Annotated in this window: 40 protein-coding genes and 1 pseudogene (1 of these 41 running past the window's edge); 20 read left to right on the top strand and 21 right to left on the bottom strand. The window is 72.1% G+C overall.

Annotated elements, in window-relative coordinates; all coding sequences use genetic code 11:
• The 4 genes and pseudogenes from ACY1JF_RS20650 to hemE all read right to left on the bottom strand — a co-directional run.
• A pseudogene (locus tag ACY1JF_RS20650) lies at positions 1-1,552 on the bottom strand (hypothetical protein); the annotation flags it as partial.
• The gene (locus tag ACY1JF_RS20645) at positions 1,549-2,280 is read right to left on the bottom strand and encodes a type VII secretion system-associated protein (protein ID WP_462706648.1); all 732 of its coding nucleotides are present in this window, start codon (positions 2,278-2,280) and stop codon (positions 1,549-1,551) included. The gene ACY1JF_RS20645 and the pseudogene ACY1JF_RS20650, both read right to left, overlap by 4 nt.
• A gap of 8 nt (positions 2,281-2,288) precedes the next feature.
• Entirely contained in the window at positions 2,289-3,419 is a 1,131-nt protein-coding gene (locus tag ACY1JF_RS20640) for a sugar-binding transcriptional regulator (RefSeq protein ID WP_462706647.1), read from the bottom strand.
• A gap of 426 nt (positions 3,420-3,845) precedes the next feature.
• On the bottom strand, positions 3,846-4,925 hold the full coding sequence (gene hemE, locus ACY1JF_RS20635) for a uroporphyrinogen decarboxylase (protein WP_462706646.1): 1,080 nt from the start codon (positions 4,923-4,925) through the stop codon (positions 3,846-3,848).
• Positions 4,926-5,110: 185 nt separating this feature from the next.
• Here hemE and ACY1JF_RS20630 point away from each other — a divergent pair, with 185 nt between their 5' ends.
• From ACY1JF_RS20630 to ACY1JF_RS20620, 3 genes are all read left to right on the top strand, one after another.
• Positions 5,111-5,803, top strand: a complete 693-nt coding sequence (locus tag ACY1JF_RS20630) for a DUF3000 domain-containing protein (RefSeq protein ID WP_462706645.1) — start codon at positions 5,111-5,113, stop codon at positions 5,801-5,803.
• Positions 5,804-6,105: 302 nt separating this feature from the next.
• Entirely contained in the window at positions 6,106-6,765 is a 660-nt protein-coding gene (locus tag ACY1JF_RS20625; RefSeq protein WP_462706644.1) for a helix-turn-helix transcriptional regulator, read from the top strand.
• Positions 6,766-6,930: 165 nt separating this feature from the next.
• Entirely contained in the window at positions 6,931-8,223 is a 1,293-nt protein-coding gene (locus ACY1JF_RS20620) for an HRDC domain-containing protein (RefSeq protein ID WP_462706643.1), read from the top strand.
• 3 nt (positions 8,224-8,226) lie between these two features.
• Here ACY1JF_RS20620 and ACY1JF_RS20615 read toward each other — a convergent pair whose 3' ends face one another.
• Genes ACY1JF_RS20615 through ACY1JF_RS20605 form a run of 3 tightly spaced genes read right to left on the bottom strand, consistent with a single transcriptional unit; the run spans position 8,227 to position 11,332 of the window.
• A complete protein-coding gene (locus ACY1JF_RS20615; RefSeq protein ID WP_462706642.1) occupies positions 8,227-9,066 on the bottom strand; it encodes a carbohydrate ABC transporter permease in 840 nt (279 codons plus the stop codon).
• On the bottom strand, positions 9,063-10,016 hold the full coding sequence (locus ACY1JF_RS20610) for a carbohydrate ABC transporter permease (protein WP_462706641.1): 954 nt from the start codon (positions 10,014-10,016) through the stop codon (positions 9,063-9,065). Before ACY1JF_RS20610 ends, ACY1JF_RS20615 begins: the two co-directional genes overlap by 4 nt.
• Positions 10,016-11,332 (bottom strand): ABC transporter substrate-binding protein, encoded by a 1,317-nt coding sequence (locus ACY1JF_RS20605; protein WP_462706640.1) that lies wholly within the window; start codon positions 11,330-11,332, stop codon positions 10,016-10,018. Before ACY1JF_RS20605 ends, ACY1JF_RS20610 begins: the two co-directional genes overlap by 1 nt.
• Positions 11,333-11,493: 161 nt before the next feature.
• Between ACY1JF_RS20605 and ACY1JF_RS20600 the strand changes: the two genes are divergently transcribed.
• From ACY1JF_RS20600 to ACY1JF_RS20585, 4 genes are all read left to right on the top strand, one after another.
• Positions 11,494-14,088 (top strand): glycoside hydrolase family 2 protein, encoded by a 2,595-nt coding sequence (locus tag ACY1JF_RS20600; RefSeq protein WP_462706639.1) that lies wholly within the window; start codon positions 11,494-11,496, stop codon positions 14,086-14,088.
• The gene (locus ACY1JF_RS20595; RefSeq protein ID WP_462706638.1) at positions 14,085-15,116 is read left to right on the top strand and encodes a LacI family DNA-binding transcriptional regulator; all 1,032 of its coding nucleotides are present in this window, start codon (positions 14,085-14,087) and stop codon (positions 15,114-15,116) included. The genes ACY1JF_RS20600 and ACY1JF_RS20595 overlap by 4 nt, the downstream gene beginning before the upstream one ends.
• 100 nt (positions 15,117-15,216) lie before the next feature.
• Complete coding sequence (locus ACY1JF_RS20590; RefSeq protein WP_462706637.1) at positions 15,217-16,434, top strand: thiolase family protein; 1,218 nt, start codon at positions 15,217-15,219, stop codon at positions 16,432-16,434.
• On the top strand, positions 16,431-18,560 hold the full coding sequence (locus ACY1JF_RS20585; RefSeq protein WP_462706636.1) for a 3-hydroxyacyl-CoA dehydrogenase NAD-binding domain-containing protein: 2,130 nt from the start codon (positions 16,431-16,433) through the stop codon (positions 18,558-18,560). Before ACY1JF_RS20590 ends, ACY1JF_RS20585 begins: the two co-directional genes overlap by 4 nt.
• A 90-nt stretch (positions 18,561-18,650) precedes the next feature.
• Here the strand turns inward: ACY1JF_RS20585 and ACY1JF_RS20580 are convergent, their stop codons facing one another.
• Positions 18,651-19,667, bottom strand: a complete 1,017-nt coding sequence (locus tag ACY1JF_RS20580) for a hypothetical protein (RefSeq protein WP_462706635.1) — start codon at positions 19,665-19,667, stop codon at positions 18,651-18,653.
• 80 nt (positions 19,668-19,747) lie between these two features.
• On the opposite strand from ACY1JF_RS20580, the gene ACY1JF_RS20575 reads away from it, so the two are divergent.
• Positions 19,748-20,125, top strand: a complete 378-nt coding sequence (locus ACY1JF_RS20575) for a PIN domain-containing protein (RefSeq protein ID WP_462706634.1) — start codon at positions 19,748-19,750, stop codon at positions 20,123-20,125.
• Between the two features lie 6 nt (positions 20,126-20,131).
• Here ACY1JF_RS20575 and ACY1JF_RS20570 read toward each other — a convergent pair whose 3' ends face one another.
• From ACY1JF_RS20570 to ngcE, 10 genes are all read right to left on the bottom strand, one after another.
• The gene (locus tag ACY1JF_RS20570; RefSeq protein ID WP_462706633.1) at positions 20,132-21,571 is read right to left on the bottom strand and encodes a glycosyltransferase family 39 protein; all 1,440 of its coding nucleotides are present in this window, start codon (positions 21,569-21,571) and stop codon (positions 20,132-20,134) included.
• 26 nt (positions 21,572-21,597) lie between these two features.
• Complete coding sequence (locus ACY1JF_RS20565; protein WP_462706632.1) at positions 21,598-23,094, bottom strand: amino acid permease; 1,497 nt, start codon at positions 23,092-23,094, stop codon at positions 21,598-21,600.
• A gap of 135 nt (positions 23,095-23,229) precedes the next feature.
• Complete coding sequence (dxs, locus tag ACY1JF_RS20560) at positions 23,230-25,188, bottom strand: 1-deoxy-D-xylulose-5-phosphate synthase (protein ID WP_462706631.1); 1,959 nt, start codon at positions 25,186-25,188, stop codon at positions 23,230-23,232.
• Between the two features lie 356 nt (positions 25,189-25,544).
• On the bottom strand, positions 25,545-26,834 hold the full coding sequence (locus ACY1JF_RS20555) for a sugar ABC transporter permease (protein WP_462706630.1): 1,290 nt from the start codon (positions 26,832-26,834) through the stop codon (positions 25,545-25,547).
• On the bottom strand, positions 26,831-27,622 hold the full coding sequence (locus ACY1JF_RS20550; RefSeq protein WP_462706629.1) for an ATP-binding cassette domain-containing protein: 792 nt from the start codon (positions 27,620-27,622) through the stop codon (positions 26,831-26,833). The genes ACY1JF_RS20555 and ACY1JF_RS20550 overlap by 4 nt, the downstream gene beginning before the upstream one ends.
• 171 nt (positions 27,623-27,793) lie before the next feature.
• Positions 27,794-28,897 carry an ABC transporter substrate-binding protein gene (locus ACY1JF_RS20545; RefSeq protein ID WP_462706650.1) on the bottom strand — a complete coding sequence of 368 codons (1,104 nt, stop codon included), beginning with the start codon at positions 28,895-28,897 and terminating at the stop codon, positions 27,794-27,796.
• 133 nt (positions 28,898-29,030) lie between these two features.
• On the bottom strand, positions 29,031-30,242 hold the full coding sequence (locus tag ACY1JF_RS20540; protein WP_462706628.1) for an ROK family transcriptional regulator: 1,212 nt from the start codon (positions 30,240-30,242) through the stop codon (positions 29,031-29,033).
• Between the two features lie 159 nt (positions 30,243-30,401).
• Positions 30,402-31,268, bottom strand: coding sequence for a carbohydrate ABC transporter permease (locus tag ACY1JF_RS20535; RefSeq protein ID WP_462706627.1), 867 nt, complete (start codon positions 31,266-31,268; stop codon positions 30,402-30,404).
• Between the two features lie 4 nt (positions 31,269-31,272).
• Complete coding sequence (locus tag ACY1JF_RS20530) at positions 31,273-32,199, bottom strand: carbohydrate ABC transporter permease (RefSeq protein WP_462706626.1); 927 nt, start codon at positions 32,197-32,199, stop codon at positions 31,273-31,275.
• Between the two features lie 26 nt (positions 32,200-32,225).
• Positions 32,226-33,725 (bottom strand): N-acetylglucosamine/diacetylchitobiose ABC transporter substrate-binding protein, encoded by a 1,500-nt coding sequence (gene ngcE, locus ACY1JF_RS20525; protein ID WP_462706625.1) that lies wholly within the window; start codon positions 33,723-33,725, stop codon positions 32,226-32,228.
• Between the two features lie 366 nt (positions 33,726-34,091).
• Here ngcE and ACY1JF_RS20520 point away from each other — a divergent pair, with 366 nt between their 5' ends.
• Positions 34,092-37,895 (top strand): GH92 family glycosyl hydrolase, encoded by a 3,804-nt coding sequence (locus ACY1JF_RS20520; protein ID WP_462706624.1) that lies wholly within the window; start codon positions 34,092-34,094, stop codon positions 37,893-37,895.
• Positions 37,896-37,962: 67 nt separating this feature from the next.
• Here ACY1JF_RS20520 and ACY1JF_RS20515 read toward each other — a convergent pair whose 3' ends face one another.
• Positions 37,963-38,814, bottom strand: a complete 852-nt coding sequence (locus ACY1JF_RS20515; RefSeq protein WP_462706623.1) for a glycoside hydrolase family 16 protein — start codon at positions 38,812-38,814, stop codon at positions 37,963-37,965.
• A gap of 82 nt (positions 38,815-38,896) precedes the next feature.
• Positions 38,897-41,746: an aconitate hydratase gene (locus tag ACY1JF_RS20510; protein WP_462706622.1), complete on the bottom strand. Its 2,850-nt coding sequence runs from the start codon at positions 41,744-41,746 to the stop codon at positions 38,897-38,899.
• Between the two features lie 299 nt (positions 41,747-42,045).
• Between ACY1JF_RS20510 and ACY1JF_RS20505 the strand changes: the two genes are divergently transcribed.
• The 5 genes from ACY1JF_RS20505 to ACY1JF_RS20485 all read left to right on the top strand — a co-directional run bounded on the left by ACY1JF_RS20505 (position 42,046) and on the right by ACY1JF_RS20485 (position 47,437).
• A complete protein-coding gene (locus tag ACY1JF_RS20505; protein ID WP_462706621.1) occupies positions 42,046-42,243 on the top strand; it encodes a DUF4236 domain-containing protein in 198 nt (65 codons plus the stop codon).
• Between the two features lie 109 nt (positions 42,244-42,352).
• Complete coding sequence (locus ACY1JF_RS20500) at positions 42,353-43,882, top strand: helix-turn-helix domain-containing protein (protein WP_462706620.1); 1,530 nt, start codon at positions 42,353-42,355, stop codon at positions 43,880-43,882.
• A gap of 640 nt (positions 43,883-44,522) precedes the next feature.
• Positions 44,523-45,509, top strand: coding sequence for a ScbA/BarX family gamma-butyrolactone biosynthesis protein (locus ACY1JF_RS20495; protein WP_462706619.1), 987 nt, complete (start codon positions 44,523-44,525; stop codon positions 45,507-45,509).
• Positions 45,506-46,198 (top strand): HAD-IA family hydrolase, encoded by a 693-nt coding sequence (locus ACY1JF_RS20490; RefSeq protein ID WP_462706618.1) that lies wholly within the window; start codon positions 45,506-45,508, stop codon positions 46,196-46,198. Before ACY1JF_RS20495 ends, ACY1JF_RS20490 begins: the two co-directional genes overlap by 4 nt.
• 36 nt (positions 46,199-46,234) lie before the next feature.
• Positions 46,235-47,437, top strand: coding sequence for a cytochrome P450 (locus tag ACY1JF_RS20485; RefSeq protein ID WP_462706617.1), 1,203 nt, complete (start codon positions 46,235-46,237; stop codon positions 47,435-47,437).
• A 122-nt stretch (positions 47,438-47,559) separates the two neighbouring features.
• Here the strand turns inward: ACY1JF_RS20485 and ACY1JF_RS20480 are convergent, their stop codons facing one another.
• Positions 47,560-47,916 carry an ArsR/SmtB family transcription factor gene (locus tag ACY1JF_RS20480; protein ID WP_462706616.1) on the bottom strand — a complete coding sequence of 119 codons (357 nt, stop codon included), beginning with the start codon at positions 47,914-47,916 and terminating at the stop codon, positions 47,560-47,562.
• Between the two features lie 189 nt (positions 47,917-48,105).
• Between ACY1JF_RS20480 and ACY1JF_RS20475 the strand changes: the two genes are divergently transcribed.
• From ACY1JF_RS20475 to ACY1JF_RS20450, 6 genes are all read left to right on the top strand, one after another.
• Positions 48,106-49,578, top strand: a complete 1,473-nt coding sequence (locus ACY1JF_RS20475) for an MFS transporter (protein WP_462706615.1) — start codon at positions 48,106-48,108, stop codon at positions 49,576-49,578.
• Between the two features lie 5 nt (positions 49,579-49,583).
• The gene (locus tag ACY1JF_RS20470) at positions 49,584-51,119 is read left to right on the top strand and encodes an FAD-dependent monooxygenase (RefSeq protein WP_462706614.1); all 1,536 of its coding nucleotides are present in this window, start codon (positions 49,584-49,586) and stop codon (positions 51,117-51,119) included.
• Between the two features lie 45 nt (positions 51,120-51,164).
• Positions 51,165-52,103: a beta-ketoacyl-ACP synthase III gene (locus tag ACY1JF_RS20465; protein ID WP_462706613.1), complete on the top strand. Its 939-nt coding sequence runs from the start codon at positions 51,165-51,167 to the stop codon at positions 52,101-52,103.
• A 58-nt stretch (positions 52,104-52,161) separates the two neighbouring features.
• Positions 52,162-53,175: an aldo/keto reductase gene (locus tag ACY1JF_RS20460; RefSeq protein WP_462706612.1), complete on the top strand. Its 1,014-nt coding sequence runs from the start codon at positions 52,162-52,164 to the stop codon at positions 53,173-53,175.
• A 436-nt stretch (positions 53,176-53,611) separates the two neighbouring features.
• Complete coding sequence (locus ACY1JF_RS20455) at positions 53,612-54,460, top strand: RNA polymerase sigma factor SigF (protein WP_462706611.1); 849 nt, start codon at positions 53,612-53,614, stop codon at positions 54,458-54,460.
• Positions 54,461-54,696: 236 nt separating this feature from the next.
• On the top strand, positions 54,697-55,036 hold the 5' portion of the coding sequence (locus tag ACY1JF_RS20450) for an ATP-binding protein (protein WP_462706610.1). Its footprint extends 17 nt past the window's final position; the window shows 340 of its 357 coding nt (coding positions 1-340); it begins with the start codon at positions 54,697-54,699; the stop codon falls past the right edge of the window.

Raw genomic sequence — 55,036 nt, 5'->3', positions numbered from 1 at the left:
CGACGGCCGGTCCGGCGAGGGCCGGCGTCTGCCGCGCGGCCGGCCCGGCAGGCGCCCGCCCCGGGGCCGCCGCGCCGGGGGCGGCCGGAACGGGACGGCCAGCCGCCGGCCCGGGCCCCGGCCCCCTCCTGGGAGTGACGTAACGGATGGCCTGGACCCCGTGTTCGGCGGCCAGCCGGCGCAGTTCGCCCTCGCCCGCGGTGAGCCGCCCGCGCACCAGCAGCGTCGCCCTCGCCCTGATCCCCGAGCCGAGCCCGGCCAGCAGCCTGGCCAGCGCGGGCAGCAGGGAGTCGTCCAACGCCTTCCCCGGCACGCCCAGTTCGATGACGCAGGCGTCGGGGTCCACCGCGGACCCCGCCAGCGGCGGCCGGGGACCGTCCTGTTCCCACAGCGCGAGTCCCGACCGGGTCACCATGGCGTGCCAGCGGTCCGTCAGCCGCACGGTCCCGGACGCGTCGCCGCCGGGGATCCAGTCGGGCGGGTGGCTCTCCACCAGCCGTGGCGCGTGCACCCCGCCTTCCGCCTCGGCGGGCCGGCAGGCCACGGACGCCACGAACGGCCGCCAGCTCGGCCGGCCGTCCGTGCCCACCAGCGTCGGCCGGGGCGGCACTCCGGGCGGCGCGTGGTCGTCGAGCAGCGGCAGGCCGGTGAGCACCTCCACCTCGCCGCCCAGCAGGTCGGAGACCGACTGGCCGAGCCGCAGCAGGTCTCGGCGGCCCCCCGGCGCGAGCCGGACGCGGGACCGGTGCGCCACGGGCAGCGCGGCGAGCACGGCGGCCACCTCGTCGGCCGCGACGTCCTCCGCCCCGGGCATCCCGACCAGCACGGTGGGGCGTTCGACGTCGACCGGCACCGCGAAGCACAGGTCGTCGGGGCCCGGTGCGGGGGCCTCGGCCGGCCGCATCAGGACGCCCGCCGGTATCTGGTCCACCACACAGCCGCCGGTGGTCCGCGAGGGCACCCGGCCCAGCGCCTCCTGCCAGACGGGCTCCGGGGCCCGCGGCCCCAGTTTCCTGGGTTCCTGACCGGGTGTGAAGCGCCGCCAGCCGTGGCCCTGCGAGGAGTCCCCCTGGACGAACAGCGCGCCCCCGGGGGTGATCAGTACCGCTCCCTCCGGAGCGACGACCTCCAGCTGCCAGGCGTCGGCGATCCGGCGGGCGACGCTGGGCCGGTCCGGCCGGTCGTCGCCGGCGCCGGACATGGCCAGCCGTATCCGGCGCGTGCCCTTGGCGCGCAGGGAGTCCAGCAGGGCACCCAGCCGGCCCCAGAGTCCGGCGTCCGGTGCCCCGCCCGCGTCGGCGGCGCCGACCATCACCGTGACGACGTCCTCCTCCGCGCCGAGGGCGTGCGCCACGTCGGCGAGCGTGGCCAGCGGGAAGGAGTCGTCCTCCACCGAGCGCACCAGCAGGACCCCGTCGATCTCCTCGACGGGCAGGCCGGCGCCGGCGCTCCGGGGCCCGGCGGCGTCCGGGCCGGCGACCGGTCCGCGCGCCTCGCGCCGGGACCCGGACCTGCCGCGCCGGCCCGGGAAGGCGGACGACCAGCGGCTCACGCGTCCGCCCCCCGTGCCCGGCGGCCGTCCCCGGCCGGGTCCGTCGCCGCGCCGGCCGTCCAGTCACCGGAGGCGACGGGGACGGCGGGGGCTGCGGGGGCTGTGGGGACGGCGGGTGCCGGGCCGGCGGGGTCCGCCGGGCCGTCGCGGAGGGCGGCCCGTACGGCGTCGGGTTCGAGCGTCATGCCGGCCGGTCCGGTGGGGTTGAGGTAGAGCACGTGGCCGTCGGGGACCTGCGGCACGAGGGCGTCGACGCCCATCAGCGCGTACCCGAAGCGCCCGGCGGCGTGCAGGAAGACCGGTGAGGTGAACAGCGGGACGGCGGGGACGCCGTCCGGGGTCACCGCGGACAGCGGTCCGCCGCCGGGAGCGGTCAGGACGGCCACCTCGCGGCCGAGGAGCTCGCGGACCACCGCGTCGCCCGGCCCGTAGCCGGTCACGGCGAGCTGGACGGCCCGGTCCACCTCGTCCTCCGGCGCGGGCCAGCCGAGCGCGCCGGGCGACGGCCGGTAGTCGGGGTTGTCCTGCCATTCCTCGATCTCACCGGTCGCCCCGGACCGCCACCGGCCGACCGTGGCCCACTCGGGGGGCTTCCCCTCGCCGGACCACATCGGGTCCACCACCCCCAGCCAGTGGTCCGGACTGCGCCGGCCCGCCTCCCGGATGTCGTCCGGGACGGGCACGGCCGCCCCGTCCGCACCGGTTCGCTCGGTGCCCTGCTGGGTCATCGCTGTCCTCACTCGGTGGTTCGGGCCGGCAGCTCGGTGACGGTCGCGGGCCGCGCCCGCGGCGTGTCGTCCGGGCGGTCGGACCACAGGAGGCGGCGGGCGGTCGCCGCGTCCACGACGACGCCGGTGAGGAGGCCCGACTTCAGGACGGCGCGCAGCGCCCCGGCGGACCGCTCCCCCTCCGCGAGGCCGATCAGCTCCGGTACGCCGCGGAGCTGGGCGGCGCTGACGGAGATGACGCGGGCGTTGAACTCCGTGGGGAGGACCTGGCCGGCCGCGTCGAAGAGGTGGCCGGCCACCTCGGCGCACGCGCCGAACGCCCGGTAGGTGTCCCGTTCCCGCTCGCTCAGGGCGTCGTACACCGGCGCGGAGGCGGTCTCCCACGTCTCGACGCCGACGACGGCCTTGGTCACCCGGTCGAACTGGTGCAGCGTCTCGGCGGTGGCCGGCTGGCTGCGCAGCAGGGCGGCCGTCGGGGCGTCCGGCAGGATGAAGGGGGCGTGCAGGGGGAAGGCCCGGCCGCCGCCGGCCGCGGCGGTACGGCGGACGGCGGTGACCGCCGCGTCGGCGGCGAGGTCGGGGCCGTGCACGCCGGTCAGCTGGACCACCTGGCAGGCGGGCAGCCGGACCACGGCCTCGCTGAGCGCCTGCACCGGGCGGCTGCCGTCGAGGCCGAGGACCTCGCCCTCCTCGGTGATCTCCGAGATCAGCTGCGCGGCCGCCGCCGCGAGCCAGCGGCCGTCCTGCCGCCGGTCCGCCGGGGGCACCGCGCCGGCCGCGCTGCGGGCCGGGTCGACCACGACGCAGTGCCGCAGTCCGAAACGGGACGCCAGGGTCCGGGCGAGCGGGACGTCGAGTTCCGCCGGGACGGTGATGTCGATCCGCACGATGTCGTGCGCCACGGCGGCCTCCAGGAGGCGGGCCACCTTGAAGCGGCTGATGCCGAACTCCCGGGCGATGTCCACCTTCGACTGGTTGTCGAGGTAGAAGCGTCTGGCGACGGACGCGGCGAGGAGGGTGTCGACCGGCGCGGAAGCGGCCTGCGCCGCGCCGGCCCCGCCCAGGGCGTCCCGTTGCGGCCGCACCGTCCGGGAGGCGTGCCGTGCGGCGCGCGTACGGGGCGTGTTGTCGGCTAGCAACCCGCCGGGTCCTTTCATCGGATGCGAACGGCACGGTCGCGCGTTCACGAGGACGGGCCGCGGCCGACGCGCCGCACGCGCGCGGTGCCCCGCCTCCACGATGAGGCGGACCACAGGGGGGTGCGGCATGGAGGGCGTGGCATGCGGCCGGATGGCGTGAGTGGCCAGAGGGCCAGAACCACATTCTTGTGTCTGCCGGGACGCGGGCAATCGTGGAACACCACGAGATCGACCACGAGAACGACCACGGGAACGATCACGGGAACGGCCGCGCGCGGCCGGCGCGGAGGCGGCGGGGCGCGTACGGGCGGGGCCGGGCGGAAGCCGCAGAACCGGACACAAGCCCGACGCGGCCACCCTATCGCCCGGCCCGGTTCGCCGGCCGTTCACTTCCGGCCGTCGTCGTGGGGCGTGGGGCGTACGGGGTCAGCGCGAGGTGTGCGTGTGCACGTACTCCACGAGGCGGGTCAGCGCGTCGGGGTCGGTGGCCGGCAGGACGCCGTGGCCGAGGTTGAAGACGTGGCCCTCCAGCCCCTCGGCGGCGGCGAGGATCTCGCCGGTCTTGGCCTCGACGGCCTCGCGGGAGGAGAAGAGGACGGCCGGGTCCAGGTTGCCCTGGAGCGCCTTGCCGGGGCCGACGCGGCGGGCGGCCTCGTCCAGCGGGACCCGCCAGTCGACGCCGACCACGTCCGCGCCGGCCTCGCCCAGCAGGCCGAGGAGTTCGCCGGTGCCGACGCCGAAGTGGATGCGCGGGACGCCGTAGCCGGCGACGGCGTCGAAGACCTTGGCGGAGGCGGGCAGCACCGAGCGGCGGTAGTCGGCCGGGGCGAGGGCGCCGACCCAGGAGTCGAAGAGCTGGACGGCGCTGGCGCCCGCCTCGATCTGCACCTTCAGGAAGGCGCCGGTGATCTCGGCGAGGCGGTCGAGCAGGTCGGCCCACAGCCGCGGGTCGCCGTACATCATCGCCTTGGTGTGCTCGTGGTTGCGGGACGGGCCGCCCTCCACGAGGTAGCTGGCGAGGGTGAAGGGGGCGCCCGCGAAGCCGATCAGCGGGGTCTCGCCGAGTTCGGCGGCGAGCAGACCGATCGCCTCGGTGACGTAGGACACGTCCTCGGGGGTCAGGTCGCGCAGCCGGGCCAGGTCGGCACGGGTGCGGACCGGGTTCTCGACGACCGGGCCGACGCCGGGCTTGATGTCGAGGTCGATACCGATCGCCTTGAGCGGGACGACGATGTCGCTGAAGTAGATCGCCGCGTCCACCCCGTGCCGGCGGACCGGCTGGAGGGTGATCTCGGCGACCAGCTCGGGCCGCATGCAGGACTCCAGCATGGGGATGCCCTCGCGCACCTTGCGGTACTCCGGCAGCGAGCGTCCGGCCTGGCGCATGAACCACACGGGCGTGTGCGGCACCGGTTCACGCCTGCACGCCTTGAGGAAGGCGGAGTCGTACGTGGCGGCCGGCGGCTGACCCGCGGGGCTCTGGTCGGGGCTCTGGTTGGCACTCACGACGGAAAGTCTCGCACGCCCCGGCGACCGTCCCGGACCGCGGGGCACGCCGGGGCGGGCGGCCCGGCCGCCGCGCCGGACCGTGCGCCGCCCTCCCCCGTCCGTGCGCCGCGTGATCCTGACATCGCGCCCCGTCGCGGGTGTCCTCCCCGCGCCGGGGCCCCGTTCCCCTTAACCTTCCCCGCATGGCTGCGGCTCAGGGACGACTGTCGGACGGCGCTGGAGGAACGGACCCGTCCAAGGACAACGACGACAAGGACGGTGCGGACGGCGTCGGACATCCGGGGAGTACGGCTCCGCTGCCGTTCCGGGCCGCCGTCGACGCGTTGCGGGCGACGCGGCCGCGCCCGCAGGTCGAGGTGGAGGCGACCCGCCCGCCGCAGCGGCTGGCGCCGTACGCGTACGCGCTGGAGGCCGCGGTCGTCGACGGCGAGGAGGACCTGGCGGACGGGCGCCTGGTGCTGCTGTACGACCCGGCCGGGCACGACGCCTGGCAGGGCACCTTCCGGCTGGTGACCCTGGTGCGCGCGGAGCTGGAGCCGGAGCTGGCCGCCGACCCGCTGCTGCCGGAGGTGTGCTGGACCTGGCTCACCGGCGCCCTGGAGGGACGCGGGCTCTCCTACGGCGAGGCCGCCGGCACGGTGACGCGCGCCAGCTCGCACCACTTCGGCGGCCTGTCCGCGCGCCCCGCCGCCTCGCAGATCGAGATCCGCGCCTCCTGGACCCCGCGCGAGGGCCTGGGCGGGGTGCCGGACACCGCCGCGCACCTGGGCGCCTGGTGCGATCTGCTGGCCCAGGTCGGCGGGTTGCCGCCGGCCGGTCCGGGCGACGCGTCGGTGGTGACGCTGCCCCAGCGCCGGGGGCCGCGTCCTCGCTAGCCGGGAGTGCGGGACGGAGGGTACGGCAGCAGCCGTGCCCTCCGTTCTTTTTCTCCCTAACCGGTCAGGTCACTTTGTCGATACGGCCACTTTCGGGCGCGTAACGACGCAGAACGAAACCGTCCGGTCTTCGAGCGATCGACCGCTTGTCCGAATTGTTCGGATTGTTACTCACCGGATCGTGATCGTTCTCTAAAGGAGGACAGGTTCGGTGCCGAAGACGACAGTGACCTTGAAAGCACGGTTCGTCCCGGCTTCTTCCCCATGAGCCGGCCCCGTCGTCCCCGCACCCAGGAGGCCTGGTGTCCGTTCTCCTCGAGCAGCCCGCAAGCCTGGTCGCCTACCGCCCGAACAAGCCGACCGCCATGGTGGTCGTGGCCGACCCCCGCGTCCGTTCCACCGTCACCCGCCACCTGTGGGCGCTCGGTGTGCGCGACGTCATCGAGGCCTCGTCCGTCGCGGAGGCTCGTCCCCGCATCGGCACCCCCCGCGACATCTGCGTCGCCGACGTCCATCTCCCCGACGGCTCCGGCCTGACCCTGCTGTCCGAGACCCGCGCCGCGGGCTGGCCCAACGGCCTCGCCCTCTCCGCGGCCGATGACATCGGCGCGGTGCGCAACGCCCTCGCCGGCGGCGTCAAGGGCTACGTCGTCACGGGCACCCGCACCAACATCGGGCTCCCCATCCGGCCCGGTGCCGCCCCCATCGGCGCCGCCGCCCGCCTCCACCGCCGCCCCCCGGGTGCCCCGAGCCACCCGGGCGGCTACCGCGAGCTGTCCGGCCGTGAGGTCGAGGTGCTGCGCCTGGTCGCGGAGGGCCAATCCAACAAGGCGATCGGCGTCTCCATGGGCCTGTCCGCCCTGACCGTCAAGAGCCACCTCGCCCGCATCGCCCGCAAGCTGGGCACCGGCGACCGCGCCGGCATGGTCGCGGTCGCCCTGCGCACCGGCATCATCCACTGACCCGCCCCGCCTCCCGCGTCCCCCCGCTGACCCGCCCCGCCTCCCGCATCTTCCGCTGACCCGCCCCGCCTTCCGCATCCCAGCTGACCTGAATACGACCCCCCGGTGCCCGCCGACGGAACGTTCCGTCGGCGGGTGTCGCGCATCCACGGATACCCTTGACAGGTGACCGACGCCCACGAAACCGCAGCAGGCCGTGCACCGCGCACCACCAAAGGCGCCCCTCCGGACGAGACCGGAACTTCTGTCACGGAGGTCGCGGAGACGCCGGTCCCCTTGCTTGAGCCCCGGGAGGGCATTCCGCCGGTGATCGCCGACGCGGCGGCGCTCGCCGAGGTGACCGCCGCCTTCGCGGCCGGGTCCGGGCCCGTCGCCGTCGACGCCGAGCGCGCCTCCGGCTACCGCTACGGTCAGCGCGCCTATCTGGTCCAGCTGCGTCGCGAGGGTGCCGGGAGCGCCCTGATCGACCCGGTGGCCTGCCCCGACCTGTCCGGGCTCGGCGACGCGCTGCGGGACGCCGAGTGGGTGCTGCACGCCGCCACCCAGGACCTGCCCTGTCTGCGGGAGATAGGGATGGTGCCGACGCGGCTGTTCGACACCGAGCTGGCCGGGCGGCTCGCCGGGTTCCCCCGGGTCGGTCTCGGCGCGATGGTCGAGAGCGTCCTCGGCTTCGTCCTGGAGAAGGGCCACTCCGCCGTCGACTGGTCCACCCGCCCGCTGCCCGAGCCCTGGCTGCGCTACGCCGCCCTCGACGTGGAGCTGCTGGTCGACCTGCGGGACGCGCTGGAGAAGGAGCTGGACCGGCAGGGCAAGCTGGAGTGGGCCCGGCAGGAGTTCGACGCCATCGCCTCCGCCCCGCCGCCCGAGCCCCGCAAGGACCCCTGGCGCCGCACCTCCGGCATGCACAAGGTGCGCCGGCGCCGGCAGCTCGCCGTCGTCCGGGAGCTGTGGCGGACCCGGGACCGCGTCGCCCAGCGCCGGGACGTTTCGCCGGGCAAGGTGATCGGGGACGCGGCCATCGTCGAGGCCGCCCTCGCGCTGCCGCCCAACGTGCACGCGCTGGCCCAGCTGAGCGGCTTCGGACGGGTCAACCGCCGGCAGCTGGAGCAGTGGCAGGCCGCGGTGGACCGGGCGAAGGCGCTGCCGGAGTCCGAGCTTCCGCAGCCGGGGCAGCCGGTGACCGGTCCCCCGCCGCCGCGCGCCTGGGCCGACAAGGACCCGGCCGCCGCGGCCCGGCTCTCCGCGGCGCGGGCCGCGATCACGGCCCTGGCCGAGGAGCTGGCCATGCCGCAGGAGAACCTGATCACCCCGGACACCGTGCGCCGGGTCTGCTGGGAGCCCCCGGCCGTGGTCGACGCCGGGTCGGTGGCCGCGGCGCTGGCCGCGCACGGGGCCCGGCCCTGGCAGGTGGAGCAGGTGACGCCCGTGCTGGTGACGGCGCTGGTGAAGGAGTCCTGATCCTCACTTCGTCGCCCCGCGCGTGAAGCCGTTGTAGATGAACCGCTGGAGGAAGAGGAAGACGATCAGCGTCGGCAGGATGACCAGTACCGCGCCTGCCGAGATCGTCTCCCAGTGCGCCCCGAAGGGCCCCTTGAAGCGGAACAGCGACGTCGAGATCACGCCAAGATCCTCGGAGGGCAGATAGAGGAACGGGATGTAGAAGTCGTTGTAGACGGTGATGCCCTTGACGATGACGACGGTCGCGACCGCGGGCCTCAGCAGCGGAAGGATGATCCTCCAGTAGATCGTGAAGGCACCCGCGCCCTCCACCCGGGCCGCCTCGTCCAGGGAGACCGGGATGGACCGGATGAACTGCAGGAAGATGTAGATCGACACGATGTCCGTGCCCATGTGGAGCAGGACCGGCGCCCACAGGCTGTCGAACATGCCGAGGCTGTTGACGATCTGGAAGGTCGCCACCTGGGTGGTGACCCCCGGGACCAGCGCGGCCACCAGGAACAGCGCCAGTACCGCCTTCCTCATGCGGAAGGTGAAGCGGTCGATCGCGTACGCCGCCATCGACCCGATCAGCACCGTCCCGCCGATGGCGAAGAGCAGCACGAAGGCGGTGTTGCCGAAGGCCCTGAGCATCCGGCCGTCCCGGAACGCGGTCACGTAGTTGTCGAGGTGGAGGAGGCTGTCGGGCAGGGCCAGCGCGCCCGAGCCGTCGGCCATCTCCCTCGACGTCTTCAGCGAGGTCAGCAGGACGACGACGAGCGGCAGCAGGACGACCAGGGTCGCGACGGCCAGCGACAGGTACACCAGCGCGCGGGCCACGGCTCGGCGGGTCGTACCGGTCATAGGGGCTCCGCCTTCCGCTCGGGTTTGCGGTCCGGGTCGTCGGGGACCAGGCGCCGCTGCACCCAGGTCACCGCCAGGACGATCAGCAGCAGCACGACGGCCGCCGCCGAGGCGAGCCCCGTCTTGTTGAACTGGAACGCCAGCTTCACCGTCTGGATCACGAAGGTCTCGGTGCCGGTCGCCCCGCCGGTCATGATGTACGGGATCTCGAAGACCGACAGCGAGCCGGAGACCGAGAGGATCACGGTCAGTCCGATCACCGGCCGGATGCTCGGCGCGATGATGTGCCGGAACTGCTGCCACCGGTTGGCCCCGTCCAGTTCGGCCGCCTCGTACAGCTCTCCCGAAACGGACTGGATCGCGCCCAGGAAGAGGACGAAGTTCAGGCCCGTGTAGCGCCAGACCGACACCCCGGCGAGCGAGACGTTGGCCGACGTCGGCGTCCCGAGCCAGGCGTGGTCGCCGTCGTGACCGAAGAGGCCCAGCACCGAGTCGAGGGTGCCGCCGTCCTGGAAGAAGTACAGGAAGACGAAGCCGATGGCGACGCCGTTGATCAGGTACGGGAAGAACAGCACGCCCTTGAAGAAGTTCCGGAAGCGCACGTCGAAGCTCAGCACCGTCGCGAAGTACAGCGCGGCGGCGATCTGGACGACGGAGGCGGCGAGGTAGTAGCCGCTGACGAAGAAGACCCGGAAGAGGTCCTCGCGGGTGAAGATCTCCGCGTAGTTGCCGGCGCCGGTGAAGTGCAGCTCGGGGCTGACGCCGTCCCAGTCGGTGAAGCTGTACGCGACCATGTTGGCGATCGGCGCGTAGGTGAAGACGATCAGCAGGGCGAGCGGGGCGAGCAGGAACAGCCAGGGGGCGGGGGTCCACCGGCGGCGGCGCGGGCGCGGGGCGGGGACGGGGGCCGAAACAGGTGCCCGTGCCGTCCTCGGGGTGGTGTCCGTCATCAGGAACCCGCCGTCTTCCGGGCCGCGTTCCACTTCTCGCTGAGCTGCTCGAAGAAGCTGTCCAGGTCGCCGTCGGCCGCGCCCCGGGCCAGGTCGACGAGGTCCTGGCGGTAGTCGGGCTGGTAGATGCCGACCTCGGAGGCGTTGTCGATGGCCTTCACCTCGGCGCCCTTGGAGTCGTCGAGGTCGATGAGCTCGACGCCCGCCTCCTGGTACGGCTCCAGCAGGTCGGGCAGCGGGGCGTCCTTGAGCGGGGAGAGCGCCAGGTCGGCCGCCGCGTAGCCGGACTTGTCGGTGAACCAGTCGATCCAGGCGCGGGCGGCCTCCTTGTGCTCGGAGTGCACGTTGACGGCCTGCTGGTAGTCGGGCGAGGTCACCGCGCAGAACGTGCCGTCCTTCTGCGCCGGGAACGGCATGAACCCGATGTCGTCCGGATCGGTGCCCGCCTCCCGGGCCGCCTGCCGCATCTGGATCACGGCCCAGGAGCCGAGCCACATGGTGGCGATCTCGCCCTTGGCCAGCTTCGGCTTGGAGCTCTCCCAGTTGGTGGTGGTCGGGTCCTTCTCGGCCAGCCCGGCGCTGACGATGTCGTGCAGCAGGGTGTCGCCCACCCGCAGGTCGGCGCCCTCGGCCCACGGGTCGCCCTCGGCGAGCCTGCCGGTGGCCCGGGGGTCGCAGCTGACCGAGCCGTTGACGTTGGTCCACTGGGTCAGCGGCCACATGTCCTTGAAGTTGGTGTAGTAGGGCACGGCGTCGGTCCTCGCCCCGACGGCCTCCAGGTCGTCGAGGAACTCGGCCGGGGTGGTGGGCCAGTCGGTGACGCCGGCCTGCCGCCAGACCCGCTTGTTGTAGACCATGCCCGGGACGACGCCGACCGGGCTCTGCCCGTAGACCTCGCCGTCGACGGTGGAGTAACCGGTGAAGCGGTACTTCCGCGACAGCTCGTCCTGGCTGCCCAGGGAGGCGAAGAAGCGCGGGTAGTCCTTCTTCTGCACGACGGCCGGGATCATCAGGACGTCGCCGTAGTCCTCCGTGTTCATGCGGATCTTGACCTCGCCCTCGTAGTCGGTGAGGCCGTCGAACTCGACCTTCACCTTCGGGTAGGTCCGGTTGAACTCGGCTGCGTACTTCTTCATCGTCCCGTCCTGCACCAGGTCGGTCCGGTGGGTGAGGACCGTGATGGTCCCGGAGACGTTCGCCGGGTCGCCGGGCGCCTCGGCGTCCGCGCCCTCGGAACTCCCCCCGGTGCCCGTGCAGGCCGAGACCAGCAGGGCGAGGAGGGCGATCGATCCGGCGGTGACCTTGCGGCGGTTCATGTGCACCAGCTCCGTTTCGGGCGGACGAGCACGGATGTGGTTGGCCGGTTCCGCACTCTGACAGCGCGTACTGAACCGGTAAAGTCCCGTTTCCGCCAACACTGCTCAGAACACGTGATCGTCCGTACGACCGTCGTCGTGAACCGGTTAAGGGAGTCCGCATGCTTCAGGCGACACCGCTCACCGAGGGCTGGACCCTGCGGCACCGCGACGGCGCGCTGCCGGCCGCGGTGCCGGGCTGTGTGCACACCGATCTGCTGGCGGCGGGGCTGATCCCGGACCCGTTCCTGGACCGCAACGAGGCCGAGGTGGCGTGGGTGGGCCGCCGGGAGTGGACGTACGAGCGCGTCCTCGACGCGGGCTTCGGGCACGAGCAGACCGACCTGGTCTTCGAGGGCCTGGACACCGTCGCGCAGATCCTGCTGGACGGCCGGCCGCTGGGGCGGACCCGGAACATGCACCGCTCCCACCGCTTCGACGTCACCGGGCTGAGCGGGCGCCTCACCGTGCGGTTCGCCTCCGCGTACGCCGAGGCCGAGGCGGTGCGGGGGAGGACGGGCGAGCGTCCGGCCGCGTACGCCGAGCCCTACCAGTACGTGCGCAAGATGGCCTGCTCCTTCGGGTGGGACTGGGGGCCGACCCTGGTGACGGCCGGGATCTGGCGGCCGGTCCGTCTGGAGCACTGGTCGACGGCCCGCCTCGCCCGGGTCCGCCCGCTGGTCACCGTCGAGGACGGCACCGGTGACGTCGAACTCCGCGTCGACGTCGAGCGCGCCCGCGTGGAGGCACCGCTCACCGTCGAGGCGCGCGTCGGCCCGGTCACCGCCCGCGCCGGACTCGACGGCACCTGCGGCACCGTACGGCTGCGGGTGCCGGAGGTGCGGCTGTGGTGGCCGCGCGGGTACGGGGAACAGGCCCTGTACGACGTCGAGCTGACGTTGCTGCACGGGGAGGTGCCGCTGGACGTGTGGCGGCGGCGGATCGGGTTCCGGACGGTGGAGCTGGACACCTCGGCCGACGCGCACGGCACCGGCTTCACCCTGGCCGTCAACGGGGAGCGGCTGTTCGCGCGGGGCGTCAACTGGATCCCCGACGACGTCTTCCCCTCCCGCGTCACCCAGGAGCGCTACCGGGAGCGGCTGGCGCAGGCGGCCGGGGCCGGCGTGGACCTGGTGCGGGTCTGGGGCGGCGGGATCTACGAGAGCGAGGACTTCTACGACGCCTGCGACGAACTGGGGCTGCTGGTCTGGCAGGACTTCCCGTTCGCCTGCGCCGCCTACCCCGAGGAGCAGCCGCTGCGGGGCGAGGTGGAGGCCGAGGCGCGGGAGAACGTCGTGCGGCTGATGCCGCACCCCTCGCTGGTGCTGTGGAACGGCAACAACGAGAACCTGTGGGGGTTCCGGGACTGGGGGTGGGAGCCGCGGCTGGCCGGGGAGTCGTGGGGCGAGGGGTACTACCTCGGGCTGCTGCCGCGCGTGGTCGCGGAACTGGACCCGACGCGGCCGTACACGGCGGGCAGTCCGTGGTCCGGGTCCTGGCACCACCACCCCAACGACCCGGCGCACGGCACGCACCACTCCTGGGAGGTGTGGAACCGGGAGGACTACGCGGCGTACGGGGCGGACGTGCCCCGGTTCGTGGCCGAGTTCGGCTGGCAGGCGCCGCCCGCGTACGCCACGCTGCGGCGCGCGCTGCCCGGTGAGGCGCTCGCGCCGGACTCCCCCGGGATGCTGCACCACCAGAAGGCCGAGGACGGCAACGGCAAGCTGGAGCGCGGGCTGGAGCGGCACTTCGTACCGCCGAAGGACGGTGACTTCGACCGGTGGCACTACCTGACCCAGGTCAACCAGGCCCGCGCGGTCGCCGCCGGGATCGAGCACTGGCGGTCGCACTGGCCGGTGTGCGCGGGGACGGTGGTGTGGCAGCTCAACGACTGCTGGCCGGTGACCAGTTGGTCCGCGATCGACGGGGACGGCCGGGAGAAGCCGCTCTACCACGAGCTGCGGCGGCTGTACGCGGACCGGCTGCTGGTCCTGCGCGACGGGGAGCTGGCCGTGGTGAACCAGGCCGGCGGGGAGTGGACGGGCACGGTGGTGCTGCGCCGGATGTCGGTCGGGGGCGCGGTGCTGGCGCGGGCGGAGGTGCCGTTCGCGGTGGCGCGGCGGGCGGTGGGGCGCGTCCCGGTCCCCGAGGGGCTGGACCCCGTCGGGCCCGGGGAGTTCCTGGTCGCGGACGCGGGCGCGGGCTCAGGCGCGGGTGCGGGCACGGACTCAGGCACGGGGACGGGGACAGGGACGGGCTCAGGTGCGGGCACGGGCTCAGACACGGGGACGGGCACGGACTCAGGCACGGGGACGGGGACGGGCTCAGGTGCGGGCACGGACTCAGGTGCGGGCACGGACTCAGACACGGGGACGGGCTCAGGTGCGGGCAGGGGCACGGACTCAGGCGCGGGCTCAGGCGCGGGTGCGGGCGAGTGGCGTGCCCTGCGCTTCCCCGCGGCCGACCGTGACATCCCCTACGTACACCCGGAGTTCGACGTCGCCCTCGCGCCCGGTGGTGTCACGGTGACCGCCCGCACCCTGGTCCGGGACCTGCTGCTGCAGGCCGACCGGCTGGATCCGGCCGCCCGGGCCGACCGGGGGCTGGTCACCCTGCTGCCCGGCGAGAGCGTGACCATCGGCGTGCGCGGCTGGCGGACCCCGAACGCGCACGCCGCCCGATCGGCCCTGTACTGCCTGGAGCCCCCTCGATGACCAGCCCCCGCGTCACCATCAAGGACGTCGCCGCCCGCGCCGGCGTGTCCAAGGGGGCGGTGTCCCTCGCCTTCAACCACAAGCCGGGCCTCTCGGAGGCGACGCGGGACAGGATCTTCCGGGCCGCGCGGGAACTGGGCTGGGCGCCGGACCCCACCGCCCGGACGCTGGCGGGATCGCGGGTGGACGTGGTGGGGCTGGCGGTCTGCCGGCCCGCCCGGCTGCTCGGCCTGGAACCGTTCTACATGGAGTTCGTCTCCGGCGTGGAGAGCGTCCTGACGGAGCACTCCTGCTCGCTGCTGCTGCGGCTGGTGCGCGGCGTGGAGGAGGAGGCGGGGCTGCTGGAGTCCTGGTGGCGGGGGCGGCGGATCGGCGGGGCGATCCTGGTCGACTTCCGGGACGGGGACCTTCGGGTGGAGCCGGTGGAGCGGCTCGGCATACCGGCGGTCGCGGTCGGGCACCCCTCGCTGACCGGCTCGCTCACCTCCGTGTGGACCGACGACGCCCGCGCGGTGACCGAGGCGGTGCGCTACCTCGCGGCGCTCGGGCACCGGCGGATCGCCCGGGTCGGCGGCGCGGCGGCGCTCGGGCACACCTCGATCCGCACGGCGGCCTTCGACACGGCGGCGCGGGCGCTGGGGCTGGCCGGGGCGCTGCAGGTCGCCACGGACTTCTCGGGGGAGGCGGGGGCGCGGGCCACCCGGTCGCTGCTGGCGGCGGCGCCCGCGGACCGGCCGACGGCGGTGGTGTACGACAACGACATCATGGCGGTGGCGGGGCTGTCGGTGGCCGCGGAGATGGGGCTGCGGGTGCCGGCGGACGTGTCGCTGCTGGCCTGGGACGACTCGCAGCTGTGCCGGCTGACGCATCCGACGCTGTCGGCGATGAGCCATGACGTGCACGGTTTCGGAGCGGAGGTGGCCCGGACGCTGTTCGAGGTCATCGCCGGGAAGGGGGCCGAGTCGCACCCGGTGCCCACCCCGGTGCTGACGCCGCGCGGCTCAACCGCTCCCCCCGAACAGGTGTGACCTGCGCCGCTGTACCCCCGGGGACTGGGCAGTTACGTTACTGGTAAGTAGCATGGTTTGAGCAAGCGCTCAGCGTCCCGCACCCTGGAGGAGAGCCATCGTGCCTCGTACCGTCAGGGACGTCGTCTTCGTCGACGGCGTCCGCACCCCGTTCGGCAAGGCGGGCCCGAAGGGCGTCTACCACGAGACCCGCGCCGACGACCTGGTCGTCAAGGCGATCCGGGAGCTGCTGCGCCGCAACCCGGGCCTCGACCCCCAGCGGATCGACGAGGTCGCCGTCGCCGCCACCACGCAGATCGGCGACCAGGGCCTGACCATCGGCCGCACGGCCGGCATCCTGGCGGGCCTGCCCGCCTCGGTCCCGGGCTACTCCATCGACCGCATGTGCGCCGGCGCCCTGACCGCCGTCACCACGGTGGCCGGCTCCGTCGCCTTCGGCGCGTACGACGTCGCCATCGCGGGCGGCGTCGAGCACATGGGCCGTCACCCCATGGGCGAGGGCGTCGACCCCAACCCGCGGTTCGTCTCCGAGAAGCTGGTCGACGAGTCCGCCCTGTTCATGGGCATGACCGCGGAGAACCTGCACGACCGCTACCCGAGCATCACCAAGCTGCGGGCCGACGAGTACGCGGTGCGCTCCCAGGAGAAGGCCGCCAAGGCGTACGCCAACGGCAGGATCCAGGCCGACCTGGTGCCCGTCTCGGTGCGCCGTACCGGCGAAGAGGCCGGGGAGACCGGCTGGGGCCTGGTCACCGCCGACGAGCCGATGCGTCCGGGCACCACGCTGGAGAACCTGGCGAACCTCAAGACACCGTTCCGGGTGCACGGCCGGGTCACCGCGGGCAACGCGGCCGGTCTGAACGACGGCGCCACCGCCTCGATCATCGCGAGCGAGGAGTTCGCCCGGGAGAACGGCCTGCCGGTCAAGATGCGGCTGGTCGCCTACGCCTTCGCGGGCGTGGAGCCCGAGGTGATGGGCTACGGCCCGATCCCGGCGACGGAGAAGGCCCTCGCGCAGGCCGGGCTGTCCATCTCCGACATCGGCCTGTTCGAGATCAACGAGGCGTTCGCCGTCCAGGTCCTGGCCTTCCTGGAGCACTACGGCATCGCGGACGACGACGAGCGCGTCAACCAGTACGGCGGCGCCATCGCCTTCGGCCACCCGCTCGCCTCCTCCGGCGTCCGGCTGATGACCCAGCTGGCCCGCCAGTTCGAGGAGCAGCCGCACGTCCGCTACGGCCTGACCACCATGTGCGTCGGCTTCGGCATGGGCGCGACGGTCATCTGGGAGAACCCGCACTTCGAGGGGGACAAGTGAGCACCACCGCAGAGCTGTTGAAGGGTGCGGCCGAGCTGTTCCCCGGCGAGGTCGTCACGCGGGCGCACGTGCGCCACTTCGACCTGCCGCTGGGGGCGGGGCGCTTCGCGCTGATCACCCTGGACAACGGCCACGACCACACCAAGCCGACCACCCTCGGCCCGCAGTCGCTGGCGAACATCGACGCCGCGCTCGACCAGGTCGAGAAGGAGGCCGCGGACGGCGAGATCACCGGCGTCGGCGTCACCGGCAAGCCGTTCGTCTTCGCCGTCGGCGCCGACCTCAAGGGCGTGGAGCTGCTGAAGCGGCACGAGGACGCGGTCGCCATCGGCAAGGGCGGCCACGACGTCTTCAAGCGGCTGGCCTCCCTCGCCGTGCCGACGTTCGCGTACTACAACGGCGCGGCCATGGGCGGCGGCGTGGAGATCGGCCTGCACTGCACGTACCGCACGGTGTCGACCGCCGTCCCCGCGTTCTCCCTGCCCGAGGTCTTCCTCGGCCTGGTCCCCGGCTGGGGCGGCTGCACGCTGCTGCCGAACCTGATCGGCGCCGACCGGGCCGTGACGGTCATCATCGAGAACAGCCTCAACCAGAACAAGCAGCTCAAGGGCGGCCAGGTCTACGACCTCGGCATCGCGGACGCGCTCTTCGAGGGCGCCGACTTCCTGGAGCAGTCGCTGACCTGGACGGCGTCCGTCCTCAAGGGCGAGATCGCCGTCGAGCGTCCGGCGATCGACCGCGGCGAGGGCTGGGACCGGGCCGTCGCGCGCGGCCGGGCCGTCGCCGATTCCAAGGTGCACGGCGCCGCCCCGGCCGCCTACCGCGCCCTGGACATCATCGCCGCCGCCAAGGACGGCGACCTCCAGGCCGGCTACGACGCCGAGGACCGGGCCCTGGCCGACCTCATCATGAGCGGGGAACTGCGCGCCGGGCTCTACGCGTTCAACCTGGTGCAGAAGCGCGGCAAGCGCCCGGCCGGCGCCCCGGACAAGAGCCTGGCCCGCCCGGTCACCAAGGTGGGCGTGGTCGGTGCCGGCCTGATGGCCTCGCAGCTCGCGCTGCTGTTCCTGCGCCGCCTGGAGGTGCCGGTCGTGCTGACCGACATCGACCAGGAGCGCGTCGACAAGGGCGTGGGCTATGTGCACGCCGAGATCGACAAGCTGCTGCTCAAGGACCGGATCGGCCGGGACAGGGCCAACCGGCTCAAGGCCCTGGTGACCGGCGTGCTGGACAAGGCCGAGGGCTTCGCGGACGCGGACTTCGTCATCGAGGCCGTGTTCGAGGAGATCGGCGTCAAGCAGCAGGTGTTCGCGGAGGTCGAGGCGGTCGCCCCGGCGCACGCGATCCTCGCCACCAACACCTCCTCGCTCTCCGTGACCGAGATGGCGTCGAAGCTGAAGCACCCCGAGCGGGTCGTCGGCTTCCACTTCTTCAACCCCGTCGCCGTGCTGCCGCTCCTGGAGATCGTGCGCGGCGAGCGGACCGACGACGCCTCGCTCGCGACCGCGTTCGCGGTGGCCAAGAAGCTGAAGAAGACGGCCGTCCTGGTCAAGGACGCCCCGGCGTTCGTGGTGAACCGCGTCCTGACCCGCTTCATGGGCGAGATCCAGAACGTCATCGACGAGGGCACGCCGGTGGACGTGGCGGAGAGGGCGGTCGAGCCGCTCGGCCTGCCGATGTCCCCGCTGGTCCTGCTCGAACTGGTCGGCCCGGCGATCGGCCTGCACGTCTCGGAGACGCTCCACAGGGCGTTCCCGGACCGCTTCACCGTCTCCCCCAACCTCAAGGCGGTCGTCGAGGCGGGCAAGCGCGGCTTCTACGTCCACGACAGCGGCAGGCCCGAGCTGGACCCGGAGGTCGCCGCGCTGCTGAAGCAGGGCGACACCGTCCTGACCGAGGAGCAGGTCCGCGACCGGGTGCTGGACGCGGTGGCGCAGGAGATCGGACTGATGCTCGACGAGGGCGTGGTGGCCGAGGCCCAGGACATCGACCTGTGCCTGATCACCGGGGCCGGCTGGCCCTTCCACCTGGGCGGCGTCACGCCGTACCTGGACCGGGCGGGCGTCGCCGAGCGGGTGAACGGCAAGCGGTTCCTGGAGCCGGGCGTGGCGAGCGTCCCGGCGTAGGCGGACGGCCGGGGGCGGGCCGAACGCGGCCCGCCCCCCTTTTCTTCTTCTGCCCTCAGCCCTGTCCGCGGTGGCGGTCGGGGTCTTCGCTCAGACCTCCTGCCAGGCCCGCAGTGCCAGGCCCGGTTCGTCCTTGCGGCGGGTCAGCAGCAGGCGGCCGGACGACGGGGAGAGGGTCACCGCCACCACCCGGTCCGTCTCGTCCACGGCGAGGGCCAGTTCGGTGTCGTCGGCGAGCGCGGGGCCGGACTCGGTCCACCAGGCGCCCGCCGCCTCCTGTTCGGTCGGGTAGGCCGCGAAGGCCACCCGGCCGCCGGCCGACCGCTGTCCCAGCAGCGTGCAGTCGTGCCCCTCGATGACGCAGCGCACGGCGGCGGCCGGGCCGGGTCCGGCGGCGGCGACCAGCGGAACAGGCGCGCCGCCGGGACGCCAGGCGCACAGGGTGCCGAAGCGGTCGGTGAAGAACAAGGTGGTGTGTCCGGCGGAGGTGGCCAGCGCCCGCAGTGTGCCGGGGCGGACGGCCGCCTCGGCCCGCGCGTCGAGGACCGGCCGCGCGCCGGGCTTCTCCTGCCGCCAGTGCAGCAGTGCGCCGTCGGCGGCGGCGTACAGCTCGACCAGGCCGGACTCCCCGGTGACGGCGGCCGGTTCCTCCTGGACGTCCGCTCCACCGAGGTCCTGCCAGGGCTCCCAGCCGCCCTTCTCCTTCTGGGCCAGCACGCTCATCCCGCCGCTGCCGTTGCGGACGAAGACATGGGCGCGGCCCCGCGCGTCGACGGCCACGGCGGGCGCCCCGGTGCGGGCGCCCTTCTTGTCCGGGTGGCCGACCGGGTTCCAGTCCAGCGGGGCGAGCCGGGGCCGGAAGTGCGTGGAGTGCACCAGCCCGGACTGGCCGCCGCCGGTGGGCCGCCAGGCGACCAGATGGGCGTACCCGTCCGCGCCGGTGCCGACCGCGAGGCCGGGGCGCAGCCTCTGGTCGCCGCCGATCCGGCGGGGGGCCTCCCAGGGGCCGTCGGGCCCCAGTTCCGCACGGCACGAGATCGCGTCGCCCGACGGCAGATAGACGCAGAGGCGGCCGTCGCGGCCGCGCAGGAGCCAGTCGCCGTTCACCGCTTCACTGTAAGCGGCACGGCCCGTCCGGCACCGGGCGGGTGGGACCGTGCCGGGCCCGGCCGTGGGATCCTGACGGCATGGAGGACAACGCCCCGCTGCTCGTGATCGTCGACGCCGCCAACGTGGTCGGGTCGGTGCCCGACGGCTGGTGGCGCGACCGGCGCGGCGCCGCCGAGCGGCTGCGGGACCGGCTGGCGGCGGACGGGGTGCCGGGGCGTGCCGGGCCCGTGGAGATCGTCCTGGTGGTCGAGGGCGCGGCCCGCGGGGTGGCGTCCGTGCCCGGCGTACGGGTGGAGGACGCGCCCGGCAGCGGTGACGACCACATGGTCGGCCTGGTCGGACGGGCCGGCGGGCGGGCCGTGCTGGTGGTGACGGCCGACCGGGAACTGCGGCGGCGGGTCACGGAGCTGGGCGCGGAGGTCGCCGGGCCCCGGACGGTGCGGCCGGGGAACTGAGCCGCCTCACGGGGCCGTTCGGCGGTGCCGCGTCCTGACGTACAGCACCGCCCCGTCGACCGTCCCCGCCTCCTCGTACCGTGCCGCGAGGAGCCGTCGCAGGGTCGGCAGGTGTTCCGGGGCGTACGGGGCGCCGCGCGAGTCGTCGACGATCAGAGCCGGCGGGCGGGCCGCGGTCTCGCGGCGGAAGACGTCCCAGGCGCCCGCGACGGCGTGCCGTTCGCCGACCGGGGCGCCGGAGCGGCCGCCGCTGTGGTTGGTGAGCAGGCCGGCGGTGAGGTAGCGGCTGGCGGGGGTGCGGCCGGCCAGCCAGTAGGTCTCCGGGTGCATGCCCCAGAACAGGACGCGCTCGCCGGGGTGGGTGCGGCGCGCGGCGGTGTCCGCGAGGCGGCGGGCGTGGTCGAGTTCGGTGCGCGGGGCGAGCAGGCCCCAGGTGAGGAACAGCGCGCAGCAGCAGGCCGCGGCGAGGACCGCGCGGGTGGTGCGCTCGCGCGGCAGGGTGTGCAGCGCCGCCGTCGCCAGCAGGGTCAGCGGCGGCAGCAGCTGGAGGTAGTAGTGGCCGAAGAAGTGCAGGCCGGTGAGGACCGCCGCGGCGGACGCGGCGAGCCACACCCACAGGCCGGCCCGGCCGGGCGCCCGGCGGGCCAGCGCCGGCAGCAGCGCGGCGCAGCCGGCGGTGAGGATCGCCGCGTTGCCCAGGGCGCGGCCCAGGACATGGGCCGGGGAGCCGGAGAAGGACGCGTAGGAGCCGGAGCCGGTGACCGTCCAGAAGAGGAAGCCGGACGGGTCGGTGGCGAGGGCGGCGGCCAGCACGGGGGGTGCGGCGCCCGCCGCCAGCCGCAGCAGCGGGCCGCGCCGCGGTCCGCTGAGCCACAGCACCGGCAGCAGGACCGCCGCGCCGGTCTGCTTGGCCAGGAAGGCGCAGGCGACGGCGGCCCCGGCCGCGCTCCACCGCCGGCGGTCGGCGCACCACAGGGCGGCGGCGGTGCCCGGCAGTATGAACACCTCGAACGTGGCGGCCTGCGCGTCCTCGGGGTTGAGGCCGACGGAGACCAGCAGGTAGAGCACCCCGGTGGTGCGCCCGGGCCGGTCGCCCCAGCGGCGGCGGGCCAGCGAGGCGAGGAGGGCGGCCGTGGTGAGCTGGGCGAGGACGGCCAGGACGCGTACCGGTGTCAGCGACTCGGAGCCGGTCAGCGCCGACGCGCCGGCGTACAGCCAGGGCACCAGCGGCGGCTTGCGGTCGACGACCGTCTCGTAGAGCCGGCCGCCGTCCGCGAGCAGGCGGGCCTGTACGGCGAGATAGCCCTCGTCGGGGTTCCACAGCGGGCGGGTGAAGGACGGGAGGCGGGTGAGGCAGGACAGGAGGGCGAGCAGGGGCAGCAGGCGGGTCCAGTAGCGCTCCCGCGGGCGCGGGGGTGCTGCGGGGGGTGACGGGGAGGGCGGCACGTCCGCACGTTAGCGGCCCGGCGCGGTCACCGGCTGTCGCCGCTCCCGGCCGCGTCGCGGGCCAGCCGGCTGTGGCCGCGGCCGTAGAGGAAGTAGACGACGATGCCGATCGCCATCCAGATCCCGAACCGCAGCCAGGTCTCGGCGGGCAGGTTGAGCATCAGCCACAGCGAGGCCGCCACCGACACGATCGGCAGCAGCGGCACCAGCGGGGTGCGGAAGGCGCGGGGCAGGTCGGGGCGGGTGCGGCGCAGGATGATCACGCTGACGGCGACGATCACGAAGGCGAAGAGGGTGCCGATGTTCACCAGCTCGGCGAGTTCGCTCAGGGAGGTGAAGCCCGCGACGACGGCGATGACGACGCCGAGGAGGATCGTCGGGCGGTAGGGGGTCTTGAACTTCGGGTGGACCCGGGAGAAGAAGCGGGGCAGCAGTCCGTCGCGGCTCATGGCGAAGAAGACCCGGGTCTGGCCGAGCAGCAGGATCATGCAGACGGTGGTCAGGCCGACCGCGGCGCCGAAGCTGATGACGCCGGCGAAGAAGGGGTGCCCGGTGGCCTTGAAGGCGTCGGCGAGCGGGGCGTCCACCGACAGCTCGCTGTAGTGCTGCATGCCGGTGACCACGATGGAGACGGCGACGTACAGGACCGTGCAGATGAGCAGGGAGCCGAGGATGCCGCGGGGCATGTCGCGCTGCGGGTTCCTGGTCTCCTCGGCGGCCGTGGCGACGATGTCGAAGCCGATGAAGGCGAAGAAGACGATGGAGGCGGCGGTGAAGATGCCCATCACGCCGAAGTTGGCGGGCGCCCACCCGAAGAGCAGCTGGATCAGCGGGGAGTGCAGGCCGCTGCCCGCCTCCGCCTCCTGCGCCTTGGGGATGAACGGGTCGTAGTTGGCGCCCTTGACGAAGAAGGCCCCGGCGATGATGACGATGAGGACGACCGCCACCTTGACGGCGACGACGACCGAGGTGATCCGGGCCGAGAGCTTCATGCCCAGGACGAGGACGGCGGTGAGGACCAGTACCAGGGCGGCGGAGAGGATGTCGAAGCCGAAGCCGTCGGCGCCGTCCCGGCCGCCGAGGTACTCCGGGAACTGCCAGCCCGCGTTGTCCAGCAGCGAGCGGATGTACCCCGACCAGCCGACGGCCACCACCGCCGTGCCGAGCGCGAACTCCAGGACCAGGTCCCAGCCGATGATCCAGGCCGGCAGCTCGCCCAGCGAGGCGTACGAGAAGGTGTACGCCGACCCGGCCACCGGGACGGTGGAGGCGAACTCGGCGTAGCACAGGGCGGCCAGCGCGCAGACCACGCCGGCGACGACGAAGGCCAGTGCCGTGGCGGGGCCCGCGTTGTTCTTGGCGACCGTGCCGGTCAGCACGAAGATGCCGGTGCCGATGACGACACCGACGCCGAAGACGGTCAGATCGAGCGCGGACAGGGATTTCCTGAGCGCGTGCTCGGGTTCCTCGGTGTCCTGGATGGACTGCTCGATCTTCTTCGTCCGGAAGAGGGTGCTGCTCACGGGACCTCCCACGCTGGTCGCCCTCGGCATGATCGAAGGGGGGCGCGGTACGTATGCCCCGGCGGGGGTGGATTCACGCGGACGGGCCGGTCCCGCCACCCGATGCGGTGGCGGAACCGGCCCGTCGGCGGCGCGTCAGTCGCGGGTGGCCTCCACCGCTTCGGCGCCGGCCTGCTCGGTGGGGGTCCGCCCGTCCGAGCGAAGCCGGGAAGGGGGGAGTCCGTCGAGCTTGGCGACCAGTCCGGTGACCTGGCGGGCGATGTCCGGGGCGGTCAGCCCGATCTCGGCGAGCACCTCGGCGCGGGAGGCGTGGTCCAGGAAGCGCGGCGGGATGCCGAAGTCGCGCAGCGGTACGTCGACGCCCGCGTCGCGCAGGGCCTGGGCGACGGCGGAGCCGACGCCGCCGACGCGGGAGTTGTCCTCGACGGTGACGACGACGCGGTGCCGCTCGGCGAGCGGTGCCAGCGCCTCGTCCACCGGCTTGACCCAGCGGGGGTCGACGACGGTGGTGGTGATGCCCTGCTTGTCCAGCAGGCCCGCGACCTCCAGGCACATCGGGGCGAGGGCGCCGACGGAGACCAGCAGGACGTCGGGGCGCTCGGTGCCGGGCTCGCGCAGCACGTCCATGCCACCGACGCGGCCGGCGGCCGGGACGGCGGGGCCGACGGCGCCCTTGGAGAAGCGGACCACGGTCGGGGCGTCGTCGACGGCGACGGCCTCGCGCAGCTGGGCGCGGAGCTGGTCGGCGTCGCGCGGGGCGGCGATGCGCAGGCCGGGGACGACCTGGAGGATCGACATGTCCCACATGCCGTTGTGGGAGGCGCCGTCGGTGCCGGTGACGCCGGCCCGGTCCAGGACGAAGGTCACGCCGCACCTGTGCAGGGCCACGTCCATCAGGACCTGGTCGAAGGCGCGGTTGAGGAAGGTGGCGTAGACGGCGAAGACCGGGTGCAGGCCGCCGTGGGCGAGCCCGGCCGCGGAGACGGCGCCGTGCTGCTCCGCGATCCCGACGTCGTACACCCGTTCGGGGAAGCGCTTGGCGAACTTGTCCAGGCCGACCGGCTGGAGCATCGCGGCGGTGATGGCGACGATGTCCTCGCGCTCGGTGCCGAGCGCGACCATCTCCTCGCCGAAGACGGAGGTCCAGTCGGCGCCGGAGGTGGCGATCGGCAGACCGGTGTCGGGGTGGATCTTGCCGACGGCGTGGAAGCGGTCGGCCTCGTCCGCCAGGGCGGGCTGGTAGCCGCGGCCCTTCTCGGTGAGGCAGTGCACGATGACCGGGCCGCCGAACCGCTTGGCGCGGGTCAGCGCGGACTCTAGGGCCTCGATGTCGTGGCCGTCGATCGGGCCGACGTACTTCAGGCCGAGGTCCTCGAACATGCCCTGCGGGGCGATGAAGTCCTTCAGGCCCTTCTTGGCGCCGTGCAGGGTGTCGTAGAGCGGGCGGCCCACGACCGGGGTGCGCTCCAGGAGGTCCTTGCCGCGGGCGAGGAAGCGCTCGTAGCCGTCGGTGGTGCGCAGGGTGGCGAGGTGGTTGGCGAGGCCGCCGATGGTGGGGGCGTAGGAGCGCTCGTTGTCGTTGACGACGATGACCAGGGGGCGGTCCTTGGCGGCGGCGATGTTGTTCAGCGCCTCCCAGGCCATGCCGCCGGTGAGCGCGCCGTCGCCGATGACGGCGGCGACGTGCCGGTCCTGTTTCAGGATCTCGTTGGCCTTGGCGATGCCGTCGGCCCAGCCCAGCACGGTGGAGGCGTGGCTGTTCTCGATGACGTCGTGCTCGGACTCGGCCTGCGCGGGGTAGCCGGACAGGCCGCCCTTCATCTTCAGTTTCGAGAAGTCCTGCCGGCCGGTGAGCAGCTTGTGCACGTAGGACTGGTGGCCGGTGTCGAAGAGCACCTTGTCCTTCGGTGAGTCGAAGACGCGGTGCAGGGCGATGGTGAGCTCCACCACGCCGAGGTTCGGGCCGAGGTGGCCGCCGGTCTTGGACACGGCCTCGACGAGGAAGGTCCGGATCTCCTGGGCCAGCTGGTCCAGCTCCTCCAGGCTGAGCCGGTCCAGATCGCGCGGTCCCGTGATGCGGGTCAGCAGCGGCACCCGTGCCTCCTTGCAGTAGAGCTGTTGCCGGGCCTGTCGAGTCTAATGTTCCGCTCCGGTGGACGGTGTCCGGGCGGTGCGTCGTACGTCACGCGTTCGGCTTTGCCCACCACGGGCCCCGGCCATGGCGGGAGCTGTGGCACGGCTGTGCCCGGCACCGCCGTCGGTGCCGGGCACGGGTCGGTTCAGAAGCCGCGGCGCCAGGGCCTGCCGTTCGGACCCTGCCGCGGACGCGGGGTCCGGCGCGGCAAGGGCGCGGCCGGTTCCCCGCGGCCCGATCCGGACGGCGGACCCCGGGTCCCTCTTCGGTCTCCCGTCCGCCCTACGGGCGACGACGGGAGACCGAAGGTCAGGCCCTATGCGCGGCCGGCCGTCTTCTGGGTCTTGCGGGTGACCGCGTCGATGACGACCGTGGCCAGCAGCACACCACCCGTGATCATGTACTGGACCGGGGAGGCGATGCCCTCCAGGGCCAGGCCGTACTGGATGGAGACGATGACCATCACGCCGAGCAGCGCGTCCCAGGTGCGGCCCCGGCCGCCGAACAGGGAGGTGCCGCCGATCACGGCCGCGGCGATGACGTTCATCAGGAACTCACCGGTGCCCGCGCCCTGGTTGGCGGAGGCGATCTTCGACGCGACGAACAGGCCGCCGATCGCCGCGAAGGTGCCGGCGATCGCGAAGACCGAGATCCGCACCAGCTCCACGTTGATGCCGGCCCGGCGGGACGCCTCGACGCTGCCGCCGAGCGCGAACACCTTGCGGCCGTAGGCGGTGCGGCGCAGCACGAAGTCGGTGAGCAGCAGGAAGGCCAGGAAGATCACCACGGCCAGCGGCAGGCCCTTGTACTGGTTGAAGACGAACGCCACGACGAAGGCGAGGACGGCCAGCAGCGCCGTGCGGACGACGATCTCGCTCAGCGGCCGGGAGGGCACCCCGGCGGCCTCGCGGCGGCGGTTGCCGAGGTACGCGGAGAGGAAGTAGCCCGCGGTCACGACGACCGCCAGGCCGTAGGCGGCGGCCACGTCACTGAAGTAATAGCTGGTCAGATTGACGACGATGCCGTCGGCGTCCAGGTTGATGGTGCCGTTGTCGCCGAGTATCCGGAGCATGAAGCCCTGCCAGAACAGCAGGCCGGCCAGGGTGACGGCGAAGGCCGGGACGCCGATGCGGGCGAAGACGAAGCCGTGGACGGCGCCCGCCACGGTGCCGGTGAGGACCGCCAGCACCAGGGCGAGGATCTCGTTCATCCCGTGCGTGACGTTCAGCACCGCGAAGGTGGCGCCCGCGACACCGCTGACCGAGCCGACCGACAGGTCGATCTCGCCGAGCAGCAGGACGAAGACGATGCCGACGGCGATCAGGCCGGTGCCGACCATGGCGACCGACATGTCGGAGAAGTTGCCGGCGGTGAGGAAGTTGGAGTTCAGGCTGGTGAAGATGGCCCAGATGACCAGCAGGCCCACCACGACCGGGAGGGACCCGAGGTCGCCGGCCTTCATCTTCCGCTTGAACTCGCTCCAGTAGCCCGCGAATCCCTGTTCGCGCACCAGCAGGCGGGGGTCGACCGCGGGGACCGCCGCGGCGGCGGTCTTCTCCACCGGCTCGCTCGTGGCGGCCGGAGCGGGGGTCTTGTCGATGCTCACTTCTGGATCTCCCCATTGGTGCGCGCCGCACGACGGGTCACGGCGTTGTCCGTGGCGCCGGTGATGGCGGAGATGATCTCTTCCTGGGAGGTCGACTTGACCTCGAAGACGCCGTTGTTGCGGCCGAGTCGCAGTACGGCGACCTTGTCGGCGACCGCCTTCACATCGGCCATGTTGTGGCTGATGAGGATGACGGCGTGGCCCCGCTCGCGCAGCCGCTCGACCAGGTCGAGGACCTGGGCGGTCTGCTCGACGCCGAGGGCGGCGGTGGGCTCGTCGAGGATGACCAGCTTGGGCTCGCCGAGCATGGAGCGGGCGATCGCCACGACCTGGCGCTGACCGCCGGAGAGCGAGGCGATCGGGATGCGGACGCTGGGGATGCGGATGGAGAGCGTGTCCAGCAGCTCGCGGCTGCGGCGCTCCATCTCCACCTCGTCCAGGACACCGCGCTTGCGGATCTCCCGGCCCAGGTAGAGGTTGCCGACGACATCGATGTTGTCGCACAGCGCGAGGTCCTGGTAGACGGTCGCGATGCCCAGGTTCTGGGCGTCGTGCGGCTTGTTGATGGTGACGGCCCTGCCGTCCCACTCGATGGCGCCCTCGTCGATGGGGTGCACGCCGGCGATCGTCTTGACCAGCGTGGACTTTCCGGCGCCGTTGTCGCCCACCAGGGCGACCACTTCACCGGCGTGGACCTCAAGCTCTACGTCGGTGAGCGCCTGGACGGCACCGAACCGCTTGGAGACCCCGCGCAACGCCAGCACGGGCGTAGCGGACACGTGAACCAACTCCTTCGCCGCCTGACCCGGCGGGAGGTTGAGCAGAAGTTTGGGGGTGGTCCGTCCGGCGCCCCGCTCGGCTTGCGGGGCTGGTGCGCGGGGTGCCGGAGGAACTGGGGCAGCCGGCCCCGGGCGCGTGTCACGCGCCGCGGGGACGGAGCTGCTCGGGAGCGGGGCCGCTCAGCTGAGGCCGGCCTCGGAGCAGGCGGAGGCGTACTTGCCGGCGCAGATCTCGTCCACCGTGTAGAAGCCCTCCTTCACCACGGTGTCCTTGATGTTGTCCTTGGTCAGGGAGACGACCGGGACCAGGACGGTCGGGATGTCCTTGGTGGTGGCGCTGTCGGTCTTGCTGGTGGCGAGGGAGTCGAGCGACTCGCCCTTGGCGAGGGCGACGGCCATCTCGCCCGCGGTCTCCGCCTCCTGCGGGTAGGACTTGTAGACGCTCATGTACTGCTCGCCGGTGAGGATGCGCTGCACGCCGTTGAGTTCGGCGTCCTGGCCGGTGACCGGGATGTCGTCGATGCCGGCCGCCTTCAGGGCGGTGATGATGCCGCCCGCCATGCCGTCGTTGGCGGAGTAGACGCCGATGATCTTGTCCTTGCCCAGGGCGGAGATGGCGCCCTCCATGTTGGCGTTGGCGTTCTCCGGCTTCCACTCCTTGGTGTCGTAGGAGCGGCCGATGTTCACCTTGCCCTTGAGGACGGAGAGCGCGCCCTCCTTGAACTGGGCGGCGTTCGGGTCGGTGGAGGAACCGTTCATCATGACGATCTGGCCGTCCTTGGCCTTGTCGCCCAGCGCCTCCAGAAGCGCCTCGCCCTGGGTCTTGCCGACGGTCACGTTGTCGAACGAGGTGTAGGCGTCGATCGGGCCCTCGGCCAGGCGGTCGTAGGCGACGACCGGGATGCCCTGGTCCTTGGCCTTCTTGATCGAGCCGGCGATGGCCTTGGAGTCCACCGCGTCCACGATCAGCACGTCGACCTTGTTGGTCACCATCGTGTCGACCTGCTGCGCCTGCTGGCTGGCGTCCTGCTTGGCGTTGGCGTAGATGACCTCGCCCTTGTTGTCCGTCAGCTCCTTGACCTTCTTCTCGATCAAGGGCTTGTCGAACTTCTCGTAGCGTGCGGTCTGGTTCTCGGGAAGGAGCAGGCCCACCTTGATGGCGTCGCCCTTCTTGGCGGAGCCGTCCGAGGAGTCGGCGTTGTCCCCGGACTCCTTGGCGCTGCCGCAGGCGGCGAGTGAGACGGCCATCGCGGTGGCGGCTACGGCGACGGCGGCACGACGCATACGCGTGTTCACTTCAGAAACCTCCCTGACGAGGCCGCGTCGTTGCGGCCGAGGTGGCTGGAAGTCAACTCGGCCGCACGTGCGAGGTCAAGAAGTAAATCCTTAACGAGATGGCAACGGTGCCATCCGTTCTCTAAGTGAAGACGGGGGTGGCGGTGGGCAGGGTGCCGGCCGCGCTGCCGTCCAGGAGGGTCGAATCGCCCATCTCGCTCAGGGCCAGGGCGAGCGCGCCGAGCACCTCGGCACGGCCGCCGAGTGCCCCGGGGAGCACGGAGAGCTGGCGTCCGGCGCTGGGGATGGCGTAGCGGCCGACGGACTCCCGGATGGGGCCGAGCACCAGCTCGCCGGCCTCGGCGAGGTCGCCGCCGAGGACGACCCGGCTGGGGTTGAGCAGGTTGCAGAGGTTGGCGACGCCGCTGCCGATGTGCCGGCCCACGTCGGCGACGACCCGGCGGCAGCCCGGGTCGCCGTCCCGGGCCAGCCGCACCATGCCCTCCATCGTCAGACCGGCGCCGTGGCTGGAGCGGAGCAGGGGCAGCACGTACCGCGCGGCGGTGAAGGTCTCCAGGCAGCCGCGGTTGCCGCAGCGGCAGACCGGGCCGGCCTCGTCGAGGGTGATGTGCCCGATCTCACCCGCCGTGCCGCCGGGCCCCCGGTAGATCTTGCCGTTGATCACCAGCCCGGCGCCGACACCGCTGGCGACCTTGATGTACGCCAGGTCCCGCACCCCCCGGCCGCTGCCCCAGACCAGCTCGCCGAGGGCGCCGAGGTTGGCGTCGTTGTCCACGTGCACCGGCACGCCGAGCCGCTCCCGCAGCTCCTCGGCGGGCCGGGTGCCGCTCCAGCCGGGCAGGATCGCGGTGGACCCCAGCGTGCCGGACTCCACGTCGATCGGGCCGGGCACGCCCAGGCCCACCCCGGCGATCTTCGCGCGGTCCACGCCGGTCGCCACCATCAGCCGGCTGACCAGCTGTTCCGCCCGGTCGAGGCCCTGTGCCGAGGAGGCGTCCACGTCCAGCGGCTCGGACTCCTCGGCCAGCACCTGGTGGGCGAGGTTGCCGACCGCCACGCGCAGGTGGGTGTGGCCGAAGTCCACGCCGATCACGATCCCGGCGTCCCCGCTCAGCGAGACGCTGCGGGCCCGCCGGCCGCCCGCCGAGGTGGGCGTGACCTCGACGGTCCCGCCGTCCTTCAGCTCCCGGACGATATTGGAGACGGTCGCCGCGGACAGCCCCGTCGTCCGCGCGATCTCCGCCTGCGTGAGCGACCCGGCCAGCCGTACGGCGCGTACGACCCTCTCCAGGTTGGCTCGGTGCAGCGACGACTGCGACCCCGGAGTCTCCACGACGACCTCCTGCGCCGGGGCCGCGTCGACGAGACCCCGTCCGTGTCCAACTAGTGAACTCTAAGCTGAGCCGTTCGGGTCGCCTCCCGTCAAGAGGTTGAACCGCATCCGGGTGCCCCGTCCCCCGGCCGCCGAACCCGCGGGCACCTCGCGCCGGCGCTACTTCAGGGCGCCCGCCGTCAGTCCCCGCACCACCTGCCGCTGGAAGAGGACGTACGCCGCCAGCACCGGCAGCATCGCCATCACCAGGCCCGCGAACAGGCCCGACCAGTCGCCCTTGTACCCCTGGCTGACCGCGAGCTGCACCAGGCCCTGGGTGAGGACGTGCTGGTCCGGGTCGGTGTTGAGCACGGTCGGCAGCATGTACTGGTTCCACTGCCCCAGGAAGTTGAAGATCCCCACGCTGATCAGCCCCGGCCTGGCCATCGGCAGCATGACCTGGAAGAACGTCCGGGTGTGCGAGGCCCCGTCGACGAACGCGGCCTCCGCCACCGAGGTCGGCAGGGTGCGGAAGAACGCGGTCAGGAAGAACACCGTGAAGGGCAGCGAGTAGGCGATGTAGACCAGGATCAGCCCGTGGACGGTGTTCAGCAGTCCCATGTTGTCCACCACGTAGAACAGGGGGACCAGCGCGAGCATGATCGGGAAGCTCATGCCGCCGACGAACAGGAAGTAGACGAACCGGTTGCCGGGGAAGTCGAAGCGGGCCAGGACGTAGGCGGCCATCGAGCCCAGCACCAGGGTGCCGGCGAGCGAACCGCCCACCACCAGGACGGTGTTGAGGAAGTAGTCGCCCATGTGGGCCTGGGTCCAGGCCCTGGACCAGTTGTCGAAGTGCAGGGTGTCCGGCAGCGACCAGGGCGAGCCGAAGATCGAGGCGTCGTCCTTGAAGGAGGTCATCACCGCCCACACCAGCGGCAGCACCACCATGATCGCCCAGATGACGAGGACGCCGTGGGAGAAGACGTCGGGAGCGGTGCCCCTCCTCTTCGGTTCCGGCCCGGCGGGGGTGTCGGTCGTCTTCATGCGTTCAGTACTCCAGCCGCTCGCGCCGGCCCAGCCGCGTCACGACGGCCGCGAAGGCCAGGGTGACCACGAGCAGGGCGACGCCGATGGTGGTGGCGTAGGCGGCCTGGCCGTCCCGGAACGCCTTCTGGTACACGTACAGGACCATGACGGTGGTCGAGTAGTCCGGGCCGCCGGGGCCGACGGTCATGATCTGGACGACCGCGAAGGACTCCGCGCCCAGCGCGAGGATGCCCATGTAGACCCAGCCGGAGCGCACGGTGTCCCACAGCAGCGGCAGGGTGACCCGGAAGAACGTGGTGAAGCGGTTCGCCCCGTCCAGCAGCGCGGCCTCGTACAGCTCCGCCGGTATGGAGGCCATGCCGGCGGAGAAGAGGACCACGAAGAAGCCGACCGTGGACCAGACGAGGACCGCCGTCACGCACCACAGGGCGAGGCTGGGGTCCCCCAGCCACAGCGGCTGGACGGAGTCCAGGCCGATCCCGCGCAGCAGGGAGTTGACCGCGCCGCTGTCCGGGTTGTAGGCGAACTGGAACAGCAGGGCGACGATGGCGATGGACAGCACCTGCGGGAAGAAGTAGACGATCTTGTAGAAGGCGGAGCCGCGGACCCCGGTGACCACCGGGCCGCCCTTCCGCTTCCGGCCGCCGACGTTGATCATGAAGGAGAGGAACAGCGCGAGGCCGAGCGTCACCAGGGGGACGAGCAGCGCGAAGAGCACGCTGTGCCACAGCGACTTCCAGAAGACGTCGTCGTCGAGCATCCGTGCGTAGTTGTCGAAGCCGACCATCTCGAACTCGGGACTCAGCCCCGTCCAGTCGGTGAACGAGTAGTAGATGGACTGGACGAACGGCCAGACGACGAAGAGGGCGTAGATCCCCAGCGGCAGCGCCAGGAACCCCGCGATGAACCGGTACTTGCCGTGCTGCATTGCCAACCGACCCCGATCCGGCGTCCCTACTGATGCTTGTAGTGCTTGATCGACGAGTCCCTGGCCGCGTCGTCGGCGTAGCCCTGGATCTTCTTGACGGCCTCGGCGGGGGTGAGCCGGCCGGCCATCATCTCGCCCAGGCCGCCGACGCCGATCTGCTCCTTCTGGAGCTTCACGTACCAGTCCTGCAGGCGGGGGTTGACCACGTGGTCGCCGGCCAGTTCGAGGGCCGCGACGCCGGACTTCAGGCCGGGGGTCAGCTCGATGCCGTCGGTGCCGCCGTTGTAGGCGGAGAGCGACTTGACCTTGGAGGTGAAGTTCTTCGAGGAGGCCTCGCCGAGCATGATGCGCAGCTGCTCCATGCCGCCGGTGCCGTTCCTGGCCTTGGCGGGGACGACGAACGGCTCGCCGCCGGAGGCCCAGATGGTGCCGAAGGGCAGCTTGTCGGAGGAGTCCAGGCCGGAGGGGGCGGAGACGGTCACCTCGAAGCCGTCGGGGATGACGTTGGCCGACTCGTTCTCCACCCAGGAGCCGTTGGGCAGGAAGAGGGCGTCGCCCTTGGCCCAGGCGGTCTGCGACTGGATGTGGTCCAGACCCGGGGTGCCCCTGAGGACGTACCCCTTCCTGTACAGCTCGTAGTACGCCTCGAAGCACGCCTTGACGGCCGGGTGCTTCCAGGCGTTCGGCTCCAGGTTGTCGATGGCGTCCAGCACCTCCGCGCCGCCGACCTTGCCGATCATCGGGTAGAGCGAGAAGGGGATGTAGTACGGGTACTTGCCCGCGTACGTCCAGCCCGCCATGCCCTTCTTCTTGGCCTTGGCGCAGACCGCGAGCATCTCGTCCCAGGTCTTCGGGTACTCGGCGTCCAGGGAGTCCAGCGCCTTCTGCGAGTACCACACGCCGTAGACGGTGTAGGCGTAGTAGAGGATCCAGACCTTCTCCCCGTCGAACTGGCCCATCTCCACGATGCCGGGGCGCAGGGTGTCGCGGACCTTCTTGTCCGGGTCGTCGTAGGAAGGGGCGTCGAGCAGGGGGGTGAGGTCGGCGAGCTGCTTCTTCCCGACCAGGACGCCCATGTCCATCTGTTCCGCGCCGGAGTTGTCGATGAGGTCGGGCGGGGTGCCCTGGTTGAAACGGGGCTGGAGGGTGGACTGGATCTTCTGGGTGGCGGAGAACTTCACGGTCGCGTCGGGGAAGTCCTTCTCGTAGACCTTCACCGCGTCCTCGGCGTACTCCTTGCCGAACCCGCCGTCGAAGAGGACGAACTCCAGCTGGGCGCCGCCGTTCACGCCGAGCGGGTTCTCGGCGGTCTTCTCGCCCGCCTCCGCCTTGTCCTGGCCGTCACCGCCGCCACCGCTGGCACAGGCGGACAGCAGACCCAGCGCGGGGACGGAGAGCAGGCCGAGCGCGCCGGCCCTCCTGATCAGGTCGCGGCGGCCGGTGCCCGCGCGGGCGGCGGTGCCGCCGGCGGGCGTGGCGGCGTTCTCGGCGGCGGTACCGGTGTGCTCGGCGGAAGTGGATCCCATTGCTCAAGTCCTCGCCTTCTCCAGGACTCAGGCGGTGAACCGGATCCTCCCGGCACCGCGTTCGGTCTCGCTGGGTCGTGCAGGCAGTGCGGATCTCGCGTGTTCACAACGTTCCGGTGGCCGACAGGTATAGTCCACTTTCCGCCGACGGAGCAAGATCGAGCACAAGGTTGGCCGCGGGTCTTTTCCGAGTTGAGATCTGGCGGACATGTGCGGGGCCTGTGAGCGGCTTGCCGGAAAAGTCCGTGACATAAACCACGAAGGCCGCGGCCAACACCCTTGACATCACGCACCACTTGGCCCACTACTGGACCCTGCGCACACGAGTTGACAACGTTGTCCGGCGTGCAGGGAGGGTCCTGGGAGATGCAGCGCGGAACTCGGCACAGATGGGGTCCGGCGGTCGTGGTGACGACCGCCTTCGCACTGGCGGTGGGCGCGCAGGGCGCGGCGGTCGCGCTGCCGCGGGCCGCCGCCGCCCCGGACCGGGAGTTCACCTCCTCGTTCGAGGCGGACGATCCGGCTCCGAACTGGCTGAACACCGTCGACACCGGCCCAAACGGCGAGAAGCGCGCCGCGGGGGTGGACGGCGGGTACAGCACCGGCATCCCCGGCAACGTGAGCGGCGACGTCACGGGCGTGCGGGCCAGCGGGGAGAACACCGGCGGCGGCGAGGTGAAGGAGAACCTCGTCGACACCGAGCCCGCCACCAAGTGGCTGACCTTCGCGCCCACCGGCTGGGTGGAGTTCGACCTGGAGGCGGCCACCGGCATCACCCGGTACGCGCTCACCTCCGCCAACGACCACGACGAGCGCGACCCGGTGGACTGGACGCTCAAGGGGTCGGCCGACGGCGAGCGGTGGACGACGCTGGACACCCGCTCGGGCGAGTCCTTCTCGGAGCGGTTCCAGACCAGGACCTACGACCTGGCCGAGAAGGCCGAGTACCAGCACTTCCGGCTGGAGTTCACCAAGAACAACGGCGCGGGCGACGCCCTCCAGCTGGCCGACGTGCAGCTGTCCACGGGCGGCAGCGAGGTCCCGGTTCCCGAGGACATGCTCTCCCTCGTCGACAAGGGCCCGACCGGCTCCCCGACGGCCAAGGCGGGCGCGGGCTTCACCGGCGAGCGGGCCCTGCGCTACGCCGGGCGGCACACGGCCGACGGCCGGGCGTACTCGTACAACAAGGTCTTCGACGTGAACGTCGAGGTCGACCGGCGCAGCGAGCTCTCCTACAAGATCTTCCCGTCGATGGCCGACGGCGACCTCGACTACGACGCCACCCACGTCTCCGTCGACCTCGCCTTCACCGACGGCACCTACCTCAGCGGCCTCGGCGCCACCGACGCCCACGGCTTCCCGCTCACCCCGCGCGGACAGGGCGACGCGAAGATCCTCTACGTCAACCAGTGGAACGCGGTGAAGTCGGCCATCGGGTCGGTGGCGGCCGGCAAGACGGTCGACCGGATCCTGGTGGCGTACGACTCCCCCAAGGGCCCGGCGAAGTTCCGGGGCTGGCTGGACGACGTGTCGATCGAGCGGGCCGAGCCCGAGAAGCCCAAGGCCCACCTCTCCGACTACGCGCTGACCACCCGCGGCACCAACTCCAGCGGCAGCTTCTCGCGCGGCAACAACTTCCCCGCGACGGCCGTCCCGCACGGCTTCAACTTCTGGACGCCGGTGACCAACGCGGGGTCGCTGAGCTGGCTGTACGAGTACGCGCGCGACAACAACGACGACAACCTGCCGACGATCCAGGCGTTCAGCGCGAGCCACGAGCCGAGCCCGTGGATGGGCGACCGGCAGACGTTCCAGGTGATGCCGTCGGCGGCGTCCGGCACCCCGGACACCGGCCGGCAGGCCCGCGAGCTGCCGTTCCGGCACGAGAACGAGACCGCGCGGCCGTACTACTACGGCGTCACCTTCGAGAACGGCCTGAAGGCCGAGATGGCGCCGACCGACCACGCGGCGATCCTCCGCTTCACCTACCCCGGCGACGACGCGAGCGTCGTCTTCGACAACGCCACCGACGAGGCGGGCCTGACGCTGGACGAGGAGAACGGGACCTTCACCGGCTACTCGGACGTGAAGTCCGGCGGCTCGGCGGGCGCGACCCGGCTGTTCGTCTACGGCGAGTTCGACAAGGAGGTCACCGGCGGCGGCTCCAGCGGCGTCAAGGGCAGCCTGACCTTCGACGCGGGCGACGACCGCACGGTCACCCTGCGCCTGGCCACCTCCCTGATCAGCCTCGACCAGGCGAAGGACAACCTGCGCCAGGAGATCGGCGCGCGCACCTCCTTCGAGAAGGTGAAGAAGGACGCCCGCGCGCAGTGGGACCGGATCCTCGGCAAGGTCGAGGTCGAGGGCGCCACGCGGGACCAGCTGACCACGCTGTACTCCAGCCTCTACCGGCTGTACCTGTACCCGAACTCGGGCTTCGAGAAGGTCGACGGGGAGTACAAGTACGCCTCCCCGTTCCAGCGGATGCCCGGGCCGGACACCCCGACCCACACCGGCGCGAAGATCGTCGACGGCAAGGTGTACGTCAACAACGGCTTCTGGGACACGTACCGGACGACCTGGCCGGCGTACTCCTTCCTCACCCCGGAGCACGCCGGCGAGCTGGTCGACGGGTTCGTGCAGCACTACAAGGACGGCGGCTGGACCTCGCGCTGGTCCTCCCCCGGCTACGCGGACCTGATGACCGGCACCTCCAGCGACGTCGCCTTCGCCGACGCGTACGTCAAGGGCGTCGGCTTCGACGCGAAGGCGGCGTACGAGGCGGCGCTGAAGAACGCGACCGTGGTGCCGCCGTCCTCGGGCGTGGGCCGCAAGGGCATGGAGACCTCCCCCTTCCTCGGCTACACCTCCACCGAGACGCACGAGGGCCTGTCCTGGGCGCTGGAGGGCTACCTCAACGACTACGGCATCGCGCGGATGGGCGCCAAGCTCTACCAGGAGACCGGCGAGAAGCGCTACCAGGAGGAGTCCGCCTACTTCCTGAACCGCGCCCAGGACTACGTCAACCTGTTCGACGAGCGGGCCGGCTTCTTCCAGGGCAAGGACGCCTCGGGCAAGTGGCGCGTCGACTCGGAGAAGTACGACCCGCGCGTGTGGGGCTACGACTACACCGAGACCAACGGCTGGGGCTACGCCTTCACCGCCCCGCAGGACAGCCGGGGCCTGGCCAACCTCTACGGCGGACGCTCCGGCCTCGCCGACAAGCTCGACGCCTACCTCTCCACCCCGGAGACCGCCTCGCCGGAACTGAAGGGCTCCTACAACGGGGTCATCCACGAGATGGTCGAGGCGCGCGACGTCCGGATGGGCATGTACGGGCACTCCAACCAGGTCGCCCACCACGCCCTGTACATGTACGACGCGGCCGGGCAGCCGTACAAGACGCAGAAGAACGTCCGCGAGGTGCTCTCCCGCCTCTACACCGGCAGCGAGATCGGCCAGGGCTACCACGGCGACGAGGACAACGGCGAGCAGTCGGCCTGGTTCCTCTTCTCCGCGCTCGGCTTCTACCCGCTGGTGATGGGCAGCGGCGAGTACGCCGTCGGCTCCCCGCTGTTCACCAAGGCGACCGTGCACCTGGAGAACGGGCGCGAGCTGGTGGTCAAGGCCCCGAAGAACAGCGCGGAGAACGTCTACGTGCGGGGGCTGAAGGTCAACGGGCGCTCCTGGAACTCCACGTCCCTGCCCCACTCCGTGCTCGCCAGGGGCGGCGTCCTGGAGTTCGACATGGGCTCGCGGCCGTCCAAGTGGGGCACCGGCGAGGACGCCGCGCCGGTGTCGATCACGACCGGCGACGAGGTGCCGGCGCCGCGGGCGGACGTGCTCGAGGGCGACGGCGCCCTGTTCGACGACACGTCGGCCACGGAGGCGACGGTGACCTCCGTCGACCTCCCGGTGGCCGGCCGGACGAAGGCGGTCCAGTACACGCTGACGTCCGGCAAGGACCGCGCGTCGGCTCCGGCCGGCTGGAAGCTGGAGGGCTCGGCCGACGGGACGACGTGGAAGACCCTGGACGAGCGGTCCGGGGAGTCCTTCGCCTGGGACCGGCAGACGCGGGCGTTCTCGGTGCGGTCGCCGGGGACGTACGCGAAGTACCGGCTGGTCTTCACGGGTGAGCCGACGGTCGCGGAGGCCGAGCTGCTCGCCTGAGTCCGGGCAGCGGGCAGGAGGGCCCGCCCGGCTCGGACCGGGCGGGCCGTCCGCACAGGTGGCGGGGTCAGGCGTGACCCTCGCCGTAGAAGCGCACGTAGTCGACGGTCATCGTCGCCGGGGAGGGTGTGGTGGCGTCCGGGTCGCCGGGCCAGTCGCCGCCGACGGCGACGTTGAGCAGCAGGTGCATGCCCTGCTCGAAGACCCAGTCGTCGGGGTCGGGCAGCTTGTCCGGGGTCAGCGTGAGGTACTCCTCGCCGTCGACGGACCAGGTGACGCGGTGCGGCTGCTTGTCGACGGCGTAGGTGTGGAACGCCGTCGAGGCGTCGGCCGGCAGGGTGGTGGAGCCGCCGATGCCGTCCTCGTTGTAGTAGGTCGGTCCGTGCGCCGTCCCGTACACCGTCCGCGGTTCCCCGCCGACCACCTCGCAGATGTCGATCTCGCCCTGTCCGGGCCACTCGACCCCGTTGTCGCCCAGCATCCAGATCGCCGGGAGCAGTCCGGTGCCGGTGGGCAGCTTCGCGCGGACCTCGACGCGCCCTTGGGTGAGCGCGACCTTGCCCTCGGTGGTCAGGCGGGCCGATGTCCAGGGACAGAAGTCCTGGGTGTAGCAGGGCAGTTCGGCACCGTCGGGGGCCGGCCGCGCGGAGATCCGGAGGTGGCCGTCGCCGTCCAGCGCGGAGTTGGCCGGGTCGTCGGTGTAGTACTGGAGCTCGTTGTTGCCCCAGCCCTCGGCCTCCTGGTTCCCGGTCTCGGTGTTCCAGGACGCCGCCGACGGCCGGGTGCCCTCGGCGCCGTCGAACTCGGCCTGCCAGAAAGGGGCCGCTCGCGTGGTCGGGGCGGTGCCGCATCCGCTGAGCGGTACGCCCAGCGCGAGGAGGAGGGCGAGGGCGAGGGCCGGGCGGGTACGTCGTTTCATCGTGGTGCTCCCGTCAGGGGTGCGGGCACGGCACGGGCCGTGCCCTCCGGTGGGAGGACACGGCCCGGGACCGGTCGCGCGCCTACTTGCGGATCAGGCTGCGCAGCACGTACTGCATGATGCCGCCGTTGCGGTAGTAGTCCGCCTCGCCGGGGGTGTCGATGCGGACGACCGCGTCGAACTCGACGCCGGTGTCGGTGGTGACCTTCACCGTGCGCGGGGTGGTGCCGTTGTTCAGCTCGGTGACGCCGGTGATGGAGAAGGTCTCCTCGCCGGTCAGGCCGAGGGAGTCGGCGCTCTGGCCCTCGGGGAACTGGAGCGGCAGGACGCCCATGCCGATGAGGTTGGAGCGGTGGATGCGCTCGTAGGACTCGGTGATGACGGCCTTGACGCCGAGCAGCGCGGTGCCCTTGGCGGCCCAGTCGCGGGACGAGCCGGAGCCGTACTCCTTGCCGCCCAGGATGACGAGCGGGATGCCCTGCTCGATGTAGTTGCGCGAGGCGTCGTAGATGAACGACACCGGGGCGCCGGGCTGGGTGAAGTCGCGGGTGTAGCCGCCTTCCGTTCCCGGCGCGATCTGGTTGCGCAGGCGGATGTTGGCGAACGTGCCGCGGATCATGACCTCGTGGTTGCCGCGGCGGGCGCCGTAGCTGTTGAAGTCGCGGCGCTCGACGCCGTGCTCCGTGAGGTACTTGCCGGCCGGGGTGTCGGCCTTGATGGCACCGGCGGGCGAGATGTGGTCGGTGGTGACCGAGTCGCCGAGCTTGGCCAGGACGCGGGCGCCGGAGATGTCCTCGACCGGGGTGGTCTCCATCGTCATGCCCTCGAAGTACGGGGGCTTGCGGACGTAGGTGGACTCGCTGTCCCACTCGAAGGTGTTGCCGGTGGGGATCGGCAGCGCCTGCCACTGGGCGTCGCCGGCGAAGACGTCGGAGTAGGACTTGGAGAACATGTCCTCGCCGATGGCGCCGGCCACGACCTCCTCGACCTCGGCCTCGGAGGGCCAGATGTCCTTGAGGAAGACCGGGTTGCCCTCGGTGTCGGTGCCCAGGGCGTCCTTGGTGATGTCCACCTTCATGGAACCGGCGATCGCGTAGGCGACGACCAGCGGCGGGGAGGCCAGGTAGTTCATCTTGACGTCGGGGTTGATGCGGCCCTCGAAGTTCCGGTTGCCGGAGAGGACCGAGGTGACGGCGAGGTCGTGGTCGTTGACCGCCTTGGAGACCTCCTCCGGCAGCGGGCCGGAGTTGCCGATGCAGGTGGTGCAGCCGTAGCCGACGAGGTTGAAGCCGACCTTGTCGAGGTACGGGGTCAGGCCCGCCTTGTCGAAGTAGTCGGTGACGACCTTGGAGCCCGGGGCCAGGGTGGTCTTGACCCACGGCTTGCGGGTCAGGCCCTTCTCCACGGCCTTCTTCGCGACCAGCGCGGCGGCGACCATGACGTACGGGTTGGAGGTGTTGGTGCAGGAGGTGATGGCCGCGACCGTCACCGCGCCGTGGTCCAGCTCGTAGGTGGAGCCGTCGGGGGCGGTCACGCGGACCGGGTTGGACGGGCCGGGGCCGGGGACGACGGCCGAGTGCTGCGGGGCGCCGGCTCCGTTGTCGTCGCTGCCGTAGGCCGGGGCGTCGGAGGCCGGGAAGGACTCGGCGGAGGCCTCGTCGACCGGGGACTCGACGCCGTGCGGCCGCTCCTGCTGCGGGACGCCCGCCTTGCGGTCGTCGCCGCCGGTGACGCCGGCCTCGACGTAGTTGAGCACGTCGGCGCGGAACTGCTCGGCGGCGCGGGACAGCTCGATGCGGTCCTGCGGGCGCTTGGGACCGGCGATCGACGGGACGACCGTCGACAGGTCCAGCTCCAGCTTCTCGGAGAAGTCCGGCTCGGCGGCCGGGTCCAGCCACAGGCCCTGCTCCTTGGCGTACGCCTCGACCAGGGCGACCTGCTGGTCGCTGCGGCCGGTCAGGCGCAGGTAGTTCAGCGTCTCGTCGTCGATCGGGAAGATCGCGGCGGTGGAGCCGAACTCCGGGGACATGTTGCCGATGGTGGCGCGGTTGGCGAGGCTCGTGGCCGCCACGCCCTCGCCGTAGAACTCGACGAACTTGCCGACGACGCCGTGCTTGCGCAGCATCTCGGTGATGGTGAGCACCAGGTCGGTGGCGGTGGTGCCGGGCTTGAGCTCACCGGTCAGCTTGAAGCCGACGACGCGCGGGATGAGCATGGAGACCGGCTGGCCGAGCATCGCGGCCTCGGCCTCGATGCCGCCGACGCCCCAGCCGAGGACGCCGAGGCCGTTGACCATGGTGGTGTGCGAGTCGGTGCCGACCAGCGTGTCCGGGTACGCCTTGCCGTCGCGCACCATCACCACGCGGGCGAGCTTCTCGATGTTGACCTGGTGGACGATGCCGGTGCCCGGCGGGACGACCTTGAAGTCGTCGAACGCGGTCTGGCCCCAGCGCAGGAACTGGTAGCGCTCGCGGTTGCGGCCGTACTCCAGGTCGACGTTCTGCTTGAAGGCGTCGGGGGTGCCGAACTTGTCGGCGATGACGGAGTGGTCGATGACCATCTCGGCCGGGGAGAGCGGGTTGATCTTGTTCGGGTCGCCGCCCAGCTCCTTGACGGCCTCACGCATGGTGGCGAGGTCCACGACACAGGGCACGCCGGTGAAGTCCTGCATGATCACGCGGGCGGGCGTGAACTGGATCTCCTCGGACGGCTGGGCCTGCGAGTCCCAGCTACCGAGGGCGCGGATGTGGTCGGCGGTGATGTTCGCGCCGTCCTCGGTGCGGAGCAGGTTCTCCAGCAGCACCTTCAGGCTGTAGGGAAGGCGCGCGGAGCCCTCGACCTTGTCCAGCCGGAAGATCTCGTACGACTCGTCGCCCACCTGCAGCGTGCTGCGGGCGTCGAAGCTGTTCGCCGACACGACAGTCTCCTTCATTCATGTGCGCGTACCACCGCATCCTGCCGCCACGCCACCCTGGTCAATCCGCTGAGGTAAGGCTAAGTTAGGTAACCCTTACCGGAGCGGGTCCGGGGCGGCGACCGCAGTACGCCTCGGCAGATATCTCGATGTCGAGATAACTCTAGTACACAGGGGCGGAACGGTCATGCCCGGACCCGGTGTGGCGTGCGCCCCACACCCGCCCCCGCCCGGGTGGCCCACGGGGCCATCAGTACGCCGAGCGGGGGTAACCGATGGGTGCCGGGGCCCCCCGGCACGACTCGGAAGGAGGCACGATGCCCCTCACGTTCCGCAAGAGCTTCCGGATACTCCCCGGAGTGCGCCTGAACATCAACAAGCGGTCCTGGTCCATCACCACCGGCGGCGCGAACGGCCCCCGTCACACCCACAGCAGCACCGGGCGCCGTACGACGTCGATGGACCTGCCCGGACCGTTCGGCTGGCGGCGCACCCGCACGGCCAGGCGCCGCTGACCGGTCGTCACGCCACCGAGGCCGGTCCGCCGCCCGCTCGTCACCCTGTTCCCCACTCGAACGGACCCCCCGGGAGGCGCCATCTCATATCTGAGATAGCCTCAGTCTCATGGCAGACGACTACCTCGTACGCATCGGCAAGCTCATCCGTGACGCCCGGCAGCACCGCGGCTGGACGCAGTCACAGCTCGCGGAGGCGCTCGGCACCAGCCAGAGCGCGGTCAACCGGATCGAACGCGGCAACCAGAACATCAGCCTTGAGATGATCGCCCGGATCGGTGAGGCGCTGGACAGTGAGATCGTCTCTCTGGGCTACGCGGGACCGATGCACCTGCGGGTGGTCGGCGGCCGGCGCCTCTCGGGCGCCATCGACGTCAAGACGAGCAAGAACGCGTGCGTGGCCCTGCTGTGCGGCTCGCTGCTCAACAAGGGCCGCACGGTACTGCGCCGGGTCGCCCGCATCGAGGAGGTCTACCGCCTCCTGGAGGTGCTGAACTCCATCGGTGTGCGCACCCGCTGGATCAACGACGGCGTGGACCTGGAGATCGTGCCGCCGGCCGAGTTCGACATGGACGCCATCGACGCCGAGGCGGCGGTGCGCACCCGCTCCATCATCATGTTCCTCGGCCCGCTGCTGCACCGCATGGACCGCTTCAAGCTGCCCTACGCCGGCGGCTGCGACCTGGGCACCCGCACCATCGAGCCGCACATGATCGCGCTGCGCCGCTTCGGCCTGGACGTCGCCGCCACGGAGGGCCAGTACCACGCGGTGGTCGACCGCGCGGTCCGCCCCGGCCGCCCGATCGTCCTGACCGAGCGCGGCGACACGGTGACGGAGAACGCCCTGCTGGCCGCCGCCCGCCACGACGGCGTCACGGTCATCCGCAACGCCTCCTCCAACTACATGGTCCAGGACCTCTGCTTCTTCCTGGAGGCGCTCGGCGTACGGGTCGAGGGCATCGGCACCACGACCCTCACCGTGCACGGCGTCCCGGTCATCGACGCGGACGTCGACTACTCCCCCTCCGAGGACCCGGTCGAGGCGATGAGCCTGCTGGCCGCGGCGGTCGTCACGGAGTCGGAGCTGACGGTCCGCCGGGTCCCCATCGAGTTCCTGGAGATCGAGCTGGCGGTCCTGGAGGAGATGGGCCTCGACCACGACCGCACCCCGGAGTACTTCGCCGACAACGGCCGCACCCGCCTGGTCGACCTCACGGTCCGCCCCTCCAAGCTGGAGGCGCCGATCGACAAGATCCACCCCATGCCCTTCCCGGGCCTGAACATCGACAACGTCCCCTTCTTCGCGGCGATCGCCGCCTCCGCCCAGGGCAAGACCCTCATCCACGACTGGGTCTACGACAACCGCGCCATCTACCTGACCGACCTCAACCGCCTGGGCGGCCGGCTGCAACTCCTGGACCCCCACCGCGTCCTGGTCGAGGGCCCCACCCGCTGGCGCGCGGCCGAGATGATGTGCCCGCCGGCCCTGCGTCCGGCGGTGGTCGTCCTGCTGGCGATGATGGCGGCGGAGGGCACGTCGGTGCTGCGCAACGTGTACGTCATCAACCGGGGTTACGAGGACCTGGCGGAGCGGCTGAACTCGATCGGGGCGCAGATCGAGATCTTCCGGGACATTTGACGCGACCATGCCACCGCACCCCGTCCGACCTGTCATTTAGCGGGTCAGGGAGGGGTGCGGCGGCATGTCTGGGACTCTTCTGGGACTTCGGGCCTGCGGCGGGCCACGGTCCACGCTCCACGGGCTCCGCCGGCCGGCCCCGGCCACGCGAGGACCGCGTCGATGGCGGCGCCGCCCCGGGCGCCGGCGCGAGGCGGAGCGGGAAGCGGGGGTGCTTCCGCGGCGTGAACCCGGGACCGGAGTGCCCCGGCCGGCGGGGCCAGGGAGACGATCGATTCGCCAGCCTCCGATTCCTCGGAGGCGAAGAAGCGACGGAGGGCGTGGAAGCCGTGCTTCGGAACGGCCCCCGCACGGCCTGCCCCCGGCGAGGTGACCGCCGTTCAATTGGTGAACGCGGGCCGCACGGGCGCTCATGTGAACGCCCGATGTGGAGTTGGTTACGGACACCATGTGTGCGAAATGTGTGACGCGTTGCACATTCAGGACGTGAACGGTCGCTTTGGCCTGGGGGGTTTACTTCGCCATTGCCGAGGAGTGCCCGATTCATTTGTTGCGGACACGGCGAAATCACTGGCCGGTGATCCACGCGTCTAGGTATGGTCCCGGTCGTACCTAGCTCTGACGGAAGGGGGAGCCTGTCATGGCAGTCACGGCGCTCGGTTTCTCACGTACGGTCCCGCGTGACCTCGTACACAGAGAGGCACTGGCGGAGGTCTTCCTGACCGACTACCAGCCGAACGGTGACGGGTTATCAGTCGCCGCGCAGTTGCCGCGGACGCACAGCTACTACAACGATCACACCAACAACCCCGCACTCTACGACCCACTTGTGATCATGGAGGTGCTGCGGCAGTGCGGCATCCTCGCCTCGCACTGCCTCCTCGACGCGCCACGGGAATCGAGCATGGTCTTCGACGCGGCCACGCTGGAGGTGCTTCACACGGAGTCGCTCCGCATCGGGCCGAAACCCGCCCACCTCACGGTCGACTTCCAGCCGGAACAGGTGATGCGGCGCGGCGGGCGGCCCAGCGGAGCGGTGTTCCGCGCGTCCGTCTCGGTGGGCGGCGTGGAGGTTGCGCGGGGACGCCTGGAATGGCGGTGGATGACGCGCCGGACGTGGCAGGCCCTGCGGGAACGCGCCCGGGCCTCGCTCGACCTGACGCCCCGTGCCCACCTGACCGGGCTGCGGGTGCCGACGTACCTGGTCGGCCGCGGGTCGGTGCACAACGTGGTACTGGCCGGCGCCGACATCGAGGGTGACCAGGTGATCGGTCACGTGGTGGTCGACCGGGACCACCCCGGCCTCTTCGACCACCCGCTGGACCACATATCGGGTGCGCTCATGTTCGAGGCGTTCCGCCAGACCGCCCTGTACGCCGCCAGCGAGGTCCACGGCCTCGTTCCCCGGGGTCTGGTCGTCACCTCTGTGGACACACAGTTCCTGCGGGTCGGGGAGTTCGAGTTGCCCACCGACTGCAGGGCGCGGGTGGGCGCGGCCGGCACGGACGGTGTCTCGGTCACCATGGACATGGTGCAGGAGGAGCACACGATCGCGACGGCGCGGGTCGGTCTGCAGCGGTCCTGCCTGGCGGTTCCCGTCGCCGAGACCGCGCTGGCGTCGGCATGACGGCGGTGTCCCGCGCGGTGGGCGGCGAGGAGACCGCGGCGATGATCTGGTTCGACTTCGGCGGAGTGCTGTCCCCGCCGCTGGACGAGCTCTTCCGGTCGTTCGAGAAGAAGACCGGCATCACCCCGGAGCAGATGCAGAGCGCGATGGCCGAAGTCGGGAGCGAGCTGGGGGTTCCGGTCCTCGCTCCCATCGAACTCGGCGAGATGCCCGAGGCCGAGTGGACCGCGCTGCTCTCCGCGGCGTTGCGCCGGAAGTGGCCCGAGGTCGACCAGTCCCGGGCGGACTGGGCGCGGTTCGGCCGGCAGTGGTTCGAGGGGATCACGGTCAACGAGAGCATGGCCGCCGCGGCCCGGCGGCTGCGCCGGGAGGGCTTCCGGGTGGGAGTCCTGTCCAACAACGTGCGGGAGTGGCAGCCGTACTGGACGAAGATCATCGAGTCCGTGACGTTCGACGCGGTGGTGGACTCCTGCGACCACGGTGTCCGCAAGCCGCAGCAGGAGATCTACGCCCTGGCCCGCCGGACGGCGCAGGTGGCGGCCGACGACTGCGTGCTCGTCGACGACCTGGCGGAAAACTGCGCCGCCGCCGAGGCGGCGGGCTGGACCACGGTCCACTTCCGCGACACGCGGCAGGCACTGCTGGAACTGAGCGCGATCACCGGTGTCCGTCTGTGCCGTATGCCCTGACAGGCCACGTCCGCACCTCTTTCCACTGGAGCACACATGACCACCCTCGTCCCCGAAGCGACCGGCATCGAAGGCATCGCGAACCTCGACCCGGAGCCCGCCTTCACCCCGCTCGCCGAGCGCAGCAGCGGCGGTGTCAGCCAGATCGTCCTGCCCAGCGGGCACACCGCCCTTCACCTCACCCGCTACGCGGACGTGCACCGGGTCCTCACCGACCCCTCGTTCGGCCGCACCGCCACCAACACCGAGGAGGGCCCCAGCTTCCTGCCGACGATCATGCCGAAGGAACTGCTGCTCAACCTGGACGCACCCCACCACGCGCGGATGAAGACCTTCGTCAACGCCGACTACAGCGCGTCCGGGGTGGAGCAGTTGCGGCCCCTCGTGCGGGAGCTGGTCAGAAAGAAGGTGGCGCGCCTGCGCACCGAGGAGCACCCGGACCTGTACGCGACGGTCCTGGACCGGCTGCCCGCGGAGGTCAACGGGCGCTTCCTCGGCATACCCGACGAGGACATCCCCTTCTACCGTCCGCTCGCGCACACCGTGCAGATCGCCTCCCACCAGGACGTTCCCGGGCTGGTGGAGGACTTCACCGTTCTGTACGGGTATCTGACGGATCTGGTGACCGGTGCCCGGCCGCGGGCGGAGGGCGGTCTGATCGACCGCTTCGTGGCGGCGCGCGGCACCGCGGAGCCGCCGCTCAGCGACGCCGAACTGGTGGGCATCCTGCTCGGCTCCGTGCTCGGCGCGGACCAGAACGTGCTGTCCGTCGCCGCCAAGACCGTCTACGCGCTGCTGTGCCGGCCCGTGCTGTGGCAGCGCCTGGTCGCCCGTCCCGAGGAGACCGGTGCGGTCCTGGACGAACTGATCCGGCTGATCCCGCTGGGCAACATCTCCGCCTTCCCCCGGCTGGCCACCCGCCGGGTGGAGATCTCGGAGGGGGTCATCGAACCGGGTGACGTGGTGTACCCGGACGCCTTCCAGGCCAACCGGGACCCGGCGGTCTTCCCCGACCCGCTGGTCGTCGACCCGGACCGGAAGGGCAAGCGGCACCTGCAGTTCGGCTACGGGATGCACCACTGCATGGGTGCGGCCCTGGCCCGCATGGAGATCGGCGAGCTGCTCACCGTCCTCGCCGCGGAGCTGCCCGGCCTGACCCTGGCGGCCGACCCGGAGACACTGCCGTGGGACAGCGGGGTGATCCTGCGCCGTCCCACGTCGCTCCCCGTGCGCTGGTAGCGGCGTCTCGCGACGGCCACCGCGGTCCCGTCCGCGCGCACCGGTCGCGCGCGGACGGGACCGCGGTGGCGGGAGGCGTGACCGGCGGGCGCCGCGGGCCCCGAGGGCGCGGGCGGACCGCTTCACACGTGCTGCGCTTCCCGCGGGAGGACGTCCGTTCCCGGCGGCGCGGGGTTGTCCGCCAGGAGCCTCAGCAGGCCCGGGAAGCGGTCCGCGATGTCCTGCCGGCGCAGTTGCGCGCAGCGGCTGTTGCCGCGGTCGACCTGCCGGATCAGACCGGCTTCCCGCAGGATGCGGAAGTGATGGGTGCGGGTGGACTTCGACACCGGCAGCCCGAAGGACGTGCAGGTCCGCTCGGTGTCCTCGACCTGGCGCACCAAGGTGGCCATCACGTGGTAGCGCAGAGGGTCCGACAGGGCCTTGAGCACGGTGAGGAGGTCCATCTCCTCGGTGGTGGGGTGCCCTTCGGTGTCCGGCATGCCCGAGCTCCTTACAGATCCGCTGCCGCGTCGTCGCACGCCCAAAGGTACTACTTGCGTCCGACCTTGGTCCCGTGCCAGCTTTAGGTACGACAGAAACCGTACCTATGGGGTGGCCGTTTCCCCATGGCCGCGCACCGCCGCCCGCCGCCCCGAAGAGACGTCCGCTCAACGAATCCGGAGCCTTCCGTGGCCTCATCGACCACCGATCCCGTGTCCTCCGCACCTCCCGCCGTCGCGGACGAGCGCGCCGCGGCGGCAGCGCCGGGCGGCACGGGGCTGACCCTGTTCGCCGTGCTGCTCGCGGTGTTCGTCGTCCCCACCTCCATCTCCGGCACCGCGGTCGCGCTGCCGGACATCGGCGCCGACACCGGCGCCGGATCGGCCCCCCTCCAGTGGGTCGTCAACGCCTTCAACGTGGCCTTCGCCTGCTTCACCCTGGTGTGGGGAACGCTCGCCGACCTGATCGGCCGCATCCGCGCCTTCGCGCTGGGCGCCGCGGTCTTCGCCATCGCCTCCCTGGTGTGCGCGCTCGCCCCGAACGTCTACGTGCTCGACGGCGCCCGCGCCCTGGCCGGCCTGGGCGGCGCCGCCATCTTCGCCTGCGGCAGCGCCATCCTGTCCTCCGCCTTCGACGGCCCCTCCCGCGCCAAGGCGTTCGCCCTGTTCGGCACGGTCGCCGGCATCGGCGTGGCGCTGGGCCCGACGGTGTCCGGCCCGGCGGTCGACGCGCTGGGCTGGCGCTGGATCTTCGGCCTGCAGGCCGCGGTGCTGGCCGTCGTCCTGCTGTGCGTGCCGGCGATCTCACGGCGCGTGAAGGAGCAGCCCGCCCGCACCGGCCGCCTGGACGTGCGCGGCGCGGTCGTCTTCGTCTCCGCCATGGCCGCCCTGACCTACGGCATCGTCCAGGGCTCCGCCTGGGGCTGGGCCGCTCCGGGCACCCTGGGGCTGCTGGTCCTCGCCCTGGTGCTGCTGGCCCTGTTCTCCGCCCTGGCCAAGCGCACCGAGGCACCGCTGCTCGACGTGTCGCTGCTGCGCGACCGCCGGTTCGTCGCCTACACCCTGGTGCCGGTCGCCGCGTCCTTCGGCTTCGTCACCCAGCTCACCTACCTGCCCTCGTACCTGGCCACCGTCGCCGGGTACAGCGCCTCCACCGCGGGCGCCACCATGCTGCTGCTCACCCTCCCCGTCCTGGTCCTGCCCATGGTGGGCGCCAAGCTGGTCGAGCGGGGCATCTCGCCCGTGGCCGTCGTCCTCGCCTCCCTGGTGTGCCTCGTCGTCGGCGACCTGGGACTGCTCCTGATCGGACCGGACGCCTCGTTCGCCGTGATGGCACCCGCCATGCTCGTCACCGGCGCGGGCATGGGCCTGTCGGCCGGACTGGTCGACGGCCAGGCCCTGGAACTGGTCGAACCCGCCAAGGCCGGCATGGCCGCCGGCTTCATCAACACCCTGCGCCTGGGCAGCGAGGCGATCGCGGTCGCCGTCTTCGGCTCCCTCCTGGCCTCCCTGGCCGCCGACCGTTCCGCGACCGACCCGGCCGGCGGCTACGACAGCGCCTTCCACACCCTGCTGTGGGCGATGGCGGCGGTCTGCCTCGTCCTCGGCGTCCTGGTGATCACCCTGACCCGCGGCTCCGCCCGCACGGAACAGGCCGGGTGACACCGGTGGCCTCCTCCAGCCGCGGCGCCGCGCGCGCCGCCCAGCGCGTTCCGGTGGCCGTCGTCGGCGGCGGACCGGTCGGCATGCTCGTCGCCGCCGAACTCTCCCGGTACGGCGTCCCGGTCACGGTCGTCGAACAGAACCCCGCCACACTCGACGTCCCCAAGGCCGGCACACTGCACGCGCGTACCGCCCAGACGCTGAGCCGCCGCGGTTACCTGCCCGCGACCGAACCCGCCCCGCACCTGCTCGGCAAGGAGCGCACCCAGCCCTTCCACTTCGCCGGACTGCCCTGGCTGACGATCACCGGCCCCGCGGTGGAGGGCGAGCCCATCGTCGGCCGGTCGCAGGGCGACCTGGAGCGCCTCTTCGAACGCGTCGCCCTCCAGCACGGAGCCACCGTCCTGCGCGGGCACCGCGTCGTCGCGCTGGAGCAGGACGAGGAGGAGGCCACCCTCACCCTGGACGGCCCCGACGGGCCCTCCCGTCTGCGCGCCGGCCACGTCGTCGGCGCGGACGGCGCGCGCAGCCTGGTGCGCGAGCAGACCGGCATCACCTACGAGGAACACCTGCCGCGCACCCAGGCCGTCCTGGGCCTGGTCGACCTCGACGACCCCTACGCCGCGCCGCCCGGCTGGACGGTCACCGAACACGGCTGGACCGTCATCGGCCCGAACCCGCACGGCCCCAGCCGGGTCGCCGCCTTCGACTTCGCCGGTCCCCGGCCCGACCGGCGCACCCCGCTGACCCTGACCGAACTCCAGGCCACCGTCTCCCGGATCGCGGGACAGGACATCCCGATGCGCAACGCCCGCTTCCTGGACCGCTTCAGCGACTACTCGCGGCTCGCCCACACCTACCGCGGCGGCCGGGTGCTGCTGGCCGGGGACGCCGCCCACGTCCACTTCCCGGTCGGCGGCCAAGGGCTCAACCTCGGCATCCAGGACGCGGTCAACCTCGCCTGGCGCCTCGCCCACCACCTCCAGGGCTGGCCCGGCGCCGACCTGCTCGACGACTACACCGCCGAACGCCGGCCCCCGGCCGCTCGCACCATCGACAACACCCGCGCCCAGCTGGCCCTCATGACCCCGGGCGCGGACCACGACCCGCTGCGCGCCCTCTTCACCGACCTGCTGCGCAACCCGGCGGTCAGCAGACAGCTCGGCGACATGATCAGCGACCAGGACGTCCGTCTGCCCGGCTCCCCCGGGCAGTCCCCCTGGACCGGGGCCTTCCTCCCGAACATCCCGCTGCTCGTCGACGGCCACCGCACCGGCGTGGCGCACCTGACCCGCTCCGGCCGCATCCAGCTGCTCCTGCTCGACCCGGCCACGGCGGCCGACCTGGAGAAGGCCGCCGCCCCCTGGCAGAAGGCCGTGGACGTCGTGCACGCCGAGGCGGAGACCCCCCTGCCCTTCACCGCCCTGCTGCTGCGGCCGGACGGCTACCTCGCCTGGACCGTCGACGGACCGGCCGCCGACGGCAGGGAGCTGGAGCGCGCCCTCGACTCGCTCCTCGGGCGACGCGTCCCGGCCCCCTGACCCCACCCGTCCCGTCCGCAGCACGCCCACTACCGGAGGTCCCACGTGGAGGGAACCCGCATCACGGCCCTCGGCCACTACCAGCCCGCCCGCGTCCTCACCAACCACGACCTGGAGCGCATGGTCGACACCGACGACGCCTGGATCCGCAGCCGTGTGGGCATCCGCACCCGGCACATCGCGGACGCCGACGAGACGGTGGACTCCATGGCCGCCCAAGCCGCCGCGAAGGCACTGGCCAACGCGGGTGTCGCGGCCGGCGACATCGACCTGGTCCTGGTGGCCACCTGCACCGCCGAGGACCGGGCCCCCAACATGGCCGGCCGCACCGCGGCCCGGCTCGGCATCCCGCACCCCGCCGTCCTCGACATCAACACGGCCTGCTCGGGCTTCAGCCACGCCCTCGCCCTCGCCGACCAGGCCATCCGCACCGGTTCGGCCACCCGCGCCCTGGTCGTGGGCTCGGAGAAGTTCTCCTCCGTCACCGACTGGACCGACCGCGCCACCTGCATCCTCGTCGGCGACGGGGCGGCCGCGGCCGTGGTCGAGCCGTCCGCCACCGCGGGCATCAGCCCCGTCGTATGGGGCTCCTTCCCCGACAAGGGGTCCGCCGTACGGATCGAGGGCACCCCGGCCCGCTTCGCCCAGGAGGGCCAGACGGTCTTCCGCTGGGCCACGGGCGAGCTGCCCGCGCTGACCCGCACGGTCTGCGAACGGGCCGGCGTCGCGCCGGAGGAACTGGCCGCGGTCGTCCTGCACCAGGCCAACCTCCGGATCATCGAGCCGCTGGCGGCCCGGCTCGGAGCCGTCAACGCGGTGGTGGCCACCGATGTCACCGACTCCGGCAACACCTCCGCGGCCAGCGTCCCGCTCGCGCTGTCCAAGCTCCTGGCCGAGGGAGCCGTCCCCTCAGGGGCCCCTGTCCTCCTCTTCGGATTCGGCGGCGGACTCGCCTACGCCGGACAGGTCGTCACCGCCCCCTGAGCACCACCCCGGCCCCGGCCGGCACCGGCGTACCCGATCACGCGACAGGAGCAGAGCAATGACCACCACCGGCACCTCCCGCCTGGCCACCGTACGGCTCGGCCGCGGCGGCCCGGCCGTGGGCGTCCAAGGACTGGGCTGCATGGGCATGAGCTTCGCCTACGGACCCACCGACATCTCCGAGGCCCGCGCCACGCTGGAGCACGCCCTCGAACGGGGAGTGACCCTCTTCGACACCGCGGACGTCTACGGCGCCGGCGCGAACGAGGAACTGCTCGCCCCCTTCGTCGCCGCCCACCGCGACGACGTCGTGGTCGCCACCAAGTTCGGCATCGTCATGGACCCGCAGGACCCCACCCGGCGCACCGTCCGCGGCGACCGCTCCTACCTGCGCGGCTCCATCGAAGCCAGTCTGCGCCGCCTGGGCACCGACCACGTCGACCTGTACTACATGCACCGCCGCGACCCCGCCGTGCCGATCGAGGAGACCGTCGCGGCGATGGCGGAACTCGTGGCCGAGGGCAAGGTGGCCCACCTCGGGCTCAGCGAGGTGACGGCCGACGAGGTCCGGGCCGCGGCGGCCGTCCACCCGATCGCCGCCGTCCAGTGCGAGTGGTCGCTGTTCAGCCGGGGCGTGGAGGACGGCGTCGTCGCCGCCGTCCGGGAGACCGGCGCGGCGCTGGTGCCCTACTCCCCGCTGGGCCGCGGCTTCCTGGCCGGGCTGTTCCGCGACGCCGAGGAGGAACTGCACCCCGCCGACCTGCGCCGCATACTGCCCCGGTACACCGGCGAGGCCGCACGGTCCAACCAGGCCCTGCTGTCGCCGCTGCGCCACGTCGCCCGCAGGCACGGCGCCACCCTCGGCCAGATCGCCTTGGCCTGGGTCCATCACCAGGCGGCCGGACACGGACTGCCCGTCGTCCCCATCCCCGGGACGCGCCGTCCCCAGCGGGTGGCCGAGAACACCGCCGCCACCCGCATCGCCCTCACCTCCGACGACCTGTCCCTCCTCGATCCGCTGGCGGCCCAGGTCGTCGGAGCGCGCTACCCGGGGACGCTCGCACCGTCCTGAGGACGCCGGGCACTCGGTGCGGCACCAGGCGGTGGCACCGCACGGCCGCCCGCTTGCGGGTCTGTACGGTGAGCGGTGTGACTCCCGAGCCGGAAGCGGCAGCCGACGAGTGACGTCGAGGCCGGGGAGGCCGTTGTGAGCGAGGCCGGTGCCGTGGATGACGGGCTGGTCACCGAGCCGGTGGCCCGGGCCCAGGCCGGCGGGGTGGGGCCCGCCGGGGAGGGCGGTCTGTCGCAGCAGCTCACGAGGCGGGCACCTCGATCACGGGGCGGGCCCTGACGGGACCGGCCTCCGGGCGGGCCTTTCCCGCCCTCGGCTTCACGATCTCTTTCTTCCGCTGGTCCGCCTTCGGGCATACCGGCCCGGCGACGGGGTACACGCTCGTCCGTCGACCGACCAGCATGACCGCTGGCAGGAATTCAGGGAGGGCGCCGTCATGGCGATGACCACCGCGCGGGCGCAAGAGGCGATCACCACCGGGACGCTCCCGGCACCGGCCGATCCGACGAAGGTGGCGCCCAAGGACGCGCGGGAACTGTCGCGGGTGTTCTTCGACCGGCTGGCGGCACTGGAGGAGGGCACGCCCGAGCACCAGTACGCGCGCAACACGCTGATCGAGATGAACATGTCCCTGGTCCGCTACGCGGCCGCCCGCTTCCGCAGCCGGGGCCCGGAGGAGCGCGAGGACATCGTCCAGGTCGGCATGATCGGTCTGATCAAGGCCATCGACCGGTTCGAGCTGACCCGCGAGGTGGAGTTCACCTCCTTCGCCGTGCCGTACATCGTCGGCGAGATCAAGCGCTTCTTCCGTGACACGTCCTGGGCGGTGCACGTGCCGCGCCGCCTCCAGGAGGCCCGCGTCGAGCTGGCCAAGGCCACCGAGGAACTGCGCAGCCGGCTGGGCCGCACCCCCACCACCAGGGAACTGGCCGAGCTGATGAGCCTGCCGGAGAAGGAGGTCGTGGAGGCCCGGCTGGCGTCCAACGGCTACAACTCCACCTCGTTGGACGCCACCGTCAGCGGCAGTGAGGACGGCGAGGCCGCTCTCGCCGACTTCATCGGCACGGAGGACGCGGCCCTCTCCCTCGTGGAGGACTTCCACGCGCTCGCCCCGATGATCGCCGGCCTCGACGAGCGCGACCGGCGGATCATCCACTGGCGGTTCGTCGAGGAGCTCACCCAGAAGGAGATCGGCGAGCGCCTCGGCGTCTCGCAGATGCATGTGTCCCGGCTGATCTCCCGGCTGCTGGCCCGGCTGCGGGAGGGCATGCTCAGCGACGACTGACCCGCGAAACCGTCGCCTGCGCGTCCGCTCCGTCCCCGGCCGGGGCGGACGACGGCCGACAGAACTACTGTAGGGACGGCATATGTTCCTATGGGCGCGGGAGATGTCGGCGTGCCGTGTATCACACGGGGGATGACGTGACGGTGGGGATGGGAGTGACCGGACCGGAGGGCTCGTCGGCCGAAGCGGCCGAAGCGGGCCCGCACGTGGTTTCGCGGACGTTCGGCCGGGATGCGTTGCGCATCGCTGAGGCGCGGGACTTCGCGGCCGACTACCTCGCCCGGTCGCAGCGGGAGCGGGGGCGCCCCCTGCCGCCGGGTGCGTCGGGGACCGTCCAGCTGGTGGTGAGCGAACTGATGACCAACGCGGTCAAGTACGGTTCCGGACCGATCGAGCTGGTGCTGGCCCGTACGGAGGACGTGGTGAGCGTCACCGTGCGGGACGGCGGTACGACCCTGCCGGTGCCGAGGCCCGCCGACCCCCGGCGGGTCGGACAGCACGGCCTGGAGATCGTCGCCGCGCTGAGCCTGGACCTGGACATCCGGCGTGAGCCGGCCGGCAAGCGCGTCACCGCGC

The sequence above is a fragment of the Streptomyces sp. SYSU D01066-1 genome (assembly GCF_054956795.1).
Note: the sequence above shows the minus strand (reverse complement) of the source record. Positions and strands in the feature narration are given on the sequence as shown.

Bases quoted from the DNA above. Each gene is read 5' to 3' on its own strand.
- ACY1JF_RS20645 (WP_462706648.1), bottom strand. From the start codon at position 2,280: ATGACCCAGCAGGGCACCGAGCGAACCGGTGCGGACGGGGCGGCCGTG.
- ACY1JF_RS20630 (WP_462706645.1), top strand. From the start codon at position 5,111: ATGGCTGCGGCTCAGGGACGACTGTCGGACGGCGCTGGAGGAACGGAC.
- ACY1JF_RS20615 (WP_462706642.1), bottom strand. From the start codon at position 9,066: ATGACCGGTACGACCCGCCGAGCCGTGGCCCGCGCGCTGGTGTACCTG.
- ACY1JF_RS20610 (WP_462706641.1), bottom strand. From the start codon at position 10,016: ATGACGGACACCACCCCGAGGACGGCACGGGCACCTGTTTCGGCCCCC.
- ACY1JF_RS20605 (WP_462706640.1), bottom strand. From the start codon at position 11,332: ATGAACCGCCGCAAGGTCACCGCCGGATCGATCGCCCTCCTCGCCCTG.
- ACY1JF_RS20600 (WP_462706639.1), top strand. From the start codon at position 11,494: ATGCTTCAGGCGACACCGCTCACCGAGGGCTGGACCCTGCGGCACCGC.
- ACY1JF_RS20595 (WP_462706638.1), top strand. From the start codon at position 14,085: ATGACCAGCCCCCGCGTCACCATCAAGGACGTCGCCGCCCGCGCCGGC.
- ACY1JF_RS20575 (WP_462706634.1), top strand. From the start codon at position 19,748: ATGGAGGACAACGCCCCGCTGCTCGTGATCGTCGACGCCGCCAACGTG.
- ACY1JF_RS20545 (WP_462706650.1), bottom strand. From the start codon at position 28,897: ATGCGTCGTGCCGCCGTCGCCGTAGCCGCCACCGCGATGGCCGTCTCA.
- ACY1JF_RS20535 (WP_462706627.1), bottom strand. From the start codon at position 31,268: ATGAAGACGACCGACACCCCCGCCGGGCCGGAACCGAAGAGGAGGGGC.
- ACY1JF_RS20530 (WP_462706626.1), bottom strand. From the start codon at position 32,199: ATGCAGCACGGCAAGTACCGGTTCATCGCGGGGTTCCTGGCGCTGCCG.
- ngcE (WP_462706625.1), bottom strand. From the start codon at position 33,725: ATGGGATCCACTTCCGCCGAGCACACCGGTACCGCCGCCGAGAACGCC.
- ACY1JF_RS20520 (WP_462706624.1), top strand. From the start codon at position 34,092: ATGCAGCGCGGAACTCGGCACAGATGGGGTCCGGCGGTCGTGGTGACG.
- ACY1JF_RS20515 (WP_462706623.1), bottom strand. From the start codon at position 38,814: ATGAAACGACGTACCCGCCCGGCCCTCGCCCTCGCCCTCCTCCTCGCG.
- ACY1JF_RS20510 (WP_462706622.1), bottom strand. From the start codon at position 41,746: ATGAAGGAGACTGTCGTGTCGGCGAACAGCTTCGACGCCCGCAGCACG.
- ACY1JF_RS20505 (WP_462706621.1), top strand. From the start codon at position 42,046: ATGCCCCTCACGTTCCGCAAGAGCTTCCGGATACTCCCCGGAGTGCGC.
- ACY1JF_RS20500 (WP_462706620.1), top strand. From the start codon at position 42,353: ATGGCAGACGACTACCTCGTACGCATCGGCAAGCTCATCCGTGACGCC.
- ACY1JF_RS20495 (WP_462706619.1), top strand. From the start codon at position 44,523: ATGGCAGTCACGGCGCTCGGTTTCTCACGTACGGTCCCGCGTGACCTC.
- ACY1JF_RS20490 (WP_462706618.1), top strand. From the start codon at position 45,506: ATGACGGCGGTGTCCCGCGCGGTGGGCGGCGAGGAGACCGCGGCGATG.
- ACY1JF_RS20485 (WP_462706617.1), top strand. From the start codon at position 46,235: ATGACCACCCTCGTCCCCGAAGCGACCGGCATCGAAGGCATCGCGAAC.
- ACY1JF_RS20480 (WP_462706616.1), bottom strand. From the start codon at position 47,916: ATGCCGGACACCGAAGGGCACCCCACCACCGAGGAGATGGACCTCCTC.
- ACY1JF_RS20460 (WP_462706612.1), top strand. From the start codon at position 52,162: ATGACCACCACCGGCACCTCCCGCCTGGCCACCGTACGGCTCGGCCGC.
- ACY1JF_RS20455 (WP_462706611.1), top strand. From the start codon at position 53,612: ATGGCGATGACCACCGCGCGGGCGCAAGAGGCGATCACCACCGGGACG.